The organism is Cupriavidus sp. WGlv3 (assembly GCF_023952475.1).
GTDB lineage: Bacteria > Pseudomonadota > Gammaproteobacteria > Burkholderiales > Burkholderiaceae > Cupriavidus > Cupriavidus phytorum.
In genome coordinates this window covers 172104-226866 of record NZ_JALHRX010000007.1, presented here as the reverse complement: position 1 = coordinate 226866, position 54763 = coordinate 172104, and the positions used below count along the sequence as shown (strand labels likewise).

Genomic DNA, 54763 nt, shown 5'->3' with positions numbered 1-54763 from the left:
GAGTGGTTCGGCGACGGCACCATGCGCCAGATGTCGCCGCTGTCGCCGGCGATCCACCTGGGCGCGTCGCGCATCCTGGCGATCGGCGCGGCCTCGCGCCAGCGCTCGGGCTGGTTCGACACCATGCCGGGCGGCGGCTATCCGTCGCTGGCGCAGGTGGGCGGCCAGGCGCTGGCCAGCATCTTCCTGGACGGCCTGAATGCCGACCTGGAGCGGCTGCTGCATATCAACCGGCTGCTGGCGCGCATGCCCGAGGTCGCCGGCGACCGCGAAGGCTGGCGCCCGGTGCAGGTGATGACGGTGGCGCCCAGCGAGCCGATCGAGGCCATCGCCGCCGAGCACCAGAAGCAGTTGCCGCGCACCGTGCGCGCGCTGCTGGCGCCGCTGGGCGGCACCGAGGCGCGCGGCGCCGCGTTCGCCAGCTACCTGCTGTTCGAGCCGGCCTTCACGCAGGCGCTGATCGCGCTGGGCGAGCGCGACGCCGAAGCCCAGGCCGACGAGCTGGCGGCCTTCCTCTATGGCATCGTGCCGGGCACGGCGCCGGCCGCGCCCGGCACGGATGACCATGCGGCCGAGCAGGCAGTCTCTCCTTGAGTTGCCGCCGTCACATGACGGTCTCAGAGGCGCCCGCGCTGGCACTTTGACTCGCCGCCGCGGCGCTGATCGCCCGGAAAAATGCAGAAGGCGCCGGCAAACCCCGCGGGGCGTTGCATATTTGCCCCGCTCCGGCCTAAAAAAGGAGAGAAGAGAATAATTCGCATCTGGTAGAATCTGCCCGTAATTTCAAAGGCTTACCATGCTCTACCCCGAACTGTTCAAATCGTTGGAAGCCGTCCGCTGGCACATGGACAAGGACATCCCCTGGGATACCTTTGACGCCAGCATGCTGACGGACGACCAGGCCAAGACCATTCGCATGAATGCGATCACGGAATGGTCCGCCCTGCCTGCGACCGAGATGTTCCTGCGCGACAACCGCCACGACTCTGACTTTTCGGCGTTCATGAGCATCTGGTTCTTCGAGGAACAGAAGCATTCGCTGGTGCTGATGGAGTACCTGCGCCGCTTCCGCCCGGACCTGGTGCCGACCGAGGAAGAACTGCACGCGGTGCGCTTCGAGTTCGACCCGGCGCCGCCGCTGGAAACGCTGATGCTGCATTTCTGCGGCGAGATCCGCCTGAACCACTGGTACCGTCGGGCCGCCGAATGGCACACCGAGCCGGTGATCAAGCATATCTACCGCACCCTGTCGCAGGACGAAGCCCGCCATGGCGGCGCCTACCTGCGCTACATGAAGAAGTACCTGGCGCAGTTCGGCGACAGCGCGCGCGCGGCCTTCGCCAAGATCGGCGTGCTGATGGCATCGGCGCGCCGCACCGAAAAGCCGCTGCACCCGACCAACCTGCACGTCAACAAGGCGCTGTTCCCCAACGACACGGTGCAGTCGCGCCTGCCGGATCCCGACTGGCTCGAGAAATGGCTGGACGAGCAGATCCGCTTCGACGAAGGCTGGGAGAAGAAGGTCATCGAACGGATCCTGCACAACATGTCGCTGCTGTTCGAACGTACCTTTGAAAGCGTGCAGGACCTGAACCGCTACCGCAAGGAGCTGAACGCCAGCCTGCAAGGCGCCGGCGCGGCCCGCCCCGCGCAAGCCTGATCGGCCCGTTCCGGACAAGAAAATGCCCCGCCGAAGCGGGGCATTTTTTTGCCTTGCTTTTACCTTCGCGCATTCCCGACAAATGCGGCCCGCTGCGGCGCGCCGGATCCAGTCCGGCCCTGGCGGGTAGAGTACGACGCCGTTTTCCTGTTCCCGGAAATACGGTGCCGCGGATGATAAGCGCGCCAGCCGGCGCGCAGGTAGTAGCCGGTTACTACATCGCTGCCGTGCCGTGGGCCAGTGCCGTCACGCGATGGATCCAGCCAAGCCCGGCCCCGGGCGGCGCGCAAGAACAGGTACCATTCGGGCAAGCGCGCCGGCTCCGCCACGATGCCGGCCTCCACCCATTCCCTGCCCTGATCCATGTCCGTACCCGCCTTCGAATCCAAGCTGACTCCCGCCGACGACACCGCCGCGCTGGCCGCGCGCATCGCCGCGTTGCCGCGCCCGCTGGTGTTTACCAACGGCGTCTTCGACATCCTCCATCGCGGCCATGCCACCTACCTGGCGCAGGCGCGCGCGCTGGGCGCGAGCCTCGTGGTCGGCGTCAACAGCGATGCCTCGGTGAAGATGCTCGGCAAGGGCGACGACCGCCCGCTCAACCATGAGTCGGACCGCATGGCGCTGCTGGCCGCGCTGGCCTCGGTCGACCTGGTGGCGATGTTCCGCGAACAGACGCCGGTGGAGCTGATCCGGCTGGTGCGTCCCGACATCTACGTCAAGGGCGGCGACTACGATATCGATACGCTGGAAGAAACCCGGCTGGTGCGCAGCTGGGGCGGCCAGGCCTACGCCATCCCCTTCCTGCACGACCGCTCGACCACCAAGCTGCTGACCAAGGTGCGCCAGGCGGGCTGAGCCGCCGCGCCTGCATTATTTGGCCCGCACTAAGCGCCCGGCGCCGACGCCGGCGTGGCCGGCGGCGGTTGCAGGCGCATGCGCTCGCCCCGCACCTGCTGCTCCAGCCGGTGCGGCTCGCGCGGCGACTCGAACCAGCCCGACAGCGGCTGCGCGCCGAACGCGCCCAGCACCGCGGCCAGCAGCACCGCGTTGGCCAACAGCAGCAACAGCAATGCGATGCGCAGGGAGCGGGTGGTCATGGGGAATCGGATGGAGATGAGAACGTGGCGTCGTTACGCGTCGGCCATGGCCATCGCATGCAGGCCGAGCAGCACCAGATTATCGTGCATCTCGAACGGCACCGCGAGCGCTCCCGCCAGCGCGCTGCGGGCCCCGCCGGACAGCAGGCAGCGCGGCGGTCGCGACGCATCGCCGCGCTCGCCCAGCGCGCGCCAGGTGCGCTCGATGGCGCCGGCCTGCGCGGCCAGGCAGCCGGCGGCAATGGCGTCGTGGGTGTTGTCGGCCCAGCGCCGCTGCGTGCCCGCCACGCTGCCGGCCTCGCCGACATCCAGTGCCGGCAGTTGCGCCGTATTGCGTGCCAGCGTGCCCAGCATCAGCGCCAGCCCCGGCAGGATCAGCCCGCCTTCGAAGCGCGCGCCGCCAGCCTCTGTCACGGTGACGATATCGAGCGTGGTGGCGGTGCCGGCGGTGACCACCAGCAAGGTTTCGCGCGGCAGCCAGCGGTGCGCGCCGACCGCGCCGGTCCAGCGGTCGACGCCGAGCTGGGTCGGTTCGCGATAGCCGTTGGCAAGGTCGCCGTGCGCGGCGCTGCTGCGTACCCATTGCACCGGCGCGCAGCCGCCGAAGGCATCGGCCAGCGCGGCATCGACGGCTGCGGCGATGACCGGCCCGGCCACATTACTGATCCACACCGACGGCATCGGCCCGCTGGCGCGCAGTGCGCGCAGCTCGGCGGCCAGCGTCCGCAGCGCGCCGTCGTCGGCATGCGTCACCGCGCCGGCGTGCTGCCACGGCGTCGGCAGCGCAGAGATGCCAGCGGTGGCAGGCAGCGCCGTACCGGCGTCGCACCACGCCCACTTGAGCCGGGTATTGCCGATATCGACCAGCAGGCGCGGCGCGTTCATGCGCCAGCTTCCTGGCCCGGGGCGGGCCGCAGCGACAGCTCGCCGCTGGCGATGCGCTCCAGGCCGGCGGGGGTTTCCAGCAGCAGGTGGCCGGCCTCGTCGACGCCGCGCGCCATGCCTTCGGCGATCACCTGGCCGTCGTGCAGCAGCCGCACCGGCTGGTCGCGGTAGGCATCGGCGGCGGACCAGCGCCGCGCCATCGGCCCGAAGCCGTGCGCGAGGAAGTCCGCGCGCATCGCCGCCAGCCGCTCCAGCACAGCGGCCAGCAGGCGCGGCGCATCGCGCCCGGCATCGAAGCCCGGCATGGCCTCGGCCACGCCCGCCAGTTCGCGCCCCAGCGCGGCCTCCATCTGCGCATCGCGCACCAGGTTCAGGCCGATGCCGATCACTGCCCAGACCCGCTGCGGCCCCGCCGGCACCGATTCGATCAGGATGCCGGCCAGCTTGCGGCCGTCGATCTGCAGGTCATTGGGCCATTTCAGGCCCACCCGCGCGCCCAGCGCCGGGGCCACGTCGCCCAGGGCCTCGGCCAGCGCCAGGCCCACCGCCAGGCTCAGGCCACTCAGCTGCGCCGGCGCCAGCGCCAGCGGCAGCGCCACCGAGAAGGTCATGCCGGCCTGCCCCTGCCACGGCCGGCCCTGGCGTCCGCGCCCGGCGGTCTGGCGATAGGCCAGGCGCAGCGTGCCGGCGTCGGACCACGGCGCCTGGCGGCACCACGCGGTCAGGTCGGCATTGGTCGAGCCGGTTTCCTCGACCAGTTCCACGGTCCAGTCGCGCAGCGCGGGCGACAGCATGGCGCGCAGCGCGCCGGCATCGATGCGCCAGGATGTGGCGGCGGCAAGATCGGGCGGATTCGGAGGAACGGCGGACATGCGCGGCATTGGACGGGGATGGGCGGGATCGCGGTCGGCACAGGCAGGATCCGGATCCGAACCCGGGCCTGCGGCAGATGCCGCATTGTAGCCGCGCCGCGCTGCCGGGCATGCAACCGGGGCACGGCGCGGTCGCGCCAGCGGGGCGCGTGGCTTAGAATCGAGACTCGGCCATCACATCGCTTGCCCTTGGAACGCCAGACGACGCCAGACTTCCAGATCACGCGCGGGCACGGAACCGTCAGCGTACAGCTGCGTGGCGACTGGACCGCGCTCGCGCTGGCCGGCTGCCGCCAGGCGCGGCAGCTGCGTGCGCAGCTGCACGAGCTGGCGCAGGCCCCGGATAATGCGCAATGGTCGCTGGCCGGCGTCGAGCGCCTCGACCATATCGGCGGGCAGCTGCTGTGGCAGGCCTGGAACGGCGCGCTGCCGCAACGGCTCGAGGCCAGCGAGGGCCAGCGCCGCGTGTTCGAGCGCATCGCCGCGGTGCACGACGAGGGCTGGAAAAAGCACATGGTGGACCGCTTCAACCCGGTCACGCTGTTCGGCGCCAACGTGCTGTCGTTCGGCGCACAGCTGGGCAATGGCATCACCATGCTGGGCCAGCTGGCGTTCGACCTGCTGCGCTTCGCGCGCATGCCGCAGCGCGGCCCGTGGCGCGAGATCTCGGCCAATATCTACAACGTCGGCTACAAGGCGCTGGGGATCACGGCGCTGGTGGGCTTCCTGATCGGCATCGTGCTGTCGTACCTGTCGGCCAACCAGCTGCGCACCTTCGGCGCCAGCACCTTCATCGTCAACATCCTGGGCATGGCGGTGATCCGCGAACTGGGGCCGGTGCTCGCCGCGATCCTGATCGCGGGGCGCTCGGGCTCGGCCATCACCGCGCAGATCGGCGTGATGCGCGTGACCGAGGAGCTGGACGCGATGCGCGTGATGGGCATCTCGCACGGCTTCCGGCTGATCATGCCGCGCGTGATCGCGCTCGCCATCGCCATGCCGCTGCTGGTGGCGTGGACCGACGTGATGGCGCTGGCCGGCGGCATGCTGGCCGCGCGCATGCAGCTGGGCATCAGCGCCACCTTCTTCCTGCGCGAGCTGCCCGATGCGGTGCCGGTAGCCAACCTGTGGCTGGGGCTGGGCAAGGGCGTGGTGTTCGGCATCCTGATCGCGCTGACCGCGTGCCACTTCGGGCTGCGCATCAAGCCCAACACTCAGAGCCTGGGCGAAGGCACCACCGCCTCGGTGGTGACCGCGATCACCATCGTGATCCTGGCCGACGCGGTCTTCGCCATCCTGTTCAAGGACGTGGGCCTGTGAACGCGGCGCAAGCGAACCCGACCCGGCCAGGCGCGCCGCAGCCCGCGCCGGAGCGCAGCCCGGTGATCGAGGTGCGCGACCTGGTCAAGCGCTTCGGCAAGGCAGTGGTGCACGACCATGTGGACCTCGACGTCTACCGCGGCGAGGTGCTGTCGATCGTCGGCGGCTCGGGCAGCGGCAAGACCGTGCTGCTGCGCCAGATCGTCGGGCTGGAGCGCCCTACCTCGGGCACCATCAAGGTGTTCGGCGAAGACCCGGCGCGGCTGCGCCCGGCCCAGCTGCAGGCGCTGCGCAGCCGCTGGGGCCTGCAGTTCCAGCGCGGCGCGCTGTTCTCGGCGCTGTCGGTGATCGACAATATCGCGCTGCCGCTGCGCGAGCTGCGCGCGCTGCCCGACAACCTGATCTGCCAGGCGGCGCTGCTCAAGCTGCAGCTGGTGGGCCTGTCGGCGCGCGATGCCGACAAGATGCCATCAGACTTGTCCGGCGGCATGATCAAGCGCGTGGCGCTGGCGCGCGCGCTGTCGCTGGAACCCGAGCTGCTGTTCCTGGACGAACCCACTGCCGGCCTGGACCCGATGGCGTCCGACGACTACGTCGCGCTGATCCGCGAGCTGCGCCGCGAACTGGGTCTGACCGTGGTGATGATCACGCACGACCTCGACACGCTGGTGGCGCTGTCCGACCGCGTCGCGGTGCTGGCCGACCACAAGGTGATCGCGGCCGCGCCGATTGCGCAAGTGGTGGAGGTGGACCATCCCTTCATCCGCGAGTATTTCCTTGGCGAGCGCGCCCAGCGCGCCCTGCAGGCGCTGCCCCGGCGCGGGCAGCCCGCGGCGCCGCCCCCTGGAGAAGCATGATGGAAAACAAGTCCCACGCCTTCCTCGCCGGCGTGTTCACCATCGGCCTGGCCGTGCTGGTGCTGTTCGCGATCTTCTGGTTCAGCAGCGACCACGCGGTGCGCGTGCCGTATGACCTGATCACCCGCTCGACCGTCAACGGCCTCGGCCCGCAGGCCGACGTCAAGTACCGCGGGCTGGCGGTGGGCAAGGTCGAGTCGATCAAGTTCGATCCGCAGGTGCCGGGCCAGATCATCGTGCGCGTCAACGTCAACCGCGAAACGCCGATCACGCGCACCACCTACGCCACGCTGGGCTTCCAGGGCGTGACCGGGATCGCCTACGTGCAACTCGACGACTCCGCCGCGCACGACGGCACCGCCGCCTCGCCGCCGCTGCCGACTTCGCCGCGCGCGGTGGCGCGCATCGTCATGCGGCCCGGCTTCTTCGAGGAACTGGAAAAGCGCGGCGATTCGCTGCTGACCCAGGCCGAGACCCTGATGGGCTCGCTCAACGACATGTTCCAGGGCGCCAACCGCGACGAGCTGATGGCGGCGATCCGCTCGGTGCGCAAGACCGCCGAAGACTATTCGCGCCTGTCCGATTCGCTCGCGCCGGCCGCGCAGCGCCTGCCGAAAGTGGCCGAGAACCTGAACGCGACGCTGGAATCGACCCGGCGCCTGACGCAGGAACTGGCCAACCCCAACGGCACCGTGATGCGCACCGTCGACAGCGTCGGGCGCGACCTGCAGGGCGCGGCCGCGTCGGTGCAGTCGGCCGCGGGCACCTTCAGCGAAGAGACCCTGCCGCAGCTCAATGGCCTGGCCCGCGACGCGCGCCAGACCGCGCGCAGCTTCGAGCGCGCCGCCGGGCAGTTCAACGAGAGCCCGAGCAGCGTGCTGTTCGGCGCGCCCGCGCCCACGCCGGGCCCGGGCGAGCCCGGCTTCAGCGCGGCCCCGTAGCGCTGCCGGCATGCGGCACACTCCAGCCCCCATCGATCACGCCAAACGCCAACCGCGAGAATCCGCCGTGAACCCTGCGACCGAGATGCCACGCTTGCTGCGCTCCGCCCACGCCCGCCTGCGCGCGGCCCTGCTGCTGTGCTGCGCCGGCCTGGCGCTGTCGGGCTGCGCGCTGACGCGCGGCGAGCCCACCATCACCTATGACCTGGGCCCGGCCGTCGCCGCCGGCGCGGCCTCCGCCAACGGGAACCCTGCGCCCGCCCCGCTGCCCAAACTGCGCGTGGCCCAGACCGACGGGCCCAACTGGCTGGAAGGCAATGCCCTCTTCTACCGGCTGCAGTACGCCCAGGCGCAGCGCCTGCAGGCCTACGCCACGCAGCGCTGGGTGATGTCACCCACGCGCCTGTTCGACGAACGCCTGCGCGAGGCCGTGGCCGCGCGCGGCACGCTGGGCTGGTCCGGCGACGGCAGCGTGCCGGCGCTGAAGGTGGACCTGCTCGAGTTCGACCAGGTGTTCGACAGCGCCACCACCAGCGAGGGCGTGGTGCGGCTGCGCGCCACGGTGTACCGGCATGGCATGCTAGGCCAGCAGACCTTCGAGGCGCGCCGGCCCGCGCCCAGCGCCGACGGCGCCGGCGGCGTCAAGGCGCTGGCCGAAGCCAGCGATGCCGTGATTGCCGCGCTGCTCGACTGGATCGGCACGCTGCAGCTAAAGTAAAGCAACAGGAGATTTGCCATGGAGCCGGCTCCCCCGCCGCTCTCCGCGCCGCCGCCGGCGGCTGTGCCAGCACCATCCGCCACCGCGCCGCAGCACTCGCCGCTGGCGCGCGTGGGGCTGCTCTGCTTCACGCTGCTGGTGATCTATGCCAGCCTGTACCCGTTCTCCGGCTGGATCGACAACGGCATCTCGCCCTTTGCCTTTGTCAGTGCGCCCAAGCCGCGCTATATCACCGACTTCGATCTGCTCACCAACGTGCTGGGGTATTTCCCGTTCGGCGCGCTGGTGGTGCTGTCGCTGCATCCGCGCGTGTCGGGCGGGCGCGCCACGCTGGTGGCGCTGGTGGCCGGCGCCCTGCTGTCGGCGTGCATGGAGGCCTTCCAGACCTGGCTGCCCAGCCGGATCTCGTCCAACATCGACCTGATCACCAATGCGCTGGGGGCACTGCTCGGCGGCGCCGTGGTGGCGCCGTTCACGCGCGCGCTGATCGACGACGGCCGCCTGACGCGGCTGCGCCATGCCTGGTTCGAGCCGCATGCCAGCTTTGCCATCATCCTGCTGCTGCTGTGGCCGTTCGCGCAGGTGTTTCCGCAGGAGCACCTGTTCGGCATGGGCGGGATCGTGCGCGAATGGCTGACCGATCCGGAATCGTGGCCGATGCAGGTGCTGCAGATGGTGTTCCCGCAGCTGGAGGCGTGGCAGGACCATATCGGCCTGCGCCCCGAGGACATGCAGAGCCAGCAGTTGCTGGAATCGCTGGTGACTGCCAGCAGCTGGGTCGGCACCGGCCTGTTCGCCTCGGTGGCGATGCGCCGCAGCGCACCGATGCTGCGCATCCTGGCGGGGCTGCTGGCGGCGGCGCTGCTGCTCAAGGCGACCGCGGCCGAGCTGCAGTTCCCGACCGAAAGCGCCTTCGTCTGGCTGTCCGAGGGCGGGCGCTTCGCGCTGCTGACCAGCTCGCTGGTGCTGGCGCTGCTGCTGTACCTGCCGCGCTGGCTGCGCGCGGTGCTGGCGATGTCGGCGCTGATCGTACTGGTGGCGCTGACCAACGTGCTGCCGTCAAACCCCTACGCGTGGATCTCCGAGCAGGGCTGGCGCATGGGCCGCTTCATCCACTTCAACAGCCTGGCGCAGTGGCTCGGCTGGCTGTGGCCGTTCCTGGCGTTCTGCTATGTGATCTGGCGTTTCGAACAGGTCAGCCTGCGCCGCCATGCGATGAAGAAAGCCGCGGCACGCCGTGAGGCGGCCGCGGCCAACCTGCAGGAGTAAGCCGGCGCGGACATGTGCGCCGGCACTTAGTGCAGCTGCCCGCCCTGCTCGCGCACATCGGCGCGGGTCGACAGCGCCGTCGCCACGGCGGTGCGCAGGCCCTTCACCAGGGTCTCGTGCGCCAGGCTCGGCTGGCCCGGATGGCGCGCCGCCTGCTCGGGCAAATACGGAATGTGGATAAAGCCGCCGCGCACCGCGCCGTCCGGCGGTTGCGCGAGCCGGTGCATCAGCCCGTAGAACACATGGTTGCAGACGAAGGTGCCGGCGCTCTGCGATACCGACGCCGGCACGCCGGCCGCGCGCATGTCGCGCACCATCGCCTTGATCGGCAGCGTGGCAAAGTAGGCGGCCGGGCCGTCGGCGACGATGGCGGTGTCGATCGGCTGGGCGCCGGCGTTGTCGGCGATGCGCGCATCGTCGACGTTGATCGCCACCCGCTCGACCGACATCTCGGCGCGCCCGCCGGCCTGCCCGACGGCGATCACCAGGGTTGGCCGCAGCGCGTCGAGCAGTTCGCCGATCGCGGCGAGCGCCGCGCCGAACACGCACGGCAGCTGCCGCGCGACGATCACCGCGTCGCCGACGCGCTCGCCGTCGAGCGCGCGCACGGCTTCCCACGACGGGTTGATGGGTTCGTCCTCGAATGGCTCGAAGCCGGTCAGCAGCACGGTAGGCATGGCGGGGCTCCTGCGCTTACATCAGCCAGTACAGCAGCACGATATTGGCCACCAGGATCGCCAGCGCGGTCGGCACCTGGGCGCGGATCACGGCGTTCTTGTCGTCGAGTTCCAGCAGCGCCGCAGGCACGATATTGAAGTTGGCTGCCATCGGCGTCATCAGCGTACCGCAATAGCCCGAGAACATGCCGATCGCCGCCATCACCGCCGGATTGCCGCCGAACATGCCGACCAGGATGGGCACGCCGACACCGCCGGTCATCACCGGGAAGGCGGCGAAGCCATTGCCCATGATCACCGTGAACAGCGCCATGCCGACGCAATAGACCGCCACCGCCACCAGCTTGTAGTCCAGGTTGATATAGGCGGTGGTCAGATGCGCCACGGCCTTGCCCACGCCCGCGTCGGCAAACACCAGCCCCAGCATCGCCAGCATCTGCGGCAGCACCAGCGCCCAGCCCAGCGACTCGGTCAGGCGGCGCGACTCGCGCAGGCCCTGCGCCACGGTGTCGCGCGTAAGCCAGCACACCACCGCCAGCGAGATCAGGCAGCCGATCCCCAGCGAGACGAAGGTCACGTTCTTCGGATCGAGCAGCGGCACGCCGGCGATCCTGACGTCCTTGAACAGCATGGTGCCGATCACGGTCACCAGCGGGATCAGCAGCGCCGGGATGAACAGCTTGTTGCCGAGGCGGCTCGCGCTGGCGCGGCGCTCGGCTTCGGGCAGGCTGTCGTGCTTGCCATGGCCGACGCCGCCGAAGCCCGCGATCAGCGCCATCACCACCGCGCCGATGCCGACCGCGGCCGGCGGCAGCCGGTCGCCGGCCAGGAACACGATCGCGTACAGCAGCCAGAACAGGCCGGTGCCGAGGCGGCGCGGATGGGCGCGGTCGGTGAAGGTCATCAGCGCGGTGATGGCCAGCACCAGGCCGGCGAGCCAGTACAGGTACTCGATGGAAATGATCATGGCGCGCTCCTTACTCGGCGCTCGGCGCAGGCATGGCGGCGCGGGGGGCGTGGGGGCCCAGCTCGCGCTCGAGCCAGCCGTCCAGACGCTTGAGGCGCACGGCGTGGATCAGGAAGGCGCAGATCGCGGTGGGGATGCCCCACACGGCGATATGCAGCGGCTCGACCTCGATGTTCGACGACAGCAGGAAGGTATGCATCAGCGCGATCGCGCCGAACGCGACGAAGATGTCCTCGCCGAAGAACAGGCCGACGTTGTCGGTGGCGGCGCAGAAGGCCAGCACGCGCTGGCGCACCGGCTCGGGCAGGTGGCCAAAGCGGTTCTCGGCCGCGCCTTCGGCCATCGGCGCCAGCAGCGGGCGCACCATCTGCGGATGGCCGCCGAGGCTGGTCAGGCCGATCGCCGCGGTCAGCTCGCGCACGCCCAGGTAGACGATCAGCAGGCGCCCGACCGTGGCCGAGGCGATGCGCGCGATCCACGCCTGCGCGTGCTCGCGCAGCCCGTGGCGCTCCAGCAGGCCGATCACCGCCAGCGGCAGCAGGATGATCAGCGGCAGGTTGCGCGCCTTGACGAAGGCGGTGCCGATCGCGGAGAAGATCTGCATCAGCGGCATCGGCGCGGCCAGCCCCGTGGCCAGCGCAGCGAGCACCACCACCAGCATGGGATTGAAGCGCAGCACGAAGCCGACGATGATGACGCCGACCCCGACAAGGGGCCAGAGATTGACTGCCTGTTCCATGGAAACACCAAACGAAGATAACGAAGGCGCGCGGACAGCAGCCGTCGTGACGCGTGACGGGGCAGGCCGCGTGGGGGAAATGCCGGCGTGAAGGCGCGGGAATGCGCTCAGTCGCCGGCGCGGATCGCGATGCCTTCTGCGCCCAGCCGTTCCCGGATGCGGCGCGCGAAGGCCAGCGCGTGGGCGCCGTCGCCGTGCAGACACACGGTTTCGGCCTGAATCGGTACCCAGGTGCCGTCGATGGCGCGCACGCGCTGCTCGCGCACCATGGTCAGGGTCTGGTCCAGGGCGACTTCCTCGTCCTCATGCAGCGCGCCGGGCGTGCCGCGTTTGACCAGCGTGCCATCGGGGTTGTAGCCGCGGTCGGCAAAGACTTCCTGCTTGACGCGCAGGCCGGCCTCCTTCGCCACGTCGATCATCTGGCTGCCGGCCAGGCCGAAGAACACCAGGTCGGCGTCGAAGTCGCGCACCGCGCGCACGATGGCGCGCGCCAGCGCCGGGTCGCGCACGGCCTGGTTGTACAGCGCGCCATGCGGCTTGACGTGGTGCAGCACCCCGCCCTGCGCGCGCACGATCGCGGCGAGCGCGCCGATCTGGTACAGCACGTCGGCGTAGACGTGTTCCGGGTCGCGCTGCATCTCGGTGCGGCCGAAGTTCTCGCGATCCGGGTAGCTCGGGTGCGCGCCGATCGCCACGCCGCGGGCCAGCGCCCACTTCACCGTCTGCACCATGGTGGCGGCGTCGCCCGCGTGCCAGCCGCAGGCGATATTGGCGGAGCTGATCAGCGCCAGCAGCGCCTCGTCATTGCCACAGCCTTCGCCAAGATCCGCGTTCAAATCGATCTGCATTGCCATTCTCCTGTGCGGCGCCCGGGCGCCTTGCTTATGCTGCCGCCCGCGTGCGGGTACGCCGCCGCGCGGCAATGGGCATGCCATCGCCCTGCCACTGCAGCGCCTGCTCGATCTGCCGCAGGTAGCGCGACAGCTCATGCTGCGCCGCCTGCGCCTGGGCCAGCGTGACCTGCACGAAGCGCACCGGCGCGCCCAGCGGCACCTGCGCCAGCCGCCACAAATCCGCTTCGATCACCACGCCGATCTTGGGATAGCCGCCGGTGGTCTGCGCATCGGCCATCAGCGCGATCGGCTGGCCCGCCGGCGGCACCTGCATCACGCCCGGCATCACGCCGTGCGAGAGCAGGTCGGCGCTGCGCTCGGGGCGCCGCGCCAGCGCCGGGCCGGCGAGGCGCAGGCCCATGCGGTTGCTGTTGGGCGTGACGGTCCAGTCGGCCTGCCACAGCGCGGCCTGCGCGGCCGCGTCGAAATCCTCGTATTCCGGCCCCGGCAGCATGCGGATCGCCGTGGCCTTGCCTTCGACCGCGGCGGGCAGCGCCCACGCCGGCGCCTGCACGCCGATCCAGTCGGTCTCGGCGTCCAGCCCCGGCCGCCCCGCGGGCAGGCGGTCGCCCTCCTGCAGCGCGCGGCCGCCCAGCCCGCCGAAACCCGACTTCAGGTCGGTGCTGCGCGAACCCATCACCGGCTCGACCGCAATGCCGCCCGCGACGCACAGGTACACGCGCGTGCCGCCGCGCGTCGACGGCAGCGTCAGGGTCTCGCCCTTGTGCGCGTCGAACGCATGCCACGACCACACCGGCATGCCGTCAAGATTGGCGCCGCATTCCGCGCCGGCCAGCGCCACGCGCATATCGGCATGGAAGCGCACCGCGGCGCGTCCCAGCGTGAATTCAATGGCGGCGCAGCCGGGCGCATTGCCAAGCAGGCGGTTGCCGACTTCGACCGCCAGCATGTCCATGGCGCCGCAGCGGCCCACGCCAAAACGGCGGAAGCCGGTACGGCCCAGGTCCTGTACCGAGGCGAGCGCGCCGGGACGAAGGATCTCGATCACGCGATGATTTCCTCGGCCACAAAGCGCACGGTATCGCCGGGCGCGAACAGGGACGGCGGATCGCGGTCCGCCACGAACAGTTCGGCGTCGGTACGCCCGATCAGCTGCCAGCCGCCCGGCAGCACCGCCGGATAGATGCCGGTCTGCTCGCCGCCGATGCCGACCGAACCCGCCGGCACCGCCACGCGCGGCTCGCGCCGGCGCGGCGTCGCCAGTTCCGGCGCCAGCCCGCCCATGTAGGCGAAGCCGGGCTGGAAGCCCAGGAAATAGACCACGTACTCGCCCGCCGCATGGCGGCGCACCACTTCCTGCGGCGCCAGGCCGGTATGCGCGGCGACGTCGCCCAGGTCCGGGCCATGCTCGCCGCCGTAGCGCACCGGGATCTCGACCAGCTTGCCGGTGGCATTGCGCGCCTCGCCCGAGGCCCACGCCAGCTTCAGATTGCGCTCGAGCGCGCCGACGTCGGCACTGCCGTCGAAGATCACGGTCAGGTTGTTCATGCCCGGCACCACGTCGACCACGCCGCGCCAGTCCGCTGCACGCGCGGCCATGGCCCAGATGCGGCGCTGGACTGCCAGCGATGCAGGCGGCGCAACGCTGTACAGCAGCGCCTGCTCGGCAAGTCGGTGGACGGTGCAGTTCATGAGATTCCCGGTAGCGCACTTGCTACCAGTGTAGGCAGGCAAGCCGGAATGTGACGTCTTTGTATTTCATCGATAATTTATCGATGAATTCATCATAACGAAATGGACCGGGCGGGGACAGTCAGGGTTGACCCTAGGAAGGCACAGCTGGGCGGGTGGACGGCGCCGATCGACGGGAGTAGGATTAAATCCTACCGATGGGAGATGGTCATGCGAACCACGCAACAATTGAGCGTCACGCTGCCGACCGAGATGGCTCAGGCGGTCAAGGACAAGGTGCGGTCGGGCGAATACGCCAGTGAAAGCGAGGTCATCCGCGATGGCCTGCGTGCGCTGCTGGCGCGTGACCGGGCCGTGGACGCGTGGCTGCTGCAGCAAGTGGGCCCTGCCTACGATGCGCTTCAGGCCGATCCGTCCCGTGCCGTGACCGCAGATGACGTTCGTGCTCGTCTGGCTGCCAAACAGGCTGGGAAAGCCAAAGGCCGATGAGAACCTATCCCGTCGTCTTTGCGCCGGAGTTTGTGGAGCAACTTGAGAGCTTGTACGACTATATCGCCGAAGAAACCTCGCCCTACATCGCGGCGCGGTACACCGACGCGATCGTAGAATATTGCGAGTCGCTCAGTACATTTCCACATCGCGGCACTCAGCGCGATGACGTGCGGCGAGGGCTGCGGATCACCCATTACAAAAAGCGCGCCGTGATCGCGTTCGCCGTGGATACCGACAAGGTCTCCATCATTGGTTTGTTCTATGGCGGTCGGGACTACGAGACGATGCTGAACGAGTCAGATTGAATGGACGATGTCCGATTGATGCTGCCTGGCAAAGACGCTGGCACAGAGCGAAAACAAAAACGGCCGGGAACCCCCCGGCCGTTTCATATTCCAACCCAACCCGCTCAGGCAAACCCGGCCTGATGCGCCTGCTGGTCGGCATGGTAGGAGCTGCGCACCATCGCGCCTACGGCGGCGTGGGTGAAGCCCATCTTGTAGGCCTCTTGCTCGAACATCTTGAAGGTGTCGGGATGCACGTAGCGCAGCACCGGCAGGTGGTGGTTCGACGGCGCCAGGTACTGGCCGATGGTCAGCATGTCGATGTCGTGCGCGCGCATGTCGCGCATGACTTCCAGGATTTCCTCGTCGGTCTCGCCCAGGCCGACCATCAGGCCGGACTTGGTCGGGACGTTGGGATTGCGGCGCTTGAATTCCTGCAGCAGCTTGAGCGAGTGCGCGTAGTCGGCGCCCGGGCGGGCCTGCTTGTACAGGCGCGGCACGGTTTCCATGTTGTGGTTCATCACGTCGGGCGGGCACGCCTGCAGGATGTCCAGCGCCTTGTCCAGGCGGCCGCGGAAGTCGGGCACCAGCACTTCGATGCGCGTGTCGGGCGACAGCTCGCGCGTCTGCGAGATGCAGTCGACATAGTGCTGGGCGCCGCCGTCGCGCAGGTCGTCGCGGTCGACGCTGGTGATCACCACGTAGTTCAGCTTGAGCTGGGCGATGGTGCGGGCCAGGTTGCCCGGCTCGTTCACGTCGAGCGGATCGGGGCGGCCATGGCCGACGTCGCAGAACGGGCAGCGGCGCGTGCACTTGTCGCCCATGATCATGAAGGTGGCCGTGCCCTTGCCGAAGCATTCGCCGATATTCGGGCAACTGGCTTCCTCGCACACCGTCACCAGGTTGTTGGCGCGCAGGATGTCCTTGATCTCATAGAAACGCGAATTGCCGGTGGCGGCCTTCACGCGGATCCAGTCCGGCTTCTTGAGCTTCTCGGCCGGCACGATCTTGATGGGGATGCGCGCGGTCTTGTCGGCCGACTTCTGCTTGCGGGTCGGGTCGTACTGCTCCGCGGGGGACTGCGGGGCTTCGCTGGAAGTGGCGATCAGTGCGTCGCTCATACATTTCTCCGCACGCGCTCGGCGTGCATTTCGCTTTTGACTAGGAGGCCAGGGCCGGGGCGGCAGGTTCTTCGGCCGCCAGCACGCGAGCTTCGTGCGCTGCCAGCACCTCGCACAATGCAGCCGCCAGGCGCTGTGCGATCTCGGGTTGTGTTGCCGCGGTCACGGGCACCGGGGCGCCATCGGCATCCGCCACCGGGCAGGCGGCGCCCGCGCTGGCCATGTCGACCGTTTCCAGTCCGGCATAGCCGCAGGGATTGATGCGCAGGAACGGCGACAGGTCCATCTGCACGTTGAGGCTGACGCCGTGGTAGCTGCAGCCGTTGCGGATCTTGAGGCCGAGCGCGGCAATCTTGGCGCCCTGGTGCGGCCCGTTGGACAAGTAGATGCCGGGGGCGCCGGGCTTGCGTTCGGCTGCGAGATTATACGCCGCGAGCGTGTCCAGCACGGCCTGCTCGATGCCGTGCACCAGCTCGCGCACCATCAGGCGGCGGCGGCGCAGGTCCAGCAGCAGGTAGGCCACCACCTGCCCCGGGCCGTGATAAGTGATCTGCCCGCCACGGTCGATCTGCACCACCGGAATCCGCTCGTCCGGGGCCAGCAGGTGCGCGGGGTCGCCCGCCTGGCCCAGCGTGTAGACCGGCGGATGCTCGACCAGCCAGACCTGGTCGGGCGTCTCGGGGGTGCGTGCGGCGGTGAAGGCGCGCATCGCGTCGAAACACGGCTGATAGTCCTCGCGGCCGCGTTCGATGACTTGAATCGGATGCATGGCGAGAGTGTAACGAAAAGGGCCGGCTTGCGCCGGCCCCGAACTTGCCCCGCCTCGGCCCCTTCAGCGTGCCCGAGGCGGGCAACCGTCCGATGCGTCACGCGACCAGACCAGGCGCAGATGGCCCCGGTCCCGGTGCGATGCGGCCCCGGCCGGCCCCGCTTCAGGAGGCGGTGACCCGCTCCTGGCTAGGCGTCCACTCCGTGCCTCGAACCAGGCGGCGCAGGCTGCGGTACACCAGGTGCGGCAGGTCGGCCAGCGCCAGCGCCGGGCGGCGCGCCTCGGCGATGAGCGCCAAGCGCACTGGATGCAGGGCGCGCGGGTCGATGCTGAGCACCACCTCGTCACCCGGGCGCAGCAGCAGGCTGCCGCCACAACGCAGCCAGTAGTCCTCCGAATCGTTCTCGCGGGTCAGCCAGACATCGGTGCCACGGGCCTCGGCAATATGGAGGCGCTGGGCCGCATGCACCGACAGCGTGGTGACTTCGCCAGGATTCAGGGTGAACTCGCTCGTTGTGAGCACGGTTTTCATGGTGGTTCTCCGTTCAGCCGGCCCTGACGGGGATACGCCAGACGCAGTACGGATTCGCGGCGGAGCGCCGGAACTGGCCCGGCAAAGGGACCAGGCCAGTGAAATCCAGCGAATATCGTCGTAACCAGGGGGCAACTGCGGGGGCCGGTGATGGAATATTAGTGATTGCCCGACCACTATCAAAACGATATATTTTCTTTGTTCTTGTTAGCCAATCTCACATAACCCCGATCGCCTGGAGACGGCCATGGCCTGGAAAAGCGCCTGGGAGAAAGACATGCCGCGCGGCTGGCACCGCGAATTGCCGCGCCTGCCGGCGCTGACCGCGCTGCGCGCGTTCGAAGCCGCGGCGCGCCACGAGAGCTTTTCACGCGCGGCCACGGAGCTGTTCGTCACGCACGGCGCGGTCAGCCACCAGATCCGCGCGCTGGAAGAGGAACTGGGCATGCCGCTGTTCGAGCGCCACGGCAAGCGTGTGGCGCTGACCCCGGCGGGCCGGCTCTATGCCGAGCGCGTGCGCGACGCGCTGCTGCAGATTGCCGATGCGACGCGTGCGCTGCAGGCCGGCAACCGCGACAAGCGCCTGACCATCAGCACCATGCCGTCGTTCGCCGCGCGCTGGCTGACACCGCGCATCGGCAGCTTTATCGAGCGGCATCCGGAACTGGATGTCGAGCTGTTGTCGTCGAACACGCTGGTCAACTTTGCGCACGAAGAGGTCGATGTCGCGCTGCGCATGGGCAGCGGCGACTATCCCGGCCTGTATGTCGAGCGGCTGCTCGACGACGTCTTCTTCCCGGTGTGCAGCCCCGCCTTCAACGGCGGGCGGCTGCCGGAGCGGCCGCAGGACATGGCGGGCCTGCCGCTGCTGCGCGGCGAGGGCGATCCGTGGAAGCCGTGGTTCGATGCCGCCGGGCTGGACTGGCCCGAGCCGCGCAAGGGCCTGCTGCTGGAAGATTCGTCGCTGCTGCTGCAGGCCGCCTCGGAAGGGCAAGGCATTGCCCTGATCCGCTCTTCGCTGGCGTGCAACGACCTGCTGTCCGGGCGCGTGGTGCGGCTGTTCGATGTCAGCATCCCGTGCCCGTGGCTGCTGTATTTCGTGTGCGCGCCCGGCTCGCTGAACCTGCCCAAGGTGCAGGCGTTCCGCGGCTGGCTGCTGCCCGAGATCGAGCGCTTCCGCGAGGTGCTGGCGCAGTGGGAGTGAGTCAGTCTTCTTCCGGGGTTGCGTCGGTCGACGCCGCGCTTGCAGCGGCATCGGCCGCCGGTTTTGCGCGCGCCCGGCCGGCACGCGGGTGGGCCTTGTCGTAGACCTTGGCCAGGTGCTGGAAATCGAGCGCGGTGTAGACCTGCGTGGTCGAGATGCTGGCATGGCCCAGCATCTCCTGCACCGCGCGCAGGTCGCCGGACGACTGCAGCATGTGGGTGGCGAAGGAATGCCGCAGCATGTGCGGATGCACGTCGGCCGGCACCCCGGCGCGCAGCGCCTGCTGCTTGAGCCGCAGCTGCACCATGCGCATCGACAGGCGCCGTCCGCGCGGACCGAGGAACAGGGCATTGGCGTCCTCGGGCGCGGCGCCCGGCCGCAGCAAGCCGTCGCGCACCGCGAGCCAGGCCTGCAGCGCCGCAATGGCCTTGCTGCCGACCGGCACCGAGCGCCGGCGCGAGCCCTTGCCGGTCACGGTGACCTCGGCGCCGGCCAGGTCGAGCCAGCCGCTGGAGCGGTAGCCGTCGGCATCGGCATAGCGCAGGTCCAGCTGCACCAGCTCGGACAGCCGCAGCCCGCTCGAGTAGAACAGTTCGTAGACGGCCTGGTCGCGCAGCGCCACGGCATCGGTGCCGGCAGGGTGCGCCACCAGCGCCACCGCGTGCTCGACCGACAGCGCCTTGGGCAGCGCGTGCCCCGAGCGCGGTGCGCGCACGCCGTCGACCGGATTCACGGTCACGCCATGGCCATGGCGCGCCGCCCAGAGATAGAAGCCGCGCCATGCCGACAGCGCGCGCCCGATGCTGGTGCCGACCAGCCCGGCGGCATGCAGCCGTGCGGCGAAATGGCGGATATGGTGGGTCTGCAGCGCCAGCAGCGCGACCCCCGGCGCATGCTGCGCCGCGTGCGCCTGCAGCACGCGCAGTTCGCGCGCATAGCCCGACAGCGTGTGCTCGGCCAGCTTGCGGCTGCCGCGCAGCCAGTCGAGATAGCGCGTCACCAGCGGGTCTGGCAGCGGCGCTTCGCCATCCGCGGGCGCGGACGATGCGACCACAGCGCGCGGCGGCCGGCGTGCAGGCATGGCGTTATCGCAAGGCCGCGGCTTCAGTCGCGCAGCCGGTTCAGCGCGGCGCCCGCGACTGCGCCGATCTGCGACAGGTAGGCGGTGCCCATGCCTTCGTGGAAGCGGCGCGGGTCGGGCGAGCCCAGCACCAGCAGGCCAAAGGCGGCACCACGCACGTCGGCACCGGCCTCGGCCTCGGCCGCGCGCACCGGCACGCGCAAGGTCACCATCGCCAGCGAGGTGATATCGTCGCGCTCCAGCAGGCTGGCCGCCTCGAAGCCGCTGTTGCTGCCGCAGTACGGCGCGCGCAGGCCTTCGGCAAAGATGCGCAGGTCTTCGCTGGCGCTCTGCGTCACTTCCATGTGCGCGTACTGTTCGGCAACGTCCCACAGCCTGAGCGCCACCGCCGGCACGTCGAACACCTGCTGCAGGCCGTCCTGCACCGCATACGGCAGCGCATGCGAATCGGCCTCGGCCAGCAGGCGCAGTTGCCAGTCGTGCAGGCGCTGCTGGGTGCGGTCGTTCTCGTGGCCATGGCGGACCAGGTCCGCCAGGCGCAGCTCCAGGCCCTTGTTCTTCTCGCGCAGGATCTCCATCTGGCGCTCCTGCAGCGACACGGCGCGATGGCTGTGCGGGCTGGTCAGCTGCACCGCGGCCAGCAGCTCGGCATGCTCTTCGAAGAATTCAGGATGGCTCTGCAGGTAGGCGGCGACGTCTTGGGCGTTCATGGGGCGTGGACCGGTAGAGGTAAAGTGGGTGGCAGTTTAGCAAAGCGGTCGTGACGGGCGCGGCGAAGGCGCTCAAGCCCGCCCCAGATAACACCTAGGTCTGGATCAGCCGCTTCTGCCGCGAAATGCTCATCAGGATGCCGATGCCCGCGCCCAGCGTCACCAGCGCGGTGCCGCCGTAGCTCAGCAGCGGCAGCGGCACGCCCACCACCGGCAGGATGCCGCTGACCATGCCCATGTTGACGAAGGCATAGGTGAAGAAGATCAGCGTGATCGATCCCGCCAACAGCCGCGAGAACAGCGTCGGCGCATTGGCCGCGATAAAGAGCCCGCGGAAGATCAGCAGCAGGTACAGCACCAGCAGCACCGCGTTGCCGATCAGGCCGAACTCTTCCGAATACACCGCGAAGATAAAGTCGGTGTGCTTCTCCGGGATGAACTCCAGGTGGGTCTGCGTTCCCTTGAGCCAGCCCTTGCCCTCGACCCCGCCCGAGCCGATCGCGATGATCGACTGGATCGTGTGGAAGCCCTTGCCGAGCGGATCGCTGGTCGGGTCCAGCAGCGTGCAGACGCGGTGCTGCTGGTAGTCGTGCAGCACCGGCCAGTTCACGCCGGGCGCGCACATATCGTTCTGGAACGTGATCAGCAGCGTGATGGCGACCACCAGGATCCCCATCAGCGGCAGGATCAGCTTCCACGACAGCCCGGCGAAATAGATCACGTACAGGCCCGCGGCCATCACCAGCAGCGCCGTGCCCAGGTCGGGCTGCTTGGCGATCAGGCCCACCGGGATCAGCAGCAGGCCCAGCGCGACGATGAAGTCGAACCAGCGGATCACGCCCTCGCGCTTCTGGAAGTACCACGCCAGCATCAGCGGCATCGAGATCTTCATGATCTCGGACGGCTGGATCACCATGCCGACATAGAGCCAGCGGCGCGCCCCCTTGCGGATCAGGCCGAACATGGCCACTGCGATCAGCAGCGCCACTCCCACCGTATAGATCGGCACCGCCACCCGCATCAGCGTCTGCGTCGGCAGGTAGGCGATCACGAACATCACCACGTACGACAGCAGGATATTGCGCAACTGGTCCTCGACCCGGCCCGGCATGTCGATGGCGGCCGAGTACAGCGCCACGATGCCGGTGGCGAACAGCAGGAACACGATCAGCGATAGCGGCTTGTCAAAACCGGTCAGCGCGGTCTTGACCAGGGACATGACGCGGCGTCGATCCATGCGCGTCTCCTTCAGCGAGTGGCGTCGGCCCCGCTGGCTGCCTTGGCAGCCACGGGCCTGACGCGTGGTTTGGGTGCGGGCGCCTTGGCCGGCACGGCCGCAGCCGAGGCCGGCGCGGGGGTCTGCGGCTTGCTGTGGCCCAGCGCCTGCAGCATGCGCTGGTCCAGCGACTGCACCGCCGAGGCCGGGGCGATGGCGTCGGGGTCCAGCATCGCGGCGATCGCCTCCGGCGTCGGCACCTGCGCGGCCGAGGCCGCCGCCACCGCGCTGGCGTCTGCGCCGCTGGCCGGTGCCCCGCCGCTGGACATCACCGTGGCGCTGGCAATGCTGGCGGTCTGGCCGGTGGTGAACACGCTCGGCGTATCCACCGGCGCGCGGCCAGCCACGCGCTCGCCGGCGGGCGGCGCGATCGCCTCGAGCTCGGCGGGCCACTTGCCGGTCAGATAGTAGTCCATCACCTTGCGCGCGATCGGCGCGGCCACCGCGGCGCCGAAGCCGGCGTTCTCGACGATCAGCGCGATCGCGATCTTCGGGTTGTCGGCCGGCGCGAAGGCCGTGTACAGCGAGTGGTCGCGCTTGTGCTCGGCCAGCGCGTGGTGGTTGTACTTCTCGCCCTTGGACAGGCTGTAGGTCTGCGCCGTGCCGGTCTTGCCGGCGGACTCGTAGGCCGCGCCGGCAAACACGCGCGCGGCCGTGCCCGAGTGCGTCACCGCCACCATGGCGCGCTTGATCACGTTGATGTCGGCCTGCTTGAACGGGATGGTGTAGCTTTCCTTGGGCACGGTCAGCGTGCGCTTGCGCGTGACTGCGTCTTCGACCGCCTTGACCAGGTGCGGCTTCATCACCTTGCCGTCGTTGACGATCACCGAGGTGGCCTGCGCCAGCTGCAGGATGGTAAAGCTGTTGTAGCCCTGGCCGATGCCCAGCGAGATGGTCTCGCCCTCGTACCACTTCTGCTGCTCGGGCTTGCGGTAGGCGCGGCGCTTCCAGTCGGTCGACGGCAGGATGCCGCGGCTTTCGCCCTCGATGTCGATGCCGGTGATCTGGCCGAAGCCCAGTGGCTTCATGAAGTCATGGATGCCGTTGACGCCCATGTCGCGCGCCAGCGCGTAGTAATAGGTGTCGCACGAATGCACGATCGAGCTGTGCATGTCGACCCAGCCGTGGCCGCCCGGCTTGTCGTCGCGGAAGGTATGGTTGCCCAGCGTGTAGAAGCCCGGATCCGACATGCCCCAGTTCGCGGTGCGCTTGCCGGTGGTCAGCGCCGCCAGCGCCATGAACGGCTTGTAGGTCGAGCCCGGCGGATAGGTGCCACGCAGCGGGCGGTTCAGCAGCGGCTTGTCGGGCGAGCCGTTGAGTTCGTTCCAGGTATTGGTGTCGATGCCCTCGACGAACAGGTTGGGGTCGAAGGTCGGCTTGGAGACGAAGGCGAGGATGTCGCCGGTGGACGGCTCGATCGCCACCAGCGCGCCGCGGCGGTTGCCATAGAGCGCCTCGGCCAGCTGCTGCAGGCGGATGTCGAGCGACAGGATCAGGTTGTTGCCGGGCGTGGCGGGCGAGGTCGACAGCGTGCGGATCGGACGCCCGCCGGCGCTGACTTCCACTTCCTCGAAGCCGGTCAGCCCGTGCAGCTCGCTCTCGTAGCTTTGCTCCAGGCCGATCTTGCCGATGTAGTTGGTGCCCTTGTAGTTGTCGGCATCCTTGCGCGGATCGTACTTGGCGCTGTCGGCATCGTTGGCCTCGTCCATGGCCTCGATGCGCTCCTGGTCGCGCTGCGAGATCCGGCCCAGGTAGCCAACCACGTGCGAGGCCGACTCACCCAGCGGGTACTGGCGGAACAGCCGCGCGCGCACGTCGACGCCGGGAAAGCGGAAGCGCTGCGCGGAGAAGCGCGCCACCTCCGCGTCAGTCAGCTGGCTGCGGATCGGCAGGCTTTCGAAGCTGCGCGACTCTTCCATCAGCCGCTTGAAGCGGCGCCGGTCGCGCGGCTGGATCTCGACCAGGCCGGACAGGCTCTCGATGGTGTTGTCGAGCGTATCGGTCAGCTTGGATGGGGTGATCTCCAGCGTGTACGCCGAATAATTGCGCGCCAGCACGATGCCGTTGCGGTCCATGATGATGCCGCGGTTGGGCTCGATCGGCGCCACCGAGATGCGGTTGTCCTCGGCCTTGGCCGAGTACTGGTCATGCTTGTACCACTGCAGCCACAGGAAGCGCGAGAACAGCAGGCCGAAGCAGACCACCGTAAACAGCGCCGCGGCCGCCACGCGGATGCGGAAGCGGCCGATTTCCAGTTCGACGTTGCGGATTTCGGTCATGGTACTGCGTGGCCTGGAGAAATCGGTAGTGGACGGTGGCTGGCGATAGTGACGGCAATGACGAGGGCGACGTCAGATCGGCCGGGTCTCGTCGACATCGGTCGAGCGGCGCTGCGGCGCCAGCAGCAGGCTGGTGGCGAGCGGCCACAGCAGCGCCTCGATCGCCGGCGCCAGCAGCAGCGGCCAGCCGGGCAGCGGCGCGCCCATCGCCAGCCGGATCAGCACCGGCACCGCGTGCGCGATAAACAGCAGCGGCAGCACGTGCAGCGCCTGGGTATAGACCGTGAACCACAGCACGCGCCGGTGGATGGTGATGGCGAAGTAGGCCAGCAGCGTGTACGCCAGCGCGTGCTCGCCCAGCAGCCGGGCATCGTGCACGTCCATCAGCAGGCCCAGCAGGAAGGCCACGCCCATGCCCACCTTGCGCGGCTGGTGGATGTTCCAGAACACCAGCACCAGCGCCACCATGTCCGGGATCCACAGCGTGGTGCCCCACGGCATCAGGTTGAACAGGAACGCCAGCACGAAGCTGAAGGCGATGAAGACCGGATTGACCGGCCGCAGCAGGTATTGGGGATTGGTCACCGTGGTGCCTCCTTGGCAGGGGCGGCCTTGCCGGCCGCGGCGCTGTCGGCGGCGGCGCGTGCCGCGGCGGACTTGGCGCCCTTGACCGGCGCCTCTGGCCGGGCCTCGACCGCTTCGCGCGCCGGGATGGCGGCGTCGTAGCGCACCACCAGCAACTGGCGGTGCGCGCGCACGCCGGCCACCGGCTCGCAATAGACGCGCGAGAACGCGGTATCGGCCTTGCGCTCGATCTGCACGATCTTCGCCACCGGCAGGCCCGGCGGATAGGTGCCGTCCAGGCCCGAGGTCACCAGCAGGTCGCCCTGCTGCAGGTCGGCGGCGGCGGCCATGAAGCGCAGGTCCAGGTGGCCGGCGCGCGCGCCGCCGAAGGCCACGCTGCGCAGGCCGTTGCGCACCACCTGCACCGGAATCGCCTGGTCCTTGTCGGTCAGCAGCGTCACCTCGGACTGGAACGGCGACACGCGCGTGACCTGCCCCACCACGCCGCGCTCGTCGATCACCGGGTAGCCGGCGCGCAGGCCGTGCTGGCTGCCCTTGTCGATCACGATGCGCTGGCTGTACGGGTCGCGCGCGTCATACAGGATCTCGGCCGCGGTCACCGGCGTGGCCGACTGCTGCGCCAGCCCGAGCAGCTTGCGCAGCTGGTTGTTCTCGGCCTCGAGCTGCGCCTGGCGTACCGACGCCTGCGCCTGCTGCACCGCGTTCTGGCGCAGTTCGCGGTTCTCGGTGGCGAGCGTCGCCGACGACTGGGCGTAGTCGAACATGGTGCGCAGCGCGTCGCGCGGCGCCAGCACCAGGCGCTCCACCGGCATCAGCACGGTGGCGGCAACCTGCCGGCCCACGCGCAGCGCGTCGAAACGGGCGTCGACCACCAGCAGCGCCAGCGCGATGCCCACGTACAGGACCAGCCTGGCGACGGCCGAGGTGCCTTGCTTGAAGAGCGGCGGAGGGGAGTAATCCATTTACCCGAACAAAGGCCGGAGGCCACGCGGAAACGCCCCGCCGCCCGCCTTGCCGCACCCAGGCCCCTGGCGGGGACAGGCGCGGCACGGTCGGGCGGCGGGAGCTGCCAGGGCCCGGCCCCGGCGGATGCGGCGCCGCGACGCCGCCATGATCGCTCGATCCGGCAGGCCGCGCATCGCCACGTGAGCGTCCTTCTTACTCGTAGGAGAAGATGCTGCCGAGCTTGTCCATGCGTTCCAGCGCCATGCCGGAGCCGCGCACCACGCAGGTCAGCGGGTCTTCGGCGACCAGCACCGGCAGGCCGGTTTCTTCCGCCAGCAGGCGGTCCAGGTCGCGCAGCAGCGCGCCGCCGCCGGTCAGCATCATGCCGCGCTCGGCGATGTCGGCGCCCAGTTCGGGCGGGGTCTGTTCCAGCGCGATCTTCACCGCCGACACGATCTGGTTGAGCGGATCGGTCAGCGCTTCCAGGATTTCGTTGGACGAAACCGTGAAGGCGCGCGGAATGCCTTCGGACAGGTTGCGGCCCTTGACTTCCATCTCGCGGACCTCGGAGCCCGGGAAGGCCGAGCCGATTTCCTTCTTGATGGCCTCGGCGGTCTGCTCGCCGATCAGCATGCCGTAGTTGCGGCGGATGTAGTTGACGATGGCCTCGTCGAACTTGTCGCCGCCGACGCGCACCGAGCCCTTGTAGACCATGCCGCCGAGCGAGATGATGCCGACCTCGGTGGTGCCGCCGCCGATATCGACCACCATCGAGCCCGACGGCTCCGACACCGGCAGGCCGGCGCCGATCGCGGCCGACATCGGCTCCTCGATCAGGTACACCTGGCTGGCGCCGGCGCCCAGGGCGGATTCGCGGATAGCGCGGCGCTCGACCTGGGTCGAGCCGCACGGCACGCAGATGATGATGCGCGGGCTCGGGCGCAGCAGCTTGCTGTCATGCACCATCTTGATGAATTGCTTGAGCATCTGCTCGGTCACGGTGAAGTCGGCGATCACGCCGTCCTTCATCGGGCGGATCGCCTCGATATTGCCCGGCACCTTGCCCAGCATCTGCTTGGCTTCCTTGCCCACCGCCGTGATGGTCTTCTTGGCATTGGGGCCGCCCTCCTGGCGGATCGCAACGACCGAGGGCTCGTCCAGCACGATGCCCTTGTCGCGCATGTAGATCAGCGTGTTGGCGGTGCCGAGGTCGATCGCCAGGTCGTTGGAGAAGTAGCTGCGGAGAAATCCGAACATCAGGAATCCTGTCTGTGATGGTGTTCGCGGGTAGGCGAAGCGGCCGGCGCCGCGAGCGGCCCGGCCACGAAATGGGTTGTGTTGCGTTGAATACGGAATGGTTCTCGGCTTCCCGCTCCGCCCGCCGCCCGGACCGGAAGCTGTCCGGCCGGATGGGAACGGGTTCGGCACCGCCGGCGCACCGCGCGCGCCGGCCCTACGGGAACCTTTGATTAGACCCCGCCGAAAAGTTCGCGGAAATGTGCAGGCGCCGGCGCATCATGCTGGCTGTCGCGCAACATGCGGGGACCGGCGGCAAGGCCTAATCAGAGGACCCAGGTTTGCCCTTCGGGCGCCTTCGGACACCGGGCGCGGAGGCGCCGGCCGCAGGCCATGTGGCGTAGGCGTTGCCAAAGGTCGGTAACTCGCAATGATACCTTATAATTCTGGCGACTTCGGGCGTTTACAGCCTGAAAATACCTGCAATTCTGGCGACTGCGGCGTGCGCTCCGGTGCCTGCGGTCAGGCTCAGGGCCATGCGACGCAACGGCCCCGTGAGCCAGCCGCCGGCGCCGCCCGCGCCGCCCTTCGTATCCCAGTATCCGAGCATCGACCCACCACGCCATGGCCCTCGACCTATCCGACGTCAAGCGCATTGCCCACCTCGCCCGCATCGAAACCAGTGATGACGAGGCCGCCCAGACGCTTGCGCAGCTGAACAACTTTTTCTCGCTGGTCGAGCAGATGCAGGCGGTCGATACCACCGGCATCGAGCCGCTGGCACATCCGCTGTCGGCGGTGCGCGACATGGTCCAGCGCCTGCGCGAGGACGTGGTCACCGAAGCCGACCGCCGCGCCGACTACCAGCGCCCCGCGCCGGCCACCGAAAACGGCCTGTACCTGGTGCCCAAGGTCATCGAATGACCCTTGCCCGGCCCGTGCCGCCGCCAGGCGCGCCACGGTCCGCCCGCCAGTACAACACCCCTGATGCCAACCGACTGTCATGCCCTTTTCCGCTGATTCCGTGACCTCCCTGCGCCAGCTTGCCGACGCCCTGGCCGCGCGCACCGTCTCCGCCGAGGAACTCGCGCGCGAGTACCTGGCCCGCATCGAGCAGGCCGCCGCGCTCAACGCCTTTATCCACGTCGATGCCGAGCTGACCCTGGCCCAGGCCCGCGCCGCCGACGCACGCCGCGCGCGTGGCGAGGCCGCGCCGCTGACCGGCGTGCCGGTCGCCCACAAGGATGTGTTCGTCACGCGCGGCTGGCGCGCCACTGCCGGCTCGAAGATGCTGGGCAACTACGAAAGCCCGTTCGACGCCACCGTGGTCGAGCGCATGGCCGCCGCCGGCATGGTCACGCTGGGCAAGACCAACATGGACGAATTCGCGATGGGCTCGTCCAACGAAAACTCGCATTTCGGCCCGGTGCGCAACCCGTGGGACGCCAGCCGCGTGCCCGGCGGCTCGTCGGGCGGCTCGGCCGCGGCGGTCGCCGCCGGCCTCGCGCCCGCCGCCACCGGCACCGACACCGGCGGCTCGATCCGCCAGCCGGCATCGTTCTCGGGCATCACCGGCATCAAGCCGACCTACGGCCGCGTGTCGCGCTACGGCATGATCGCCTTTGCCTCGTCGCTGGACCAGGGCGGCCCGATGGCCCACACCGCCGAGGACTGCGCGCTGCTGCTCAACGCCATGGCCGGCTTCGACCCGAAGGATTCGACCAGCATCCCGCCCGCGCAGGGCGGCGTGGACGAGGACTACACCCGCCTGCTGGGCCAGCCGCGCGCGGGCGCCAGCGCCGAGCGCCCGCTGGCGGGCCTGCGCATCGGCCTGCCGAAGGAGTACTTCGGCAAGGGCCTGGCGGCCGACGTCGAGCAGGCCGTGCGCGCGGCGCTGGCCGAGTACGAGAAGCTGGGCGCCACGCTGGTCGAGGTGTCGCTGCCCAAGACCGAGCTGTCGATCCCGGTGTACTACGTGATCGCGCCGGCCGAGGCCTCGTCCAACCTGTCGCGCTTCGACGGGGTGCGCTACGGCCACCGCGCCGCCGCGTACCGCGACCTGCTCGACATGTACAAGAAGAGCCGCGCCGAAGGCTTCGGGGCCGAGGTCAAGCGCCGCATCATGGTCGGCACCTACGTGCTGTCGCACGGCTACTACGACGCCTACTACCTGCAGGCGCAGAAGATCCGCCGCATCATCGCCGACGACTTCCAGCGCGCCTTCGCCCAGTGCGACGTGATCATGGGCCCGGTGGCGCCGACGGTGGCGTGGAAACTGGGCGAGAAGACCTCGGACCCGGTGCAGATGTACCTGGCCGATATCTTCACGCTGTCGACCAGCCTGGCTGGCCTGCCCGGCATGAGCGTGCCGTGCGGCTTCGGCGCGGGCAACATGCCCGTGGGCCTGCAGCTGATCGGCAACTACTTCGACGAAGCGCGCCTGCTGCAGGCCGCGCACGCGTTCCAGCAGGCGACCGACTGGCACCTGCGCCGCCCCGCCAAGGCCTGACCATGACCCGCACCCTGCTCCGCCTGCTTGCCGCCGCGGCGCTCGCCGCGCTCGTCGCCGGCTGCATCCAGCTGCCGATCATCGGCAAGCCCACGCCGATCGCCAGCCGCGACATCGACCTGGCCGGCGACTGCCGCCGCACCGAGGAAGACGGCTTCCGCGAAGACGCGCAGCTGCGCATTGCAGACAACAGCGTGCAGCAGTTGTCGTGGAAGCTGTGGGTCGGCAAGCGCGGCTCGTGCAGCTTCAACCTGGCAGATTTCCGCCAGGTCCAGAAGAAGCCGCATATCGAGCTGCGCGCCAACGATGGCAGCGGCTGCAAGCTGATGGTCTGGCAGGACCCGCGCCGCGTCACGCTGGCGCACGCCAACTGCCAGCAGCGCTGCACCCCCGGCATCTATGAAGAGGCCTGGCCGGTGATGTTCGAGCCGGGCACCGGCGCGTGCGCCCGCACGCGCTGAAGCCACTGAAGCCCTAGCAGCCGGCCATGGTCCACGCCCACATCCCCCCGCAACCCGCTCCGCGCGCCGCCCGCCCGGCGGGCGCGTGGCTGCGCGCCGCGGTGGCGCTGGGGTTTAGCGCGTGGATGGCCGGCGCCGCGGCGCATACGCCGGACCTGCCGGCGCCCGCGCTGGACGCGCCGGCACCGCTGACGCCGGCGGGCGCACTGGCGCCCAACGCGGTGAGCCGCGCCGCGCCGGCCTCATCGGCCGCAGCCAGGGCGGCAGTCGCGCCCGTGCCCGCGCAGCGGGTCCAGCTGCGCGGCGATGCCGCCACGCCGGCGCTGACCGCCTACTGGTTCGTGCCGCGCGAAGGCAACACGCCGCGCGCGCTGCCGGTAGTGGTGGCGCTGCATGGCTGCGGCGGCCTGCTGGCGCAGCGCGCCGCGCGCGACGGCACCGCGGCGGCAACGGGCACCGACACCGCGGACGTTGCCGCGCTGCTGCAGCAACGCTACCGCGAATACGCGCACTGGCTCACCGAACGCGGCTACGCGGTGCTGATGCCCGACAGCTTCAGCGCGCGCGGCAAGCCCCACGGCATCTGCGCCGAGCCCATCGACAACCGCGCCATCGACGACCGCACCCGCCGCGCCGACGCGCTCGCCGCGCTGCGCTGGGTGGCGCAGCAGCCCGCGGTCGATGCCGCGCGCATCGTGCTGCTGGGCTGGTCGAACGGCGCGCAGGCGGTGCTGGCCACCGTCGACGCCAGCCGCCCGTGGCCGGCGGGCACGCCGACGGTCGAGCGCGCGGTGGCGTTCTATCCAGGCTGCAAGCGCGCGGTGCAGCAGCACAGCTTCCGCCTGCGCGCGCCGCTGCTGCTGATGATCGGCGGCGCCGACGACTGGACCCCTGCGACCCGCTGCGCCATGCTGCAGAGCGCGGTACAGGCGCGCCAGCCGGGCGCGCGCTTCCGGCTGGAGATCTACCCGGGTGCCTATCACGGCTTCGACGGCACCAGCGAGCTGCATCGGCGCACCGACGTGCCCGCCGCCGCCATGCGCAAGGGCCAGAGCGTTACCGTCGGCGGCGACGCGGTGGCGCGCGTGGCCGCGCTGGCGCAGCTCGACTCCTGGCTGGCCAGTCCCGACCCCTGACCGCCACGCAAGACCAGACAGAACACCGGGGCGGCGCTGCCGCTCCCTCGCAACAGACAACACCGAAAGAACCGAACAGGAATACCGCCATGCAATGGGAAGTGGTGATCGGCCTCGAAACGCACGCGCAGCTGTCGACGGCCTCCAAGATTTTTTCCGGCACCTCCACCGCCTTCGGCGCCGAGGCCAACACGCAGGCATCGCCGGTTGACCTGGCGTTGCCGGGCGTGCTGCCGGTGCTCAACCAGGGCGCGGTCGAGCGCGCGATCCAGTTCGGCCTGGCGATCGGCGCCACCATCGCGCCGCGCAGCGTGTTTGCGCGCAAGAACTACTTCTACCCCGACCTGCCCAAGGGCTACCAGATCAGCCAGTACGAGATCCCGGTGGTGCAGGGCGGCACCATCACCATCCAGGTCGAGGGCAAGCAGGGCGAGTCCTACGAGAAGACCGTCAACCTGACGCGCGCGCACCTGGAAGAAGACGCGGGCAAGTCGCTGCACGAAGACTTTGCCGGCATGACCGGCATCGACCTGAACCGCGCCGGCACGCCGCTGCTCGAAATCGTCACCGAGCCCGACATGCGCAGCGCCGCCGAAGCGGTGGCCTATGCCAAGGCGCTGCACTCGCTGGTGGTGTGGCTGGGCATCTGCGACGGCAACATGCAGGAAGGCAGCTTCCGCTGCGACGCCAACGTGTCGGTGCGCCCGCTCGGCCAGAAGGAATTCGGCACGCGCCGCGAGATCAAGAACCTGAACTCGTTCCGCTTCCTGCAGCAGGCCATCGAATACGAGGTGCAGTGGCAGATCGCCGAGATCGAGGACGGCCGCAAGATCCAGCAGGCCACCGTGCTGTTCGACCCCGACACCGGCGAAACCCGCGCCATGCGCACCAAGGAAGACGCGCACGACTACCGCTACTTCCCCGATCCGGACCTGATGCCGCTGGAAATCGACGCCGGCTGGATCGAGCGCGTGCGCGGCGAACTGCCGGAGCTGCCGGCGGCGATGCAGGCGCGCTTCGTCGCGCAATACGGCCTGTCGGCCTATGACGCCACCATGCTGACCGCGACCAAGGCCTATGCCGCCTACTTCGAAGCCGTGGTCGCCGGCGCGGGCACCGCCAGCGCCAAGCCCGCCGCCAACTGGCTGATGGGCGACGTGGCCTCGCAACTCAACCGCGAAGGCATCGCCATCGACGCGGCTCCGGTCACGCCGGCGCAACTGGCCAAGCTGCTGGCGCGCATCGCCGACGGCACGGTGTCGAACAACACCGCCAAGAAGGACGTGTTCCCGGCCATGTGGGCGGGCGAGCATGGCGGCGACGCCGACGCCATCATCGCGGCCAAGGGGCTGAAGCAGATGTCCGACAGCGGCGAGCTGGAAAAGATCATCGACGACGTGCTGGCCGCCAATGCCAAGTCGGTCGAGGAATTCCGCTCGGGCAAGGAAAAGGCGTTCAACGCGCTGGTCGGACAGGCGATGAAGGCGACCAAGGGCAAGGCGAATCCGGCGCAGGTGAATGAGTTGCTGAGGAAGAAGCTGGGGTAAGCGCAGTCACTCGCCCGGCTGTTTGCTCCCCTCTGCCGCCTGCGGGAGAGGGAGCACGCCCACAGTCCACCAAGACGTTGCGTACACCGACGCGCCCTTCACATCCCCGCCCTACCCCTCACCGTCTCCTCCAGCAACGACCGCAGCTTCGCCAGCGCCCCCGGATCCCCGTGCGCCGCGGAGCGTGCGTACCAGATCTTCGCCTGCTCGAGGTCCCGGTCGACCACGCCGGGCTCGCCGCGCTCATAGAAGCTGCCGACGATGTACTGCGCGCCGCCATTCCCCGCGCTCGCCGCGCGCTGGTACCACGCAAACGCCTGCGCGTAGTCGCGCGGCACGCCGCGGCCGGTGAAGTAGTTCGTCGCCAGTTCCATCTGCGCCTGCACGTGGCCGCCCTGCGCCGCGCGCTCATACCAGCGGTTCGCCTCTTCCAGCGATTTCGGCACCAGCTGGCCGCGCTCGTACAGGTCGCCCCAGGTGTATTGCGCATGGGTCATGCCGTTGTCGGCCGCCTTGCGCAGCCACACCAGCGCCTCCTGCGGCCGCGCGGCAGTGCCTTCGCCGCGCAGCAGCATCATCGCGTAGTTGAATTGCGCGAGGCGGTTACCCTGGCGCGCGGCACCGGAGAAACCCTGCAAGGCATCGTCGAAACGGCCTGACTCATAGGCGGCGACAGCGTCGCGGGTCTGCGCCTGCGCGGGAATGGTAGGCTGCGGTGCCGCGCCAGCCGGCGGCAGGCACAGCCATGCGCTGAGGATGCCGGCCAGCACGGCGGCATGCGGGGAACGGTGTTTCGACATGGCGGACTCCGGGCGCGGCGCCTTCCTTGCTTCAGTGTAGGAGTCTGCAGGGGCGCCCGGTAGCGACGAGATTATCCGCGATAATAATCAACGATGGCCTAATCCCCACCCTCTCATTCGTCGCACCAATAACTGTGCACTGCGTTCAGATCCACCCGGCGCGGTGCAGCCGCCGCCACAGCGCGCCACAGGCGACCGCGGTCACGCCGATCACGGCCGGGTACGCGTAGTGGATTTTCAGCTCGGGCATGAAATCGAAGTTCATGCCGTACAGGCTGAACACCACCGTCGGGATCGCCAGGATCGCGCCCCAGCCGGCGAGCCGCTTGACCACTTCGTTCTGGCCGACGGTCACCAGCGCCAGGTTGACCTGCACCGCGGTGGTCAGCATTTCGCGCACCACGTCGAGCGTGCGCACCTGCCGGCTGGCGTGGTCCGCGATATCGCGGAAATAGGCGCGCAGTTCCTTCGGCACCAGTTCCTCGTGCAGCCGGATCAGCTGGCCGCACATGTCCTCCACCGGGCTGACCGCGTTGCGCAGGCGCAGCACCTGGCGCTTGACCTGGTACAGGCGTTCGATCGCGGCGCGATCGAACTCGTCGCGGAAGATGCCCTGCTCGAGCGCCTCGAAGTTGTCCTCCAGGCGCGTGACGATGGGCAGGTAGTGGTCGACGACGAAGTCCATCAGCGCGTACAGCACATAGCCGGGCCCGTTGGCCAGGCCGTGCGGGTCGTGCTCGCAGCGCTCGCGCACCGGCGCATAGGTGCTGCTGGCGCCGTGGCGGACCGAGACCACGTAGTTGGGGCCGACGAACAGATGGGTCTCGCCGACCACGACTTCGTCCTCCACCAGCTGCGCGGTATTGAGCACCACGAACACGGAATCGCCGTAGGCCTCGAGCTTGGGGCGCTGGTGCGCGTTGGTCGCGTCTTCGACCGCGAGGTCGTGCAGCCCGAAGGCCTGCTGCGCCTGCCGCAGCAGCGCCAGTTCGGGCTCGTGCAGGCCCAGCCAGACGAAGGTGCCGGGCACCGCCAGCACCGTCGGGATTTCTTCCATGCCTACCGTGCCGAGCCGCTTGCCCTGCCGGTAAGCCACGCAATTGACGATGGCGCCCATGGAAACTCCGCTGATCAGATGGCGCAATCGTAACAAGGCTTTGCACGGTGCCCCGGCCGCCGCGTGCCGATGCGGCGCAAGCCGCGCCGGCCACACTTGCGCCGCGCCACCGGCACTCTCATGGAGCCCGCGCGCCACCTCCGGTACATATCGATCCAATTGTTACAGTTCGCGACAGATACAACGTTAGAATGTGGCATTTCCACGGTCACCCGGCTATGTCCCAGAAGAAATCGCCACGCTTCGAGCTGCGCAGTGGCAACGTCGACGCCCTCCTTCTCGCCCTCCAGACCGCCGACATGGCTGCGCTGCGGGATGACCTCCTCACCCGCTTCGAAGCCACCCCCGACTTCTTCTCCAATGACGTGATCGCGCTGGACCTGCGCGCGCTCGACGACGACAGCGAAGTCGCGCTCGGCACCGTGATCGACACGCTGGCCACGCTCAAGGCCCGCGCCATCGGCGTGGTCGCCCGTGCCGGCCAGCGCGAGTGGGCCGAGCGCTTCGGCCTGCCGCTGCTCGACAGCCAGGCCCGCCGCAGCGGCGCCACCGAGCGTGCCGCCGAAGCCAAGGCCGCTGCCGCCGCGGAACAGGCCGCCGCCGAGCAGGCGGCGCGCGAGGAAGCCGCCCGCGCCGCGGCGCTGGCCGCCACCGACGCCGCCGTGGCCGCCGCCGTACGGCAGACCCAGACCCTGCTGATCGACAAGCCGCTGCGCTCCGGCCAGCAGATCTATGCGCATGGCGACGTGGTCATCATGGACGTGGTCAGCTACGGTGCCGAGGTCATCGCCGAAGGCAACATCCATATCTATGCCCCGCTGCGCGGCCGCGCGCTGGCGGGCGTCAAGGGCAACACCGCCGCGCGCATCTTCAGCACGTGCATGGAGCCCGAACTGATTTCCATCGCCGGCATCTACCGGACCGCGGAGCAGACGCTTCCGGCCGATGTGCACGGCAAGACCGCCCAGGTGCGCCTGGCCGATGAAAAACTGATCCTCGAAGCGGTGCGGCTCAAGTAGCCGCGGCGCTCATCGAGACCGGATCACAGAGAGCGCAAGCTTCAACTTATTACTGGACCAAAGAGCCATGGCAAAAATCATCGTTGTGACCTCCGGCAAGGGAGGCGTCGGCAAGACCACCACCAGCGCCAGCTTTGCCGCCGGCCTGGCCCTGCGCGGCCACAAGACTGCCGTGATCGACTTCGACGTCGGCCTGCGCAACCTCGACCTGATCATGGGTTGCGAGCGCCGCGTGGTGTACGACCTGATCAACGTGGTGCAGGGCGAAGCCAACCTGCGCCAGGCGCTGATCAAGGACAAGAAGTGCGAGAACCTGTTCATCCTGCCGGCGTCGCAGACGCGCGACAAGGATGCGCTGACGCGCGAGGGCGTCGAGAAGGTGATCGACGGCCTGATCGAGATGGATTTCGAATACATCGTCTGCGACTCGCCCGCCGGCATCGAATCGGGCGCGCTGATGGCCATGTACTTCGCCGACGAGGCGCTGATCGTGACCAACCCGGAAGTGTCGTCGGTGCGCGATTCGGACCGCATCCTCGGCATCCTGGCGTCCAAGACCAAGCGCGCCACCGAGGGCGGCGATCCGATCAAGGAACACCTGCTGATCACCCGCTACAACCCCAAGCGCGTGCATGGCGGCGAGATGCTGTCGCTGACCGACATCCAGGAAATCCTGCGCATCAAGCTGATCGGCGTGGTGCCGGAATCGGAAGCGGTGCTGCACGCCTCCAACCAGGGCACGCCTGCCATCCACCTGGAAGGCAGCGACGTGTCTGACGCCTACAGCGACGTGGTGGACCGCTTCCTCGGCAAGGACAAGCCGATGCGGTTCACCGACTACCAGAAGCCGGGGCTGTTCTCGCGCATCTTCGGCAACAAGTAACGGTCAAGGAGGGCTCACCCCATGTCGATCCTTTCCTTCCTGCTGGGAGAGAAGAAGAAGTCCGCGTCGGTCGCCAAGGAGCGGCTGCAGATCATCCTGGCGCACGAGCGCACCGGCCATTCCGCCCCCGCCGACTACCTGCCCGCGCTGCAGCGGGAGCTGGTGGCGGTGATCTCCAAGTACGTCAAGATCGGCGACCAGGACCTGCGCGTCAGCCTGGAACGCCAGGACAACCTCGAGGTGCTCGAGGTCAAGATCGAGATCCCGCAGCACTGAGCACGGGACCCGGCAGCGCCCGGGTCCACGCCCCCGCGGGGCTCTCCGCCCCGCCCCTTCTTGCGCCTTCCCGCCCTGTCGCTCCAAGGCCCCGCCGCCGTGCCAGCGCGGCTTCACGGCTTCTCCGCCGCGCTGCGTTATCCCCCAAATGCAGAATTCTGTAGCGGCCAGACAACGGAATTGCATCAATTTCCTGCTTGAAAGCGCGGCTCCACGGAGTTTTGTGTCCTTGTTCCTTACGTTTTGTTAAATTTTCGCGGCGTTTACACGAAACGTAGACCTTATCCCCGCCGTGATCCGGCGAAGGGCACAGTACAAGACAGAAAAGGAGCACCATGAAGAAATCGGCCATCGTCCTCGCAGCCGGCAGCCTGTTGGCAGGTTCGGCTTTCGCCCAAACCTCCGTCACCCTGTACGGTATCGTCGACCAGAGCATCCGCTTCCAGACGAACGCGAACGCCAACAATGACAACTCGTGGGAACTGACCAACGGCGCCATCACCAACAGCCGCTGGGGCATGAAGGGCAGCGAAGCCCTGGGCAACAACCTGAAGGCGATCTTCCAGCTGGAAGGCGGCTTTGACCCGGATACCGGCCGCGCCAACCAGAACAACAGCCTGTTTGGCCGTCAGGCGTACGTCGGCCTGTCGGGCGACTTTGGCACGATCAAGCTGGGCCGCCAGTACACCGAAGGCTTTAATTTCTTCGGCGACTACGATCCGCTGACCATCGGCAACTACACCAACAACGCCTGGCCGTTCTTCCTGACCCAGTTCCGCAACAACAACGTGGTCAGCTACGCCGGCAAGTTCGGCGGCCTGGACGTCGGCGCCAGCTACGGCTTCGGCGAGCAGCCGGGCAGCATGAGCCAGAACCAGTACTGGGGCACCCGTGCCGCCTACTCGTTCGGTCCGTTCGGCATCGGCGGCGTGTACCAGGAAATCCGCGATATCAACGGCAACAAGCAGCAAATGTGGGGCGCTGCCGGTAAGTACGCCTTTGGCCCGGCCAAGCTGTTCGTCGGTTACATCGGCGGCAAGGACCGCACCGGCGTCATCGACAACGGCTTCCTGAACAACTCGGCTGCCGCTCCGGCACCGGGCGTGGTCGCAGCCGGCGCTGCCAGCAACCCGCGCAAGGACACCCTCGGCTACATCGGCCTGACCTACCAGGCCACCCCGGCCCTGGCGCTGACCGGCGTGTTCTACGGCGACTACGTCGAGAACAAGAACGGCGTGAACAACAACAACGGCCGTCGCTACACCGGCGTGCTGCTGGCCGAGTACTCGCTGTCGAAGCGCACCCAGGTTTACGGCACGGTTGACTTCAACAAGGTTTCGGGCGGCACCACCACCGAAATGCCGGGCCGCAACAACCAGACCGGCGCTGCCCTGGGTATCCGCCACATCTTCTGATCGATACCTGATCAGCAGTTCCTGGCAAAAGGCACCTTCGGGTGCCTTTTTTCATGGGCGCGGCCGGCGCCGCAGCCACAGGTACCAGCCGGCCTGCGCGCCTTCGCCCAGCATCGGCTGCAGCGGCACCAGCAGGCCGCCGTGGCGGGCCACCACGCGCTGCGCGCACAGCAGCGCGGATCCGGGCCGGGCCAGTTGCGCGGCGCCCGCGTCGTCGGCGGGCTGGAACACGATCGACAGCGCCACGCCACCGGCATGGCCGCGGCACGCGGTGCGCACGGCCGTGCCCTGCGCCGCCGCGCCGATGGCGCTGCTCAGCAGCCATTCCAGCGTGCCGGCCAGCATCGCCGCGTCGCCGCCGAAGCGTGGCAGGCGCCCGGCCGGGCGTTCCAGCCGGATCCCGGCCTCGCCGGCTTCGGTCCAGACTCGGTCCAGCGCTTCATCGAGCAGGGTTTCCATGGCGATCCGCCGCATCCGGTAGGCATGCCGGGTTTCGCGCAGCAGCCGGTTCAGGTCATCGATATGGCGCAGCGAGCGGCGCGCATGGCCGCCCACCTGCGCCAGCAGCGCCGCATCGGCCTGCGAGCGGGTCTGGCGCAGCGCCAGCCACGCCAGCAGCGAGGCATTGGGTTGGCGCAGGTCGTGGCCCAGCACATGCAGCAGCATGTCGTGCACGGCGGCCGGGTCGCGCGCGTCGCAGCCGCTTGCCGGCGCCGGCACCGCGGCAGCGCTGCGGCTGCGTCGCGCCAGCCGGCTGCCGCCCAGGCACAACGCCGCGGCAACCAGCGCAAGGCGCAGCGGGCGCGCCGTCATGCCGCGGCACGCTCGGCGTGTGCCAGGCGCTCCAGCCGGTAGCCGTGCGTATAGACCGGGGTCAGCCGCATGCCGTGCTCGGCCTGCAGCCCAAGCTTGCTGCGCACGCGCGACACGTGGGTATCGATGGTGCGCGACATCGGCGAGATCTCGCGGCCCCAGACCGCGGCGGTGATGTGGTCGCGCGTGACGATGCGGCCTTCATGGCGGAACAGCAGCACCGCGAGGTCGAACTCCTTGGGCGTCAGGCCGATCGGCTGGCCGTTGCAGGTGACCCGGCGCAGCGCGCAGTCGAAGGCGTAGTCGCCCAGCCGCAGCGGCGCGTGCGGCGATGCCTGCGCCGGATACGCGCGTCGCAACAGGCAGTCTATGCGTGCGGCCAACTCGGCCGGACGGATCGGCTTGACCATGTAGTCATCGGCGCCGGCGGCCAGCGCGCTGACGATATCGTGCTCGGCATCGCGGCAGCTCAGGAACATGACCGGGATGCGCCGGTCCAGGTGGGTGCGCACCCAGGCCAGCACCTCGCGCCCGGACAGGTCGGGCATCTGCCAGTCCAGCAGCAGCAGGTCGAAGCCGGCGTCGCGCAGCGCCAGCAGCAGGCGCCGGCTTTCGCCGAAGGTCACGCACTCGTATCCCGCGCTGGCGACGACCTGGCGGATCAGCGCCGCATCCGCGGGCGCGTCCTCGAGCGATGCAATGCGCGATGCCGTTTTCTTTCCCATGTTGCCTCCGACGTAGCTGGCCATCAGCGGGACATTTAATCCGGTGTCGCGGCCCGCCCGAATAGGAAAGCGCTCAATCTCGCCTTTCAACAATCTTTTACTTCTCGCCTCAGCGGGCCGCTCCTACCATGGGCTTCGCTGCGGGCCGACCCGTGCCCGCACAACCTGTTTGTCGAGCTGTGTCCATCCCGGCGGCGCACTGCGGTGCGTCCGCGCACAGGAGCCACGTCCGTGAAGATCGCCGCGCTGCAGGCGGACCCCACCCTCGCCGTCAGCATCGAACAGACCCTGCGCCTGAACGGCCACCAGTGCACGCGCTACCTCAGCGGGCGCGCGCTGATCGGCGCGCTGCGCGGCAGGTCGTTCGACCTGCTGATGCTGGATTGCGATACGCCGGGCCTGCCGGCATTGGAAGTGCTGGCGTGGGTGCGCCGCACCCTGGGCAACGAGATGCCGGTGATGCTTACCGGAGGCTCGAACGAAGAAGGCTTTGTCGCGGCCTGCCTGGCGCAGGGCGCGGACAGCTACGTGCCCAAGCCGCTGCGCACTGCGGAACTGGCCGCGCGCGTGCTGGCGCTGCTGCGCCGCGCGCGGCCGGCGAGCGCGGATTGCGACCTGGAACACGGGCCGTTCCGCTTTGCCACCACCGAGCGGCAGGTGTGGGTGCAGGGCAAGCCGGTGCTGCTGGCCCCGAAGGAATTCGACCTGGCGGTGCTGCTGTTCCGCAACCTGGGTTCGCTGGTGCTGCGCCAGACCATGGTCGACCAGGTCTGGCGCTATCACATGGACGCGGCCTCGCGCACCGTGGACAGCCACTTGTCGCGCGTGCGCACCAAGCTGGCGCTGTGGCCGCACAACGGTGTGCGGCTGTCATCGGTGTACGGGTTGGGGAGCCGGCTCGATGCGGCCTAGCTTGGCGCCGGCGCCCGGCTGGTGATTCAGTCGGCTTTGATGCCGGCTTCCTTGACGATGCGGGCGTTCTCCGCGGATTCTTCGCGGATGGCCTTGGCAAACTGCGCCGGCGTGCCGCCGGTCGGCACTTCACCGCCCTTGAGCAGGCGCTCATGGACTTCCGGCTCGGCCAGCGCCTTGTTCAGCTCGGCGTTCAGGCGGTTGATGATGGCCGCGGGGGTCTTGCCCGGCGCGAACACACCGAAGGTGGAAGTCAGGTTGGCCTTGGGGTAGCCCAGCTCGGCCAGCGTCGGCACGGCGGGCAGGCTCTCCAGGCGCCTGGGTGCGCCCACCGCCAGCGCGCGCAGGCGGCCGGCCTGCATATGCTGGCTCAACACCGGGCTGGCGTTGGTGCTCATCACCTCGAACTGGCCGCCGAGCGCATCGTTCATCTGCTGGCCGGCGCCCTTGTACGGGATCAGCACGATGTCGGCCTTCGACTTCTGCTTGACCTGTTCCAGCACCACATGGCCGACCGTGCCCAGGCCCGACGTGGCCCAGCGTACCGAACCCGGTTTGGCGCCGGCCTGGCCGACCACGTCGGCAAAGCTCTTGCCGCTGAAGGCGGAAGTCCCGACCACCAGCACCGGCGAGTACATCACGCTCATCACCGGCGCCACGTCCTTGTGCGGATCGTAGTTGACGCGTCCCACATGCGGATTCAGCGTCAGCGGGCTGGTGGCGGCAAAGCCGAGGGTGTAGCCGTCCGGCGCAGCCTTGGCTACCGCATCGATGCCGATGCTGCCGCCCGCGCCGGCCTTGTTCTCCACCACCACCGAGGTACCCATCTGCGCCGACAGGCGCTCGCCGAGCGCGCGCGCGACGGTGTCGCTGATGCCGCCGGTGGGATACGCGACGATCAGGCGGATCGGGCGGCTGGGATAGGCGTCGGCCGCGGTGGCATTAGCGGGAGCCACTGCGGCGGCAGTGAATGCGCACGCTGCGGCCAGCAGCGACGAGCGGAAGGGAAAGGCCATGATGGGAAAGCGGGAGAGATTCGACGGAAGCGGCCGCGCCGCAACCGGCGGGCGCGAGGCGGAACAGCCGCTATCTTAGCCGATCATGCGGCGCGCTCAGCGCTCAGCGCTCCAGCGGCCGCTCCGGCACCCAGGAGACAAAGAGCTCGTTGGCACGGTCGTAGAGCCGCCAGCCCGTGCCGCAGTCGCGGCAGCAAAACGACAGCATGCTGTACGGCACCCCGGCGGCGCTCTGGGTCACCACCGGCGCCGTGCCACGCAGCGCCAGGCAGGCCGGCGGCTCGCGCCGGCGCGGATCGTCGGCCAGCGCCAGGCAGCGCTCGCAAGGCGGCGTGGCGGGGGCGGCGGAAGGGTCTGGGGCGGCTGGCATCGTCGGCGGCGTCGGCGGAAACGGGGCAGGTCTGACTCGAGTGCCCGCCATGATGCCGCAAAATTCCACCCGGCAGCAGCACCCTTCGCGGATGACATCAGGCCGCCTGCGTACGCGCCACCGTGGCGGGCGCGGCTGCGCGCTGGCCAAGCCACACGCTGCCCAGCACCAGCAGCGCGCCGGCCGCCTGCACCGCGGTCAGTGCCTGCCCCAGCACCAGGAAGCCCAGCACCGTCGCGCTGACCGGACTGAGCAAGCCCAGCGCCGCCACCGCCGACGAGGGCATGCGCCCCACGCCGCGGAACCAAAGCGCGTAGCTGAAGCCGGCGCCGACTATGCTGAGCCACGCGTAGCCGAGCCAGTTGGCCAGCGTGAAGGTGCCCGGCAGCGGTTCCAGCACCAGCGCGAACGGCAGCAGAAACAGCCCGCCCGCGCACAACTGCCATGCCGTCAGCACCAGCGGCGAGACCGGCGGCTGCCAGTGGCGCGTCAGCACCGTACCCACCGCCATCGACACCGCCCCCGCGGCCGCCGCCGCCACGCCGACGGCATCCAGCCTGGCGGCCGGCCCGAGCACCAGCAGCGCCACGCCCAGCAACCCGCCCGCGCCGGCCATCCAGGCGGCCGGACGCGGCCGCGCACTCAGGCAGGCCCACGCCAGCACCACCACGATCAGCGGCTGGATCGCGCCGACCGTGGCCGCCACGCCGCCGGGCAGGCGGTAGGCGGCGATGAACAGCATCGCCTGGAAGAAGCCGATATTGAGCACGCCGAGCACCGCCGCGCGCCACCACCAGCCGCCCTGCGGCAACTGCCTGCCGAAGGCCAGCATCGCCAGACCGGCCGGCAGCGCGCGGATCACGCCGGACAGCAAGGGCTGCCCCGGTGGCAGCCACTGGCTGGTGACGAGGTAGGTGCTGCCCCAGATCGCGGGGGCCAGGCCGGTCATCAGGATGTCCCTCAGGCTCGGGCCGGCTGCCCCGGTCGTGGAAATGGCGTTCGCCTTCATGTCGATATTCTTGACGTCAAGATAATTCACTTTACGAAGGCGATCGGTTGATGTCAAGATACTTCGATCCGCTTCGTTCTGCCTGCCTGCCCTGATGACTGTCCGCCGCAAATCCGAAGACATCCCCGACCATGTCGACGGCATCCTCGCCCAATGGGCGCGCGAACGCCCCGATCTCGATGCCTCGCCGATGGGCATCCTGGGGCGGCTGGGCCGGCTCAACCGCCATACCGGCCGGGCGATCGAAGCCGCGCTGGGCGCGACCGGGCTGCAGCCGTGGGAGTTCGATGTGCTGGCGACGCTGCGGCGGGCCGGGCCGCCCTATGCGCTGTCGCCGGGCGCGCTGATCGGCTCGCTGATGATCACCTCGGGCACCATGACCAACCGGCTCGATCACCTAGAGCGGGCCGGGCTGGTACGGCGCGAGCCCAATCCGGACGACCGGCGCGGGCTGCTGGTGGCGCTGACCGACGCCGGCCGCGCGCGCGTCGACCACGCGGTGGAGCTGCACGTGGCCAACGAGCACCGCCTGCTGGAAGGGTTGACCGCGACGGAGCGCGCGCAGCTGGCCGCGCTGCTGCGCCGCTGGCTGCGCATGTTCGAGCCGCCATCGGGCGATGGCGGCGAAGGCAAGTCAGGCGACTAAGCCACGCTTCACGCGCGCTGCGGACCCTCGCGCAGATCCGGCAGGAACACCGTCAGCAGGCCCAGCAGAGGCAGGTAGGCGCAGTACTCGTACACCGCGCGGATCCCGTGCGTATCGGCCATGCCGCCCAGCACCGCGGCGCCGATGCCGCCCATGCCAAAGGCGAAGCCGAAGAACAGCCCCGACACCATGCCGACCTTGCCGGGGATCAGTTCCTGCGCGAACACCAGGATCGCCGAGAACGCCGAGGCCAGGATAAAGCCGATGATGAAGGTCAGCACCGTGGTCCAGAACAGGCCCACGTGCGGCAGCAGCAGCGTGAACGGCGCCACGCCCAGGATCGAGGCCCAGATCACGCGCTTGCGGCCGATGCGGTCGCCGATCGGGCCGCCCAGGATGGTCCCGGCGGCGACCGCGAACAGGAACAGGAACAGGTGCAGCTGCGCGTCCTGCTGCGCCAGCCCGAAGCGCTCCATCAGGTAGAAGGTGTAGTACGAGGTCAGGCTGGCCATGTAGAAGTACTTGGAGAACACCAGCACCATCAGCACCACCATGGCCCGCACCACCACGCGCGTGGCCACCGGGCTGGCCGCCGCGCCGGCGGCCTTGCGCTTACGCGCGCCCTGCGCCAGCTGGCGCGCGTACCAGCCGCCGATGCGCCACAGCACCACGATGCCCACCAGCGCCGCCAGCGAGAACCACGCCAGGCTGGCCTGCTGGTGCACGATCAGCGCCGCCAGCAGCGGACCCATGGCACTGCCGCCATTGCCGCCCACCTGGAAGATCGACTGCGCCAGCCCGTGCTGGCCGCCCGACGCCATGCGCGCCACGCGCGACGACTCCGGGTGGAAGATCGACGAACCGGTGCCGACCAGCGCCGCGGCCACCAGCAGCACGCCGTAGCTGGGCGCCACCGACAGCAGCAGCAGGCCGGCCAGCGTAAAGGCCATCGCCACCGCCAGCGAATGCGGCCTGGGATGCTTGTCGGTGTACAGCCCCACCACCGGCTGCAGCAGCGACGCGGTGACCTGGTAGGTCATGGTCAGCAGCCCGATCTGGGTGAAGCTGAGGTTGAAGCCGCCCTTCAGCATCGGATAGATCGCCAGGATCAACGACTGGATCATGTCGTTGAGGAAGTGGGCGAAGCTGATCGCGGACAGCACGCGGAAACCGGTGCGTTCCGCCTGCGGGGACGGCGCAAGCGACGGAGTGGCGGGGGCTGCGCCAGCCGGCGCGGAGTCGATGGTTGTGCTCATTGGCGGCTCTCGACAAACGGAAAGCGGCCAGCGGGGGCGCCGGCCGGGAACAATCTGAGCACCGATGCTAGCTGGCGTACCGGCGCCTGTCCTGCGAGAATAGGTCCGCAACCTTGGAGAAAAGGACATGGCGCGCGCCCCCCGCCCTCTTTCCGCCGCGGCCCCCGTGAGTCGCCGGTCGCGACAGCCGCTGCCCGACCCCACCCCCGAAACGCTGGCGCTGGGCGACACCTACGCCGATCCGCCGCCCTATTTTCGCTTCGACCGCAGCCCGCTGCCGGTCACCGCGATGGCGGCCGACTACCTGCCCGGTCACATGACCCAGCCGCACCAGCACCCGCACGCGCAGCTGATCCACGCGGTGCACGGCGTGATGGTGGTGGCCACGGCCGAAGGCCAGTGGATCGTGCCGCCGACGCGCGGCATGTGGATGCCGGGCGGCACCACGCACTGGATCCGCATGGTGGGCCGCGTGCAAATGCGCACCGCTTATATCCGCCCCGATGCCGCGCCCGACCTGCCGCAGCGCTGCACCGTGCTGGGCATCTCGCCGCTGCTGCGCGAGCTGATATTGGCCGCGGTGGAGATCGCCCTGCCCTATGCGCCCGACACGCGCGATGCCCGGCTGATGCGGCTGCTGCTCGATGAAGTGCTCTTGGTGCCGTCGCTGCCGCTGCACCTGCCGCGTCCGGCGGACGCCAGCCTGCGGCAGATCTGCGACGCCATCGCCGGCGCGCCCGACACCGCGCTGACGCTGGCCGACTGGGGCGCGCGGCTGGGGCTGGACCCCAAGACCATCCAGCGCCGCTTTGCGCGCGAGACCGGCATGACCTTCGGCCAATGGCGCCAGCAGGCGCGCCTGCTGGCCGCGCTGGAAAAGCTGGCGGCCGGCAGCAAGGTGGTCGATGTGGCGCTGGACCTGGGCTACGACAGCCCGAGCGCGTTCGCGACCATGTTCCGGCGCCAGTTCGGCGTGCCGCCGAGCGCGTTCTTCCGTTAAGGCCCTGGAGCGCGGAACCCGGGCTCAGTTGCCCAGGTAGCGCTCCACCAGCCGGGTCCAGTAGGCCGCGCCGACGGTCAGGTTGTCGTCGTTGAAGTCATAGCCGGCGTTGTGCAGCAGCGGCTGGTTGGCGCCGTTGCCCAGCCGCACGAAGCAGCCGGGGCGCTCTTGCAGGAAGTAGGCAAAGTCCTCGCTGCCGGCGATGCGCGCGGCCTGGTCCACCACCTTGCCGCCGCCGACCAGTTCCTCGGCCACCTGGCGCGCGAACTCGGTCTCGCGCTCGCTGTTGACCAGCACCGGGTAGCCACGCACGTAGTCGATCTCGGCCACCGCGCCGTAGCCTTCGGCGTGCGCCGTGGCGAGCTGGCGGATGCGTTGCTCCAGCGCGGCGCGCACTTCCGGGCTGAACGAACGCACGCTGAGTTCCATCCGGGCGCTGTCCGGAATCACGTTGGGCGCGTGCCCGGCGTGCAGCGTGCCGATCGTCACCACCGCGGTTTCGTTCGGATCGACATAGCGCGACACCACCGACTGCAGCGCCATCACCAGGCTGCCCGCCACCAGGATCGGATCGACCGACTGGTGCGGCCGCGCGGCGTGGCCGCCCTTGCCGCGGATGGTGATGGTGACGGTGTCGCACGCCGCCATGAACGGGCCCGAACGGAACAGGAATGTGCCCTGCTCCACGCCCGGATGGTTATGCAGGCCGAAGATGGCATCGCAGGGAAAGCGCTCGAACAGCCCGTCGGCCAGCATGCGCTCGGCGCCGCCGCCGGCGCCGATTTCCTCGGCCGGCTGGAAGATCAGGTGGACGGTGCCATTGAAATTGCGCGTGCGCGCCAGCTGCCGCGCCGCGCCGAGCAGGATCGCGGTATGGCCGTCGTGGCCGCAGGCGTGCATGCGGCCGGCGTTGACGCTGGCGTACGGCAGCGCGGTGCGCTCGTGGATCGGCAGGGCGTCCATGTCGGCGCGGATGCCCACGCTGTGGCCGCTCTCGCCACAGCGCAGCGTACCCACCACGCCGGTGCCGCCCACGCCGCGCGTGACCGCGTAGCCCCACCCTTCGAGCAAGGTGGCGACAAGGCCGGCAGTGCGGACCTCGTCGAAGGCCAGTTCGGGATGCTGGTGGATATTGCGCCGGATCGCTTCGAGTTCGGCGCGGCTGTCGAGGGTATCGGCCAGCGCGCAGTATCGATGCTTCAGCGGTGACTTCAGCGATGACGCGGAGGACTGGAGGGTGGCGCCGAGGTAAGACTCGATTTCGGGGGCGTGCTCGGACATGGCGTTTTGCTCTCTGGCGAAACCTGTATAACCAGTATTTCACGCAGAAAAGGCGAACGAAACGTCAGGCCCCCGATTTCATGTAAAACCATGTAATCCGGCCGCTTTCCGCGCCAGAACTGTTGCCCTAATCGTACGCTTTGTGTGGAAACCCAACGCTTTGTATGAAAGCGTATCGACGGGGAACCCTTGCAGCGGCCGCGGTCAGCGCTCGCCGTACGCCACCACACGTTGCAACTGCTCGCCCAGTTCGTCCACGCCCAGCCGCATGGTGTCGCCGGCCTTGAGGAAGCGCGGCGGCTTGCAGCCCATGCCGACGCCGGGCGGCGTTCCGGTCGCGATCAGGTCGCCTGGCAGCAGCGTCATGAAGCGGCTGACATAGCTGACCAGCGTGGCCACGTCGAACACCATGGTGGCGGTGGTGCCCTGCTGCACGCGCTCGCCGTTGACCTCCAGCCATAGCCCCAGCGCCTGCGGGTCAGCCACTTCGTCACGCGTTACCAGCCACGGGCCGGCGGGGCAGAAGGTGTCGCAGCCCTTGCCCTTGTCCCAGGTGCCGCCGCGCTCGATCTGGAATTCGCGCTCCGAGACATCGTTGACCACGCAGTAGCCGGCCACGTGCTGCAGCGCCTGCTCGCGCGAGACGTTGCGCGCGGTGGTGCCGATGACCACGCCCAGCTCCACTTCCCAGTCGGTCTTGTGCGAGCCGAACGGCAGCATCACCGCGTCGTTGGGACCATTGAGCGAGCTGCTGGCCTTCAGGAACACGATCGGCTCGGCCGGCAGCGGCATGCCGGCTTCGGCAGCGTGGTCGGCATAGTTCAGGCCAATCGCGACGATCTTGCCGATACCGGTCCAGGGCACGCCAAAACGCGCGCCTTCGATGACAGGCAGGGTGTGCGGGTCGACCTGCGCCAGCGCTTCCAGCGCGGCCGGCGCCAGCTGCGCCGCATCGACATCGGGGATCACGCCGGACAGGTCGCGCACGTGGCCGGCATCATCGATCATGCCCGGGCGCTCGGCGCCGGGGTTGCCTACTCGAACCAGTTTCATTGTCGTCGTTGGGTGGTGTGTGTTCTTGGAAGGGGTTCAGGCAGATTGCTTGAGCGCGCCGTTGCGCGCGTTGCCTTCGGCCAGCGTTTGCGCCACCACGGTCAGCACTTCCCGGGCGGTGTTCTCGGAATGGCTGCGCAGCACCTGCGCCAGCCGCGGCCGGCCGGGTTCGCGCAGCGCGGCCATGATGGCCTCGTGCTCCTCGTGTGACTCCTGCCAGCGCAGGGTATCGGCGTTGGCGGCACCACGCGCGCGGTGCACCTTGCTCATCAGCGTCGCGTAGACGCTGGCCAGCACCGGATTGGCGGCGCCATCGATGATCAGTTGGTGGATTTCCTGGTTGATGCGGAAATAGTCGGTGCGCCGGCCGGCGGCGTGGGCGTCGATCATGGCCTGGTGGCGACGCTCGAGCTTGGCCATCGCCGCCGCACCCAGCCGCTGCGCCGCCAGTTCGCCCGCCAGCGCCTCCAGCCCGTGCAGGGTCTCGAAGGTGGCGCGCAATTCTTCCAGGTCGAGTGGCGCAACGCGGTAGCCGATGTACTGCCGATGCAGCACCAGCCCCTCCGACACCAGCACCTTCAGCGCCTCGCGCAGCGGCGTCTTGGACACATCGAAGGTCTCGCAGAACGCGCGCTCGTCGATGCGCGCGCCGGGCGGCAGTTCGCCCTCTTCAATCATGGTGCGCAGCCGCGCGGCGATTTCGGCCGACATGCCAAGCGTGCGCAGGCGCGCGGAGGGGGAAAGCGTTTGTGTCACAGACGTCACCAAAATGGGGAAATGCACCACAGCAAGGCTACCACACCCCTAAATTGTGCATTCGTAACATCGTAAAATCAACGACTTACACGCGTTGTAATTACAGATTACGTATCCTATACTCCGGCCTGTTGCGCGACACCCCATCAGAACTGCCTCAACCAAAGGACGAAAACAGGAGACGCCGTCATGCAGACGACAACGCGGGCAACAGCGATGACCGAGGCCAGGACCTCGGTGCGCTGGAAGATTTTTTTGATGATGCTGTTTCTCATCGCGATCAACTACATCGATCGCGCCTCGCTGTCGGTGGCGATGCCGCTGATTGCCAAGGAGTTCGATCTCAGCCCTGCGATGCAGGGCCTGATCCTCAGTTCCTTCTTCTGGACCTACGCGCTGATGCAGGTGCCGGGCGGCATGCTGGCCGACAAGTACAAGCCGCGCATCGTGATTGCGTGCGCCACCGTGTTCTGGGGCATTGCCCAGGCCGTGGCGGCGTTCACCACCAACGCCACCTCGCTGCTGCTGACAAGGCTGGGCCTGGGCGCGGCCGAAGCGCCGATCTACCCGGCCGGCGGCAAGCTCAACGCAATCTGGATGACGCAGAACGAGCGCGGCCGCGGCGCCACGCTGCTGGACGGCGGCGCCCCGCTGGGCGCGGCCCTGGGCGCGATCATCATCACCTGGCTGATCGCCTCGCTGGGTTCGTGGCGCCTGGCCTTTATCGTCGCCGGCGTCGGCACGGTGCTGGCCGGCGTGCTGGCCTGGTACTACGTGCGCAACTCCCCGCGCGAGCACCGCGGCGTCAACGAGCTGGAAGCGCGCTACATCGAGGAAGCGCTGGCCAGTGAGCACCGCGCCGAGCCGGCCAACCTGTCGGGCCGCTCGCTCGACTTCTTCAAGTACCGCTCGGTGTGGTGCATGGCGATCGGCTGGATGTGCTTCAACACGGTGTTCTACGGCCTGCTGACCTGGATGCCCAACTACCTGAACAAGGTGCACGGCTTCGACATCAAGCAAATGGGCGGCGCCAGCTTCATCATTTTCTTCAGCGGTTTCGTCGGCGAACTGATCGGCGGCTGGATCGCCGACAAATGGAAGGAAGCCGGCGGCCGGCCCAACGTGGTGATGCGCACGCTGTTCGGCATCGCCGCGGTGGTGGCGACGGCGTCGATCTTCTCGGTGGCCTATGTCACCGACCCGGTGGTGGTGGTCGTGCTGCTGTCTTCCACGCTGTTCTTCCTGCGCTGGTGCGGCCTGTTCTGGTGCGTGCCGTCGATGCTGGGCACGCGCAACAAGGTCGGCTTCCTGGGCGGCGTGATGAACCTGGGCGGCAATATCGGCGGCATCTCGGTGCCGATCATCGTCGGCATGATCGTGCAGTTCACCGGCTCGTACTTCCTCGCGCTGATGTTCTTCGCCGCGGCCGGCGTGGGCCTGCTGCTGGCTTCCACCGCGATCGATTACGAGACTAAGATTCCCGTCTGAAGACCCGTCGGATCACCGAGTTCCGCAAACAGAAGACATCCCGCGACAGGCGCCGGCAACGTCCCGGCGCCCGCACTCACTCCTGAGACCAGAACCACAATGACCAAGCAAATCCGACTCGGCATGCTGACGCCGTCTTCCAACACCGCGCTCGAGCCCATCACCAGCGCGATGGTGGCCGGCCTGCCCAATGTCAGCGCGCATTTCTCGCGCTTCACCGTCACCGAGATCTCGCTGCGCGACCAGGCCCTGGGCCAGTTCAACCTCGACAAGATCCTGGCCGCCGCCAGCCTGCTGGCCGACGCGCGCGTCGATGTCATCGCCTGGAATGGCACCTCGTCTGGCTGGCTCGGCTTCGACAAGGACGAAGCGCTGTGCAAGCAGATCACCGAAGCCACCGGCATCCCTGCCACGACCTCGGTGCTGGCATTGAACGAGATCCTGGAAAAAACCGGCGCGCGCAACTTCGGCCTGGCCACCCCGTACCTGGACGACGTGCAGCAGCGCATCATCGCCAACTATGAGCGCAGCGGCTTCCATTGCGTGGCCGAAAGCCACCTGGACCTGCACGTGAACTACAGCTTCGCCGAGGTCGAGGAAGACACCATCCGCGAGATGGTGCGCGGGCTGGCGCAGCACCAGCCGCAGGCCATCACCACCTTCTGCACCAACCTGCGCGCCGCGCACCTGGCCGAAGAACTGGAAGCGGAAACCGGCATCCCGCTGTACGACACCATCTCCACGGTGGTGTGGAAGTCGCTGCGGCTGTGCGGCGTGGATACGCGCGAACTGCGCGGCTGGGGCCGTCTGTTCCGCGAAGTCGAGTAAGCCGGCACGTCCATCTTCCTGTGCAGATCTGCAATGCGCGTCCGCAAGGACGCGCATTGCTGCATAAGGGCCCCGATCCTAGACTGCCTGCACGGCCGCCGCATGGCGTGGCGGCCAGGCAACCACCACAGGATCGCGATGAAGCTCTACTACACTCCGGGCGTCTGCTCGATGGCCGTCCATATCGCCCTGCGCGAAGCCGGCCTGCCGGTCACGCTGGCCAGGGTCGACCTGCACACCCACAAGCTGGCCGTACCCGAGAACGGCACCGACGACTACTACACCGTCAACCCGCGCGGCTATGTGCCGCTGCTGCAGCTGGACGACGGCTCGCGCCATACCGAAGTGGCGTCGCTGCTGCAATACATCGCCGACCTCGTTCCCGAACGCAAGCTGCTGCCCGCCGCCGGCACGCGCGAGCGCCTCGAAGCCACCGGATGGATCACGCTGGTATCGACCGAATTGCACAAGGTCTTCAGCCCGTGGCTGTGGCACAAGGAAACCGCGCAAAGCACGCAGGACGAGTGCAAGGCGAAGCTGCAGCGCCGCTTTGCCGAACTCGACCAGCACCTGCAAACCCGCCAGTACCTGGCGGGCGACACCTTCACGGTGGCCGATGCGTACTGCTTCACCATCGTCGGCTGGGCCCGCATCCTCAGGCTGCCGCTGAACGACCACCCGGCGCTGCAGCAATACCTGTCGCGCGTTGCGGCGCGGCCAGCGGTGCAGGAAGCGATGCGGGCCGAAGGGCTGGTGCGCGACTGAGCCCGGCCGCGTGGCGGATCGCTGTTCAGCGCGGCGCGGCGAGCAGCGATTCGATCTTCGCCACCAGTTCCTTGTCGTCTGGCGTGGTGCGGCTGCCGTAACTGGCCACCACCTTGCCGTCGCGGCCGATCAAATACTTGTAGAAGTTCCATTTCGGCGTGGTGCCGGTCTGCTTTGCCAGCAGCGCGTACATCGGATTTGCCTCGCTGCCGCGCACATGCGATTTGCCGAGCATCGGGAACTTGACGCCGTAAGTGTTGTAGCAGAAGTCCGCGATCTCTTTCTGCGAGCCCGGCTCCTGCGAGAAGTCGTTGGACGGGAAGCCCAGCACCACCAGCCCGCGCGCGTTGTACTTGGCGTACAGCGCCTCGAGCCCTTCGTACTGCGGCGTGAAACCGCAATAGCTCGCGGTATTGACCACCAGCACCACCTTGCCCGCGTACTGGCACAGGTTCTGCGGCGCATCGTCCTGCAGGCGCGGGAAGGTGAAGTTGAGCGATGCCGGGCAGGTGCCAGCGGCGGCAGGGACGGCGGGCTTGTCGGCGGCGCGCAGTGGTGCCGGCATCAAGGACGCGCTAGCGGCTGCAAGGGTGAGGGCGGCAGCCAGGGGAACGGACAGGCGGAAAGGCAGGGGGCGACGGCTCATGGCGACGGGGCTCCGATGTTCGGCTCGCTGGTTCGGGTACGCGTAGTCTACGCCGATGGCGGCCTGCCCGATGCCGCCGCGGATGAGTCCATCGCCAGCGTGGCGGCGTGCTCGGTGACGCTGCTGCGCAACTCCACGTCCGGCATGCGCCGCACGATCAGCAGCGCCAGTACCGCCGCCGCCGCGCCCACCGCAAAGATCAGGTGAAAGCCGGATTCGACGCCACCGGCCAGCACCGCGCGCACCGACGGCGACAGCTGCGCGAAGGCCTCGCTGCCGTGGCGCAGCGCGCCCAGGTCCAGCGCCTGCGTGACCCCGGAAGCCGCCAGCGCCTGGCGGAATTCCAGCGTCAGCAGCGTGCCGGCCAGCGCGCCGCCGAGCGCGCTGCCGAGCGAGCGCAGCACCAGCAGCGCACCGGTGCCGGCGCCGGTATCGCGGCGCTCCAGCGCGTTCTGCACGCTCATCAGCGTCGCCACCATGGTGATGCCCAGGCCCACCCCGGCCAGCGACATCGCCGCCAGCACCACGGCCACCGGCACCGCCGGCGTCACCAGCGCCAGCACGATCAGCCCCAGCGCGCCGGCGATATAGCCCGCGGTCAGGATGCCGCGCATGCGGCCCACGCGCGGCGCCAGCCACGCCACGATAAAGTTGCCCGCCACTGTCGCCAGCAGGAACGGCATCACCAGCAGGCCGGAGGTCGACGCATCGGCGCCGCGCACCAGCTGGAAGTGCAGGGGCAGGGCGAAGATGCACAGGAAGATGTCGAGCGCGGCCAGCGCCGACGCGGCCACGCCCAGCACATAGGCACGGTTGGCGAACAGGCGCGGCGGCAGCATCGGGTCGGCCGCGCGGCGCTCCTGCCAGGTCAGCAGCAACACCGCGGCCACGGCTGCCAGCAGCAGGGCGCCCAGCTCCGGCGAGAGCCAGTCATAGACATCGCCGCCCCAGCTCATCGCCAGCAGGAAGGCGACGATGGCCACCGCCAGCAGCAGCGCGCCCAGCCAGTCCACGCGCGCGCGCCCACCGCGCGCGGGCAGCATGGCCAGGCCGCGGTAGCACAGCAACATCGCCAGCAGCCCCAGCGGCACATTGACCCAGAACAGCCAGCGCCACGACATGTGGTCCGAGACCCAGCCGCCCACCAGTGGCCCGGCAATCGACGCCACCGCCCATACCGTGGCCAGGTAGCCCTGGTAGCGCCCGCGCTGGCGCGGCGCCACCACGTCGGCGATGGCGGCCTGCGCCAGCGACATCAGCCCGCCGCCACCCACGCCCTGCAGCGCGCGGAACACGATCAGCTGCCCCAGCGTCTGCGCCAGCGCGCACGCCACCGAGGCGCCGATAAACAGCGTGATCGCCACCATCAGCAGGCGCCGCCGCCCGAAGCTGTCGGACAGCTTGCCGTACAGCGGCGTGGTCACCGTCGACACGATCAGGTAAGCCGTGACGATCCACGACAGGTGGCCGAAGCCGTTCAGGTCATTGGCAATTGCCGGCACCGCCGGGATCACCACGGTCTGGTCGAGTGCGGCCAGCAGGATGCACAGCACGATGCCGCCGATCACGCGCATCACCGCGCGGTGGTCATGGGCGGGCAGGGCGTTGGCGGCAGAGGAAGCAACAGCGGAGACGGCGGGACCGGTGGAACTGGCGGAAGCGGGCGAAGCGGGCGAAGCGGGCGAAGACATGGGCAGCACAAGGCCGCAGCAATGTGCGGCGAAAGCAACGTCAAAAGCAGGGAATCGGGGCCGGGAACCGCGCGGGGAGGGCGTGATGCCGGAGCGGATGGCCTAATTCAGCGAACGCATAATTATATGCGGCCAGCGAATATCGTGCTTGCGGAGGATCGGATGGACTGCAGGCGACCGCGCGCGGCGCTGCTGCCTCGCCGTCAAGGGAAGGGACGAAGCAGGCCGCTGCAAGGCGGCCCTGCTTCAGGCGGATGCAAACGCTAGTGGCCGCCGCCGG

The 54763-nt window shown here is 68.9% G+C and carries 59 protein-coding genes (2 of these 59 only partly in view); 26 read left to right on the top strand and 33 right to left on the bottom strand.

Features of this window, described 5'->3' with window-relative positions; all coding sequences use genetic code 11:
• The 3 genes from MKD38_RS14785 to rfaE2 form a co-directional block, all read left to right on the top strand.
• On the top strand, positions 1-594 hold the final stretch of the coding sequence (locus tag MKD38_RS14785; RefSeq protein WP_371925697.1) for a patatin-like phospholipase family protein. The gene continues 696 nt to the left of window position 1, outside the view; only the last 594 of its 1290 coding nucleotides appear in the window; its start codon lies off the left edge, out of view; the stop codon is at positions 592-594.
• 202 nt (positions 595-796) lie between these two features.
• A complete protein-coding gene (locus tag MKD38_RS14780) occupies positions 797-1660 on the top strand; it encodes a ferritin family protein (RefSeq protein ID WP_252677857.1) in 864 nt (287 codons plus the stop codon).
• Between the two features lie 363 nt (positions 1661-2023).
• Complete coding sequence (rfaE2, locus tag MKD38_RS14775) at positions 2024-2518, top strand: D-glycero-beta-D-manno-heptose 1-phosphate adenylyltransferase (protein WP_115702997.1); 495 nt, start codon at positions 2024-2026, stop codon at positions 2516-2518.
• A gap of 29 nt (positions 2519-2547) precedes the next feature.
• On the opposite strand, the gene MKD38_RS14770 is transcribed toward rfaE2, so the two are convergent.
• The 3 genes from MKD38_RS14770 to MKD38_RS14760 are packed head-to-tail and all read right to left on the bottom strand — an operon-like array spanning position 2548 to position 4517.
• Entirely contained in the window at positions 2548-2760 is a 213-nt protein-coding gene (locus MKD38_RS14770; RefSeq protein ID WP_252677856.1) for a hypothetical protein, read from the bottom strand.
• A 33-nt stretch (positions 2761-2793) separates the two neighbouring features.
• Positions 2794-3645, bottom strand: coding sequence for a type III pantothenate kinase (locus MKD38_RS14765; protein ID WP_252677855.1), 852 nt, complete (start codon positions 3643-3645; stop codon positions 2794-2796).
• Positions 3642-4517, bottom strand: coding sequence for a biotin--[acetyl-CoA-carboxylase] ligase (locus tag MKD38_RS14760; protein WP_252677854.1), 876 nt, complete (start codon positions 4515-4517; stop codon positions 3642-3644). Before MKD38_RS14760 ends, MKD38_RS14765 begins: the two co-directional genes overlap by 4 nt.
• Positions 4518-4700: 183 nt before the next feature.
• On the opposite strand from MKD38_RS14760, the gene MKD38_RS14755 reads away from it, so the two are divergent.
• The 5 genes from MKD38_RS14755 to MKD38_RS14735 all read left to right on the top strand — a co-directional run bounded on the left by MKD38_RS14755 (position 4701) and on the right by MKD38_RS14735 (position 9622).
• A complete protein-coding gene (locus MKD38_RS14755; protein ID WP_256504908.1) occupies positions 4701-5837 on the top strand; it encodes an MlaE family ABC transporter permease in 1137 nt (378 codons plus the stop codon).
• Entirely contained in the window at positions 5834-6694 is an 861-nt protein-coding gene (locus MKD38_RS14750; protein ID WP_252677853.1) for an ABC transporter ATP-binding protein, read from the top strand. Before MKD38_RS14755 ends, MKD38_RS14750 begins: the two co-directional genes overlap by 4 nt.
• Positions 6691-7635: an MlaD family protein gene (locus tag MKD38_RS14745; protein ID WP_252677852.1), complete on the top strand. Its 945-nt coding sequence runs from the start codon at positions 6691-6693 to the stop codon at positions 7633-7635. Before MKD38_RS14750 ends, MKD38_RS14745 begins: the two co-directional genes overlap by 4 nt.
• Positions 7636-7702: 67 nt before the next feature.
• Positions 7703-8353, top strand: a complete 651-nt coding sequence (locus MKD38_RS14740) for an ABC-type transport auxiliary lipoprotein family protein (protein ID WP_501985975.1) — start codon at positions 7703-7705, stop codon at positions 8351-8353.
• 18 nt (positions 8354-8371) lie between these two features.
• Positions 8372-9622 (top strand): VanZ family protein, encoded by a 1251-nt coding sequence (locus tag MKD38_RS14735; RefSeq protein WP_252677851.1) that lies wholly within the window; start codon positions 8372-8374, stop codon positions 9620-9622.
• A 26-nt stretch (positions 9623-9648) separates the two neighbouring features.
• Here MKD38_RS14735 and pcp read toward each other — a convergent pair whose 3' ends face one another.
• From pcp to pxpB, 6 genes are all read right to left on the bottom strand, one after another.
• Complete coding sequence (gene pcp / locus MKD38_RS14730; RefSeq protein ID WP_252677849.1) at positions 9649-10299, bottom strand: pyroglutamyl-peptidase I; 651 nt, start codon at positions 10297-10299, stop codon at positions 9649-9651.
• 16 nt (positions 10300-10315) lie between these two features.
• On the bottom strand, positions 10316-11266 hold the full coding sequence (locus tag MKD38_RS14725) for a DUF979 domain-containing protein (RefSeq protein WP_252677847.1): 951 nt from the start codon (positions 11264-11266) through the stop codon (positions 10316-10318).
• A 10-nt stretch (positions 11267-11276) separates the two neighbouring features.
• Positions 11277-12005 carry a DUF969 domain-containing protein gene (locus MKD38_RS14720; protein ID WP_252677845.1) on the bottom strand — a complete coding sequence of 243 codons (729 nt, stop codon included), beginning with the start codon at positions 12003-12005 and terminating at the stop codon, positions 11277-11279.
• 107 nt (positions 12006-12112) lie between these two features.
• Positions 12113-12853: a 5-oxoprolinase subunit PxpA gene (gene pxpA / locus MKD38_RS14715; protein WP_252677843.1), complete on the bottom strand. Its 741-nt coding sequence runs from the start codon at positions 12851-12853 to the stop codon at positions 12113-12115.
• A 34-nt stretch (positions 12854-12887) separates the two neighbouring features.
• Positions 12888-13907: a 5-oxoprolinase subunit C family protein gene (locus tag MKD38_RS14710; protein WP_252677841.1), complete on the bottom strand. Its 1020-nt coding sequence runs from the start codon at positions 13905-13907 to the stop codon at positions 12888-12890.
• Positions 13904-14551: a 5-oxoprolinase subunit PxpB gene (pxpB, locus tag MKD38_RS14705; protein WP_252677839.1), complete on the bottom strand. Its 648-nt coding sequence runs from the start codon at positions 14549-14551 to the stop codon at positions 13904-13906. Before pxpB ends, MKD38_RS14710 begins: the two co-directional genes overlap by 4 nt.
• Before the next feature lie 210 nt (positions 14552-14761).
• On the opposite strand from pxpB, the gene MKD38_RS14700 reads away from it, so the two are divergent.
• Both MKD38_RS14700 and MKD38_RS14695 read left to right on the top strand, forming a co-directional pair.
• Positions 14762-15040: a ribbon-helix-helix domain-containing protein gene (locus MKD38_RS14700; protein ID WP_115679091.1), complete on the top strand. Its 279-nt coding sequence runs from the start codon at positions 14762-14764 to the stop codon at positions 15038-15040.
• On the top strand, positions 15037-15348 hold the full coding sequence (locus MKD38_RS14695; RefSeq protein ID WP_252677838.1) for a type II toxin-antitoxin system RelE/ParE family toxin: 312 nt from the start codon (positions 15037-15039) through the stop codon (positions 15346-15348). The genes MKD38_RS14700 and MKD38_RS14695 overlap by 4 nt, the downstream gene beginning before the upstream one ends.
• Before the next feature lie 104 nt (positions 15349-15452).
• Here the strand turns inward: MKD38_RS14695 and lipA are convergent, their stop codons facing one another.
• From lipA to MKD38_RS14680, 3 genes are all read right to left on the bottom strand, one after another.
• The gene (lipA, locus tag MKD38_RS14690) at positions 15453-16448 is read right to left on the bottom strand and encodes a lipoyl synthase (RefSeq protein ID WP_115707724.1); all 996 of its coding nucleotides are present in this window, start codon (positions 16446-16448) and stop codon (positions 15453-15455) included.
• A gap of 40 nt (positions 16449-16488) precedes the next feature.
• Complete coding sequence (gene lipB / locus MKD38_RS14685; protein ID WP_252677837.1) at positions 16489-17217, bottom strand: lipoyl(octanoyl) transferase LipB; 729 nt, start codon at positions 17215-17217, stop codon at positions 16489-16491.
• A gap of 163 nt (positions 17218-17380) precedes the next feature.
• Positions 17381-17749 (bottom strand): DUF2917 domain-containing protein, encoded by a 369-nt coding sequence (locus tag MKD38_RS14680; protein ID WP_252677836.1) that lies wholly within the window; start codon positions 17747-17749, stop codon positions 17381-17383.
• A 247-nt stretch (positions 17750-17996) separates the two neighbouring features.
• On the opposite strand from MKD38_RS14680, the gene MKD38_RS14675 reads away from it, so the two are divergent.
• Positions 17997-18953 (top strand): transcriptional regulator GcvA, encoded by a 957-nt coding sequence (locus MKD38_RS14675; RefSeq protein WP_252677835.1) that lies wholly within the window; start codon positions 17997-17999, stop codon positions 18951-18953.
• Position 18954: 1 nt separating this feature from the next.
• Here MKD38_RS14675 and MKD38_RS14670 read toward each other — a convergent pair whose 3' ends face one another.
• The 7 genes from MKD38_RS14670 to MKD38_RS14640 all read right to left on the bottom strand — a co-directional run bounded on the left by MKD38_RS14670 (position 18955) and on the right by MKD38_RS14640 (position 27086).
• On the bottom strand, positions 18955-20034 hold the full coding sequence (locus MKD38_RS14670) for a tyrosine recombinase XerC (RefSeq protein WP_252677834.1): 1080 nt from the start codon (positions 20032-20034) through the stop codon (positions 18955-18957).
• A 23-nt stretch (positions 20035-20057) separates the two neighbouring features.
• The gene (locus MKD38_RS14665) at positions 20058-20744 is read right to left on the bottom strand and encodes a DUF484 family protein (protein WP_252677833.1); all 687 of its coding nucleotides are present in this window, start codon (positions 20742-20744) and stop codon (positions 20058-20060) included.
• A gap of 94 nt (positions 20745-20838) precedes the next feature.
• Positions 20839-21981 (bottom strand): rod shape-determining protein RodA, encoded by a 1143-nt coding sequence (gene rodA, locus MKD38_RS14660; RefSeq protein ID WP_092315232.1) that lies wholly within the window; start codon positions 21979-21981, stop codon positions 20839-20841.
• A gap of 11 nt (positions 21982-21992) precedes the next feature.
• Positions 21993-24299: a penicillin-binding protein 2 gene (gene mrdA, locus MKD38_RS14655; protein WP_252677832.1), complete on the bottom strand. Its 2307-nt coding sequence runs from the start codon at positions 24297-24299 to the stop codon at positions 21993-21995.
• A gap of 72 nt (positions 24300-24371) precedes the next feature.
• A complete protein-coding gene (mreD, locus tag MKD38_RS14650) occupies positions 24372-24884 on the bottom strand; it encodes a rod shape-determining protein MreD (RefSeq protein ID WP_252677830.1) in 513 nt (170 codons plus the stop codon).
• Positions 24881-25846, bottom strand: a complete 966-nt coding sequence (gene mreC, locus MKD38_RS14645) for a rod shape-determining protein MreC (protein WP_092315236.1) — start codon at positions 25844-25846, stop codon at positions 24881-24883. The genes mreD and mreC overlap by 4 nt, the downstream gene beginning before the upstream one ends.
• Positions 25847-26042: 196 nt before the next feature.
• Positions 26043-27086: a rod shape-determining protein gene (locus MKD38_RS14640; protein WP_008648066.1), complete on the bottom strand. Its 1044-nt coding sequence runs from the start codon at positions 27084-27086 to the stop codon at positions 26043-26045.
• 603 nt (positions 27087-27689) lie between these two features.
• Here MKD38_RS14640 and gatC point away from each other — a divergent pair.
• The 5 genes from gatC (at position 27690) to gatB (ending at position 32718) form a co-directional block, all read left to right on the top strand.
• Positions 27690-27989, top strand: coding sequence for an Asp-tRNA(Asn)/Glu-tRNA(Gln) amidotransferase subunit GatC (gene gatC / locus MKD38_RS14635; protein ID WP_018006687.1), 300 nt, complete (start codon positions 27690-27692; stop codon positions 27987-27989).
• Positions 27990-28068: 79 nt separating this feature from the next.
• Positions 28069-29574 carry an Asp-tRNA(Asn)/Glu-tRNA(Gln) amidotransferase subunit GatA gene (gene gatA, locus MKD38_RS14630; RefSeq protein ID WP_252677828.1) on the top strand — a complete coding sequence of 502 codons (1506 nt, stop codon included), beginning with the start codon at positions 28069-28071 and terminating at the stop codon, positions 29572-29574.
• Positions 29575-29576: 2 nt separating this feature from the next.
• Positions 29577-30035, top strand: a complete 459-nt coding sequence (locus MKD38_RS14625) for a hypothetical protein (RefSeq protein ID WP_171516593.1) — start codon at positions 29577-29579, stop codon at positions 30033-30035.
• 26 nt (positions 30036-30061) lie between these two features.
• The gene (locus tag MKD38_RS14620) at positions 30062-31171 is read left to right on the top strand and encodes a dienelactone hydrolase family protein (RefSeq protein WP_252677826.1); all 1110 of its coding nucleotides are present in this window, start codon (positions 30062-30064) and stop codon (positions 31169-31171) included.
• An 89-nt stretch (positions 31172-31260) separates the two neighbouring features.
• Positions 31261-32718 (top strand): Asp-tRNA(Asn)/Glu-tRNA(Gln) amidotransferase subunit GatB, encoded by a 1458-nt coding sequence (gatB, locus tag MKD38_RS14615; RefSeq protein ID WP_252677824.1) that lies wholly within the window; start codon positions 31261-31263, stop codon positions 32716-32718.
• A gap of 98 nt (positions 32719-32816) precedes the next feature.
• Here the strand turns inward: gatB and MKD38_RS14610 are convergent, their stop codons facing one another.
• Positions 32817-33518 carry a tetratricopeptide repeat protein gene (locus tag MKD38_RS14610; protein ID WP_252677823.1) on the bottom strand — a complete coding sequence of 234 codons (702 nt, stop codon included), beginning with the start codon at positions 33516-33518 and terminating at the stop codon, positions 32817-32819.
• 145 nt (positions 33519-33663) lie between these two features.
• Positions 33664-34635, bottom strand: a complete 972-nt coding sequence (locus MKD38_RS14605) for a magnesium and cobalt transport protein CorA (protein ID WP_252677821.1) — start codon at positions 34633-34635, stop codon at positions 33664-33666.
• Between the two features lie 218 nt (positions 34636-34853).
• Between MKD38_RS14605 and minC the strand changes: the two genes are divergently transcribed.
• The 4 genes from minC to MKD38_RS14585 all read left to right on the top strand — a co-directional run bounded on the left by minC (position 34854) and on the right by MKD38_RS14585 (position 38228).
• Positions 34854-35654 (top strand): septum site-determining protein MinC, encoded by an 801-nt coding sequence (gene minC / locus MKD38_RS14600; RefSeq protein WP_252677819.1) that lies wholly within the window; start codon positions 34854-34856, stop codon positions 35652-35654.
• A 67-nt stretch (positions 35655-35721) separates the two neighbouring features.
• The gene (minD, locus tag MKD38_RS14595; protein ID WP_062796161.1) at positions 35722-36537 is read left to right on the top strand and encodes a septum site-determining protein MinD; all 816 of its coding nucleotides are present in this window, start codon (positions 35722-35724) and stop codon (positions 36535-36537) included.
• Between the two features lie 21 nt (positions 36538-36558).
• On the top strand, positions 36559-36813 hold the full coding sequence (gene minE, locus MKD38_RS14590; protein WP_012351386.1) for a cell division topological specificity factor MinE: 255 nt from the start codon (positions 36559-36561) through the stop codon (positions 36811-36813).
• A gap of 335 nt (positions 36814-37148) precedes the next feature.
• Positions 37149-38228: a porin gene (locus MKD38_RS14585; protein WP_116335805.1), complete on the top strand. Its 1080-nt coding sequence runs from the start codon at positions 37149-37151 to the stop codon at positions 38226-38228.
• 51 nt (positions 38229-38279) lie between these two features.
• Here the strand turns inward: MKD38_RS14585 and MKD38_RS14580 are convergent, their stop codons facing one another.
• Entirely contained in the window at positions 38280-39041 is a 762-nt protein-coding gene (locus MKD38_RS14580; RefSeq protein ID WP_252677817.1) for a sensor histidine kinase, read from the bottom strand.
• A complete protein-coding gene (locus tag MKD38_RS14575; protein ID WP_252677816.1) occupies positions 39038-39766 on the bottom strand; it encodes a response regulator transcription factor in 729 nt (242 codons plus the stop codon). The genes MKD38_RS14580 and MKD38_RS14575 overlap by 4 nt, the downstream gene beginning before the upstream one ends.
• Before the next feature lie 231 nt (positions 39767-39997).
• Between MKD38_RS14575 and MKD38_RS14570 the strand changes: the two genes are divergently transcribed.
• Positions 39998-40678, top strand: a complete 681-nt coding sequence (locus MKD38_RS14570; RefSeq protein WP_252677815.1) for a response regulator transcription factor — start codon at positions 39998-40000, stop codon at positions 40676-40678.
• Positions 40679-40704: 26 nt separating this feature from the next.
• Here MKD38_RS14570 and MKD38_RS14565 read toward each other — a convergent pair whose 3' ends face one another.
• The 3 genes from MKD38_RS14565 to MKD38_RS14555 form a co-directional block, all read right to left on the bottom strand.
• Positions 40705-41694 carry a Bug family tripartite tricarboxylate transporter substrate binding protein gene (locus tag MKD38_RS14565; RefSeq protein WP_252677814.1) on the bottom strand — a complete coding sequence of 330 codons (990 nt, stop codon included), beginning with the start codon at positions 41692-41694 and terminating at the stop codon, positions 40705-40707.
• Positions 41695-41797: 103 nt separating this feature from the next.
• Positions 41798-42064, bottom strand: a complete 267-nt coding sequence (locus tag MKD38_RS14560; protein WP_092315260.1) for a hypothetical protein — start codon at positions 42062-42064, stop codon at positions 41798-41800.
• A 97-nt stretch (positions 42065-42161) separates the two neighbouring features.
• On the bottom strand, positions 42162-43073 hold the full coding sequence (locus MKD38_RS14555) for an EamA family transporter (protein WP_252677813.1): 912 nt from the start codon (positions 43071-43073) through the stop codon (positions 42162-42164).
• 94 nt (positions 43074-43167) lie between these two features.
• Between MKD38_RS14555 and MKD38_RS14550 the strand changes: the two genes are divergently transcribed.
• On the top strand, positions 43168-43719 hold the full coding sequence (locus MKD38_RS14550) for a MarR family winged helix-turn-helix transcriptional regulator (RefSeq protein ID WP_256504893.1): 552 nt from the start codon (positions 43168-43170) through the stop codon (positions 43717-43719).
• A gap of 8 nt (positions 43720-43727) precedes the next feature.
• On the opposite strand, the gene MKD38_RS14545 is transcribed toward MKD38_RS14550, so the two are convergent.
• Positions 43728-44975, bottom strand: a complete 1248-nt coding sequence (locus MKD38_RS14545) for an MFS transporter (RefSeq protein ID WP_252677812.1) — start codon at positions 44973-44975, stop codon at positions 43728-43730.
• 127 nt (positions 44976-45102) lie between these two features.
• Between MKD38_RS14545 and MKD38_RS14540 the strand changes: the two genes are divergently transcribed.
• Positions 45103-45975: an AraC family transcriptional regulator gene (locus MKD38_RS14540; RefSeq protein ID WP_252677811.1), complete on the top strand. Its 873-nt coding sequence runs from the start codon at positions 45103-45105 to the stop codon at positions 45973-45975.
• 24 nt (positions 45976-45999) lie between these two features.
• On the opposite strand, the gene MKD38_RS14535 is transcribed toward MKD38_RS14540, so the two are convergent.
• From MKD38_RS14535 to MKD38_RS14525, 3 genes are all read right to left on the bottom strand, one after another.
• Positions 46000-47256: a M20 aminoacylase family protein gene (locus MKD38_RS14535; protein WP_252677810.1), complete on the bottom strand. Its 1257-nt coding sequence runs from the start codon at positions 47254-47256 to the stop codon at positions 46000-46002.
• A gap of 204 nt (positions 47257-47460) precedes the next feature.
• Entirely contained in the window at positions 47461-48309 is an 849-nt protein-coding gene (locus MKD38_RS14530) for a fumarylacetoacetate hydrolase family protein (RefSeq protein ID WP_252677808.1), read from the bottom strand.
• A gap of 36 nt (positions 48310-48345) precedes the next feature.
• A complete protein-coding gene (locus MKD38_RS14525; RefSeq protein ID WP_252677910.1) occupies positions 48346-49020 on the bottom strand; it encodes a GntR family transcriptional regulator in 675 nt (224 codons plus the stop codon).
• A 234-nt stretch (positions 49021-49254) separates the two neighbouring features.
• Between MKD38_RS14525 and MKD38_RS14520 the strand changes: the two genes are divergently transcribed.
• The 3 genes from MKD38_RS14520 (at position 49255) to gstA (ending at position 52146) form a co-directional block, all read left to right on the top strand.
• The gene (locus MKD38_RS14520) at positions 49255-50553 is read left to right on the top strand and encodes an MFS transporter (RefSeq protein ID WP_252677806.1); all 1299 of its coding nucleotides are present in this window, start codon (positions 49255-49257) and stop codon (positions 50551-50553) included.
• Positions 50554-50652: 99 nt separating this feature from the next.
• The gene (locus tag MKD38_RS14515; RefSeq protein WP_018314317.1) at positions 50653-51381 is read left to right on the top strand and encodes a maleate cis-trans isomerase family protein; all 729 of its coding nucleotides are present in this window, start codon (positions 50653-50655) and stop codon (positions 51379-51381) included.
• A 138-nt stretch (positions 51382-51519) separates the two neighbouring features.
• Positions 51520-52146, top strand: coding sequence for a glutathione transferase GstA (gene gstA, locus MKD38_RS14510; protein WP_252677804.1), 627 nt, complete (start codon positions 51520-51522; stop codon positions 52144-52146).
• A gap of 25 nt (positions 52147-52171) precedes the next feature.
• Here gstA and MKD38_RS14505 read toward each other — a convergent pair whose 3' ends face one another.
• The 3 genes from MKD38_RS14505 to MKD38_RS14495 all read right to left on the bottom strand — a co-directional run.
• Positions 52172-52792, bottom strand: a complete 621-nt coding sequence (locus MKD38_RS14505; RefSeq protein ID WP_252677802.1) for a glutathione peroxidase — start codon at positions 52790-52792, stop codon at positions 52172-52174.
• 47 nt (positions 52793-52839) lie between these two features.
• Complete coding sequence (locus MKD38_RS14500) at positions 52840-54366, bottom strand: MDR family MFS transporter (protein ID WP_252677909.1); 1527 nt, start codon at positions 54364-54366, stop codon at positions 52840-52842.
• A gap of 380 nt (positions 54367-54746) precedes the next feature.
• A protein-coding gene (locus MKD38_RS14495) for a CBS domain-containing protein (RefSeq protein ID WP_092315278.1) crosses the window boundary here: on the bottom strand, positions 54747-54763 show its 3' portion. Its footprint extends 424 nt past the window's final position; only the last 17 of its 441 coding nucleotides appear in the window; its start codon lies beyond the right edge, outside the window — the gene reads right to left on this strand; its stop codon occupies positions 54747-54749.

Excerpts from the sequence above, each read along its gene's own strand:
- MKD38_RS14585 (WP_116335805.1), top strand. The coding sequence starts at position 37,149 with ATGAAGAAATCGGCCATCGTCCTCGCAGCCGGCAGCCTGTTGGCAGGT.
- MKD38_RS14665 (WP_252677833.1), bottom strand. The coding sequence starts at position 20,744 with ATGAACGCCCAAGACGTCGCCGCCTACCTGCAGAGCCATCCTGAATTC.
- minE (WP_012351386.1), top strand. The coding sequence starts at position 36,559 with ATGTCGATCCTTTCCTTCCTGCTGGGAGAGAAGAAGAAGTCCGCGTCG.
- minC (WP_252677819.1), top strand. The coding sequence starts at position 34,854 with ATGTCCCAGAAGAAATCGCCACGCTTCGAGCTGCGCAGTGGCAACGTC.
- gstA (WP_252677804.1), top strand. The coding sequence starts at position 51,520 with ATGAAGCTCTACTACACTCCGGGCGTCTGCTCGATGGCCGTCCATATC.
- MKD38_RS14530 (WP_252677808.1), bottom strand. The coding sequence starts at position 48,309 with ATGAAACTGGTTCGAGTAGGCAACCCCGGCGCCGAGCGCCCGGGCATG.
- MKD38_RS14680 (WP_252677836.1), bottom strand. The coding sequence starts at position 17,749 with ATGAAAACCGTGCTCACAACGAGCGAGTTCACCCTGAATCCTGGCGAA.
- MKD38_RS14735 (WP_252677851.1), top strand. The coding sequence starts at position 8,372 with ATGGAGCCGGCTCCCCCGCCGCTCTCCGCGCCGCCGCCGGCGGCTGTG.
- gatC (WP_018006687.1), top strand. The coding sequence starts at position 27,690 with ATGGCCCTCGACCTATCCGACGTCAAGCGCATTGCCCACCTCGCCCGC.
- MKD38_RS14565 (WP_252677814.1), bottom strand. The coding sequence starts at position 41,694 with ATGGCCTTTCCCTTCCGCTCGTCGCTGCTGGCCGCAGCGTGCGCATTC.
- lipA (WP_115707724.1), bottom strand. The coding sequence starts at position 16,448 with ATGAGCGACGCACTGATCGCCACTTCCAGCGAAGCCCCGCAGTCCCCC.
- MKD38_RS14695 (WP_252677838.1), top strand. The coding sequence starts at position 15,037 with ATGAGAACCTATCCCGTCGTCTTTGCGCCGGAGTTTGTGGAGCAACTT.
- MKD38_RS14625 (WP_171516593.1), top strand. The coding sequence starts at position 29,577 with ATGACCCGCACCCTGCTCCGCCTGCTTGCCGCCGCGGCGCTCGCCGCG.
- MKD38_RS14640 (WP_008648066.1), bottom strand. The coding sequence starts at position 27,086 with ATGTTCGGATTTCTCCGCAGCTACTTCTCCAACGACCTGGCGATCGAC.
- pxpB (WP_252677839.1), bottom strand. The coding sequence starts at position 14,551 with ATGAACTGCACCGTCCACCGACTTGCCGAGCAGGCGCTGCTGTACAGC.
- MKD38_RS14670 (WP_252677834.1), bottom strand. The coding sequence starts at position 20,034 with ATGCCTGCACGCCGGCCGCCGCGCGCTGTGGTCGCATCGTCCGCGCCC.
- MKD38_RS14520 (WP_252677806.1), top strand. The coding sequence starts at position 49,255 with ATGCAGACGACAACGCGGGCAACAGCGATGACCGAGGCCAGGACCTCG.
- MKD38_RS14535 (WP_252677810.1), bottom strand. The coding sequence starts at position 47,256 with ATGTCCGAGCACGCCCCCGAAATCGAGTCTTACCTCGGCGCCACCCTC.
- MKD38_RS14525 (WP_252677910.1), bottom strand. The coding sequence starts at position 49,020 with ATGTCGGCCGAAATCGCCGCGCGGCTGCGCACCATGATTGAAGAGGGC.
- gatA (WP_252677828.1), top strand. The coding sequence starts at position 28,069 with ATGCCCTTTTCCGCTGATTCCGTGACCTCCCTGCGCCAGCTTGCCGAC.
- rodA (WP_092315232.1), bottom strand. The coding sequence starts at position 21,981 with ATGGATCGACGCCGCGTCATGTCCCTGGTCAAGACCGCGCTGACCGGT.
- pxpA (WP_252677843.1), bottom strand. The coding sequence starts at position 12,853 with ATGCAGATCGATTTGAACGCGGATCTTGGCGAAGGCTGTGGCAATGAC.
- MKD38_RS14675 (WP_252677835.1), top strand. The coding sequence starts at position 17,997 with ATGGCCTGGAAAAGCGCCTGGGAGAAAGACATGCCGCGCGGCTGGCAC.
- MKD38_RS14560 (WP_092315260.1), bottom strand. The coding sequence starts at position 42,064 with ATGCCAGCCGCCCCAGACCCTTCCGCCGCCCCCGCCACGCCGCCTTGC.
- MKD38_RS14580 (WP_252677817.1), bottom strand. The coding sequence starts at position 39,041 with ATGACGGCGCGCCCGCTGCGCCTTGCGCTGGTTGCCGCGGCGTTGTGC.
- rfaE2 (WP_115702997.1), top strand. The coding sequence starts at position 2,024 with ATGTCCGTACCCGCCTTCGAATCCAAGCTGACTCCCGCCGACGACACC.
- mreC (WP_092315236.1), bottom strand. The coding sequence starts at position 25,846 with ATGGATTACTCCCCTCCGCCGCTCTTCAAGCAAGGCACCTCGGCCGTC.
- minD (WP_062796161.1), top strand. The coding sequence starts at position 35,722 with ATGGCAAAAATCATCGTTGTGACCTCCGGCAAGGGAGGCGTCGGCAAG.
- MKD38_RS14575 (WP_252677816.1), bottom strand. The coding sequence starts at position 39,766 with ATGGGAAAGAAAACGGCATCGCGCATTGCATCGCTCGAGGACGCGCCC.
- MKD38_RS14765 (WP_252677855.1), bottom strand. The coding sequence starts at position 3,645 with ATGAACGCGCCGCGCCTGCTGGTCGATATCGGCAATACCCGGCTCAAG.
- MKD38_RS14505 (WP_252677802.1), bottom strand. The coding sequence starts at position 52,792 with ATGAGCCGTCGCCCCCTGCCTTTCCGCCTGTCCGTTCCCCTGGCTGCC.
- lipB (WP_252677837.1), bottom strand. The coding sequence starts at position 17,217 with ATGCATCCGATTCAAGTCATCGAACGCGGCCGCGAGGACTATCAGCCG.
- MKD38_RS14540 (WP_252677811.1), top strand. The coding sequence starts at position 45,103 with ATGGCGCGCGCCCCCCGCCCTCTTTCCGCCGCGGCCCCCGTGAGTCGC.
- MKD38_RS14720 (WP_252677845.1), bottom strand. The coding sequence starts at position 12,005 with ATGGAACAGGCAGTCAATCTCTGGCCCCTTGTCGGGGTCGGCGTCATC.
- MKD38_RS14770 (WP_252677856.1), bottom strand. The coding sequence starts at position 2,760 with ATGACCACCCGCTCCCTGCGCATCGCATTGCTGTTGCTGCTGTTGGCC.
- MKD38_RS14605 (WP_252677821.1), bottom strand. The coding sequence starts at position 34,635 with ATGGGCGCCATCGTCAATTGCGTGGCTTACCGGCAGGGCAAGCGGCTC.
- MKD38_RS14550 (WP_256504893.1), top strand. The coding sequence starts at position 43,168 with ATGACTGTCCGCCGCAAATCCGAAGACATCCCCGACCATGTCGACGGC.
- MKD38_RS14515 (WP_018314317.1), top strand. The coding sequence starts at position 50,653 with ATGACCAAGCAAATCCGACTCGGCATGCTGACGCCGTCTTCCAACACC.
- mrdA (WP_252677832.1), bottom strand. The coding sequence starts at position 24,299 with ATGACCGAAATCCGCAACGTCGAACTGGAAATCGGCCGCTTCCGCATC.
- MKD38_RS14780 (WP_252677857.1), top strand. The coding sequence starts at position 797 with ATGCTCTACCCCGAACTGTTCAAATCGTTGGAAGCCGTCCGCTGGCAC.
- gatB (WP_252677824.1), top strand. The coding sequence starts at position 31,261 with ATGCAATGGGAAGTGGTGATCGGCCTCGAAACGCACGCGCAGCTGTCG.
- MKD38_RS14745 (WP_252677852.1), top strand. The coding sequence starts at position 6,691 with ATGATGGAAAACAAGTCCCACGCCTTCCTCGCCGGCGTGTTCACCATC.
- MKD38_RS14545 (WP_252677812.1), bottom strand. The coding sequence starts at position 44,975 with ATGAGCACAACCATCGACTCCGCGCCGGCTGGCGCAGCCCCCGCCACT.
- MKD38_RS14500 (WP_252677909.1), bottom strand. The coding sequence starts at position 54,366 with ATGCGCGTGATCGGCGGCATCGTGCTGTGCATCCTGCTGGCCGCACTC.
- MKD38_RS14725 (WP_252677847.1), bottom strand. The coding sequence starts at position 11,266 with ATGATCATTTCCATCGAGTACCTGTACTGGCTCGCCGGCCTGGTGCTG.
- pcp (WP_252677849.1), bottom strand. The coding sequence starts at position 10,299 with ATGCCTACCGTGCTGCTGACCGGCTTCGAGCCATTCGAGGACGAACCC.
- MKD38_RS14620 (WP_252677826.1), top strand. The coding sequence starts at position 30,062 with ATGGTCCACGCCCACATCCCCCCGCAACCCGCTCCGCGCGCCGCCCGC.
- MKD38_RS14555 (WP_252677813.1), bottom strand. The coding sequence starts at position 43,073 with ATGAAGGCGAACGCCATTTCCACGACCGGGGCAGCCGGCCCGAGCCTG.
- MKD38_RS14760 (WP_252677854.1), bottom strand. The coding sequence starts at position 4,517 with ATGTCCGCCGTTCCTCCGAATCCGCCCGATCTTGCCGCCGCCACATCC.
- MKD38_RS14610 (WP_252677823.1), bottom strand. The coding sequence starts at position 33,518 with ATGTCGAAACACCGTTCCCCGCATGCCGCCGTGCTGGCCGGCATCCTC.
- MKD38_RS14700 (WP_115679091.1), top strand. The coding sequence starts at position 14,762 with ATGCGAACCACGCAACAATTGAGCGTCACGCTGCCGACCGAGATGGCT.